General features: G+C 46.1%; 60 protein-coding genes and 1 pseudogene (1 of these 61 only partly in view). 23 read left to right on the plus strand and 38 right to left on the minus strand.

Annotated elements, in window-relative coordinates:
* The first annotated feature begins 529 nt into the window (after positions 1–529).
* Genes AAE250_RS21660 through AAE250_RS21675 form a run of 4 tightly spaced genes read left to right on the plus strand, consistent with a single transcriptional unit; the run spans position 530 to position 2423 of the window.
* Entirely contained in the window at positions 530–1009 is a 480-nt protein-coding gene (locus AAE250_RS21660; protein WP_008771448.1) for an LPD28 domain-containing protein, read from the plus strand.
* A gap of 56 nt (positions 1010–1065) precedes the next feature.
* A complete protein-coding gene (locus AAE250_RS21665; RefSeq protein WP_008771447.1) occupies positions 1066–1329 on the plus strand; it encodes a hypothetical protein in 264 nt (87 codons plus the stop codon).
* 33 nt (positions 1330–1362) lie between these two features.
* Entirely contained in the window at positions 1363–2070 is a 708-nt protein-coding gene (locus AAE250_RS21670) for an N-6 DNA methylase (protein WP_229106192.1), read from the plus strand.
* Between the two features lie 29 nt (positions 2071–2099).
* A complete protein-coding gene (locus AAE250_RS21675; protein WP_008771445.1) occupies positions 2100–2423 on the plus strand; it encodes a hypothetical protein in 324 nt (107 codons plus the stop codon).
* A 565-nt stretch (positions 2424–2988) separates the two neighbouring features.
* Here the strand turns inward: AAE250_RS21675 and AAE250_RS21680 are convergent.
* Positions 2989–3189 (minus strand): hypothetical protein, encoded by a 201-nt coding sequence (locus AAE250_RS21680; RefSeq protein ID WP_342289434.1) that lies wholly within the window; start codon positions 3187–3189, stop codon positions 2989–2991.
* Between the two features lie 445 nt (positions 3190–3634).
* On the opposite strand from AAE250_RS21680, the gene AAE250_RS21685 reads away from it, so the two are divergent.
* Positions 3635–4153 carry a phosphoribosyltransferase gene (locus AAE250_RS21685; protein WP_008777454.1) on the plus strand — a complete coding sequence of 173 codons (519 nt, stop codon included), beginning with the start codon at positions 3635–3637 and terminating at the stop codon, positions 4151–4153.
* A gap of 1 nt (position 4154) precedes the next feature.
* Positions 4155–4769 carry an SLOG family protein gene (locus AAE250_RS21690; RefSeq protein ID WP_008771441.1) on the plus strand — a complete coding sequence of 205 codons (615 nt, stop codon included), beginning with the start codon at positions 4155–4157 and terminating at the stop codon, positions 4767–4769.
* A 306-nt stretch (positions 4770–5075) separates the two neighbouring features.
* On the opposite strand, the gene AAE250_RS21695 is transcribed toward AAE250_RS21690, so the two are convergent.
* The gene (locus AAE250_RS21695; protein ID WP_229035966.1) at positions 5076–5342 is read right to left on the minus strand and encodes a hypothetical protein; all 267 of its coding nucleotides are present in this window, start codon (positions 5340–5342) and stop codon (positions 5076–5078) included.
* Positions 5339–5491 (minus strand): hypothetical protein, encoded by a 153-nt coding sequence (locus AAE250_RS21700; RefSeq protein ID WP_229106191.1) that lies wholly within the window; start codon positions 5489–5491, stop codon positions 5339–5341. The genes AAE250_RS21695 and AAE250_RS21700 overlap by 4 nt, the downstream gene beginning before the upstream one ends.
* 315 nt (positions 5492–5806) lie before the next feature.
* On the opposite strand from AAE250_RS21700, the gene AAE250_RS21705 reads away from it, so the two are divergent.
* Complete coding sequence (locus tag AAE250_RS21705) at positions 5807–6205, plus strand: single-stranded DNA-binding protein (RefSeq protein ID WP_005868746.1); 399 nt, start codon at positions 5807–5809, stop codon at positions 6203–6205.
* Positions 6206–6348: 143 nt separating this feature from the next.
* Here AAE250_RS21705 and AAE250_RS21710 read toward each other — a convergent pair whose 3' ends face one another.
* The gene (locus AAE250_RS21710; protein WP_342289437.1) at positions 6349–6558 is read right to left on the minus strand and encodes a hypothetical protein; all 210 of its coding nucleotides are present in this window, start codon (positions 6556–6558) and stop codon (positions 6349–6351) included.
* Positions 6559–7248: 690 nt separating this feature from the next.
* On the opposite strand from AAE250_RS21710, the gene AAE250_RS21715 reads away from it, so the two are divergent.
* The gene (locus tag AAE250_RS21715) at positions 7249–7659 is read left to right on the plus strand and encodes a PcfK-like family protein (protein WP_005868911.1); all 411 of its coding nucleotides are present in this window, start codon (positions 7249–7251) and stop codon (positions 7657–7659) included.
* 271 nt (positions 7660–7930) lie between these two features.
* Positions 7931–8908 (plus strand): PcfJ domain-containing protein, encoded by a 978-nt coding sequence (locus tag AAE250_RS21720; protein ID WP_259340452.1) that lies wholly within the window; start codon positions 7931–7933, stop codon positions 8906–8908.
* A 99-nt stretch (positions 8909–9007) separates the two neighbouring features.
* Here the strand turns inward: AAE250_RS21720 and AAE250_RS21725 are convergent, their stop codons facing one another.
* From AAE250_RS21725 to AAE250_RS21850, 26 genes are all read right to left on the minus strand, one after another.
* The gene (locus tag AAE250_RS21725; RefSeq protein ID WP_118470926.1) at positions 9008–9493 is read right to left on the minus strand and encodes a hypothetical protein; all 486 of its coding nucleotides are present in this window, start codon (positions 9491–9493) and stop codon (positions 9008–9010) included.
* A gap of 53 nt (positions 9494–9546) precedes the next feature.
* A complete protein-coding gene (locus tag AAE250_RS21730) occupies positions 9547–10572 on the minus strand; it encodes a toprim domain-containing protein (RefSeq protein ID WP_008771433.1) in 1026 nt (341 codons plus the stop codon).
* 11 nt (positions 10573–10583) lie between these two features.
* Positions 10584–11972 (minus strand): ATP-binding protein, encoded by a 1389-nt coding sequence (locus AAE250_RS21735; protein ID WP_008771432.1) that lies wholly within the window; start codon positions 11970–11972, stop codon positions 10584–10586.
* A gap of 107 nt (positions 11973–12079) precedes the next feature.
* Positions 12080–12499, minus strand: coding sequence for a hypothetical protein (locus AAE250_RS21740; protein WP_118470925.1), 420 nt, complete (start codon positions 12497–12499; stop codon positions 12080–12082).
* Between the two features lie 22 nt (positions 12500–12521).
* Positions 12522–14468 (minus strand): type IV secretory system conjugative DNA transfer family protein, encoded by a 1947-nt coding sequence (locus AAE250_RS21745; protein ID WP_008771430.1) that lies wholly within the window; start codon positions 14466–14468, stop codon positions 12522–12524.
* A gap of 11 nt (positions 14469–14479) precedes the next feature.
* Positions 14480–14863 (minus strand): single-stranded DNA-binding protein, encoded by a 384-nt coding sequence (locus AAE250_RS21750; RefSeq protein WP_008771429.1) that lies wholly within the window; start codon positions 14861–14863, stop codon positions 14480–14482.
* Positions 14841–16034, minus strand: coding sequence for an ArdC family protein (locus AAE250_RS21755; RefSeq protein WP_008771428.1), 1194 nt, complete (start codon positions 16032–16034; stop codon positions 14841–14843). The genes AAE250_RS21750 and AAE250_RS21755 overlap by 23 nt, the downstream gene beginning before the upstream one ends.
* Positions 16035–16037: 3 nt before the next feature.
* Positions 16038–16223 carry a hypothetical protein gene (locus AAE250_RS21760; RefSeq protein ID WP_008771427.1) on the minus strand — a complete coding sequence of 62 codons (186 nt, stop codon included), beginning with the start codon at positions 16221–16223 and terminating at the stop codon, positions 16038–16040.
* An 18-nt stretch (positions 16224–16241) separates the two neighbouring features.
* The gene (locus AAE250_RS21765; protein WP_008771426.1) at positions 16242–17714 is read right to left on the minus strand and encodes a DUF3945 domain-containing protein; all 1473 of its coding nucleotides are present in this window, start codon (positions 17712–17714) and stop codon (positions 16242–16244) included.
* Positions 17711–18823, minus strand: coding sequence for a DUF4138 domain-containing protein (locus tag AAE250_RS21770; protein ID WP_008771425.1), 1113 nt, complete (start codon positions 18821–18823; stop codon positions 17711–17713). The genes AAE250_RS21765 and AAE250_RS21770 overlap by 4 nt, the downstream gene beginning before the upstream one ends.
* 12 nt (positions 18824–18835) lie before the next feature.
* Complete coding sequence (locus tag AAE250_RS21775) at positions 18836–19021, minus strand: hypothetical protein (protein ID WP_007564699.1); 186 nt, start codon at positions 19019–19021, stop codon at positions 18836–18838.
* Positions 19018–20301 carry a conjugative transposon protein TraM gene (gene traM / locus AAE250_RS21780; protein WP_008771424.1) on the minus strand — a complete coding sequence of 428 codons (1284 nt, stop codon included), beginning with the start codon at positions 20299–20301 and terminating at the stop codon, positions 19018–19020. Before traM ends, AAE250_RS21775 begins: the two co-directional genes overlap by 4 nt.
* The gene (locus AAE250_RS21785) at positions 20288–20986 is read right to left on the minus strand and encodes a hypothetical protein (RefSeq protein WP_008771423.1); all 699 of its coding nucleotides are present in this window, start codon (positions 20984–20986) and stop codon (positions 20288–20290) included. Before AAE250_RS21785 ends, traM begins: the two co-directional genes overlap by 14 nt.
* A 4-nt stretch (positions 20987–20990) precedes the next feature.
* Positions 20991–22046, minus strand: a complete 1056-nt coding sequence (locus tag AAE250_RS21790; RefSeq protein WP_008771422.1) for a hypothetical protein — start codon at positions 22044–22046, stop codon at positions 20991–20993.
* 5 nt (positions 22047–22051) lie between these two features.
* On the minus strand, positions 22052–22648 hold the full coding sequence (locus tag AAE250_RS21795) for a hypothetical protein (protein WP_008771421.1): 597 nt from the start codon (positions 22646–22648) through the stop codon (positions 22052–22054).
* 5 nt (positions 22649–22653) lie between these two features.
* Complete coding sequence (locus tag AAE250_RS21800) at positions 22654–22875, minus strand: hypothetical protein (protein WP_008771420.1); 222 nt, start codon at positions 22873–22875, stop codon at positions 22654–22656.
* Entirely contained in the window at positions 22868–25474 is a 2607-nt protein-coding gene (locus AAE250_RS21805) for a TraG family conjugative transposon ATPase (protein WP_008771419.1), read from the minus strand. The genes AAE250_RS21800 and AAE250_RS21805 overlap by 8 nt, the downstream gene beginning before the upstream one ends.
* Entirely contained in the window at positions 25471–25782 is a 312-nt protein-coding gene (locus AAE250_RS21810) for a hypothetical protein (RefSeq protein WP_005868885.1), read from the minus strand. The genes AAE250_RS21805 and AAE250_RS21810 overlap by 4 nt, the downstream gene beginning before the upstream one ends.
* Positions 25783–25794: 12 nt before the next feature.
* The gene (locus AAE250_RS21815; protein ID WP_005868883.1) at positions 25795–26139 is read right to left on the minus strand and encodes a hypothetical protein; all 345 of its coding nucleotides are present in this window, start codon (positions 26137–26139) and stop codon (positions 25795–25797) included.
* Between the two features lie 18 nt (positions 26140–26157).
* Positions 26158–26502 (minus strand): hypothetical protein, encoded by a 345-nt coding sequence (locus AAE250_RS21820; RefSeq protein ID WP_005868881.1) that lies wholly within the window; start codon positions 26500–26502, stop codon positions 26158–26160.
* Entirely contained in the window at positions 26499–26711 is a 213-nt protein-coding gene (locus tag AAE250_RS21825; protein ID WP_005868879.1) for a hypothetical protein, read from the minus strand. Before AAE250_RS21825 ends, AAE250_RS21820 begins: the two co-directional genes overlap by 4 nt.
* Before the next feature lie 18 nt (positions 26712–26729).
* Positions 26730–27308: a conjugal transfer protein TraO gene (locus AAE250_RS21830; protein ID WP_005868877.1), complete on the minus strand. Its 579-nt coding sequence runs from the start codon at positions 27306–27308 to the stop codon at positions 26730–26732.
* A gap of 309 nt (positions 27309–27617) precedes the next feature.
* Entirely contained in the window at positions 27618–28211 is a 594-nt protein-coding gene (locus AAE250_RS21835) for a Crp/Fnr family transcriptional regulator (protein ID WP_005868875.1), read from the minus strand.
* A 244-nt stretch (positions 28212–28455) separates the two neighbouring features.
* Positions 28456–29586: a hypothetical protein gene (locus AAE250_RS21840; RefSeq protein ID WP_005868874.1), complete on the minus strand. Its 1131-nt coding sequence runs from the start codon at positions 29584–29586 to the stop codon at positions 28456–28458.
* 694 nt (positions 29587–30280) lie between these two features.
* The gene (locus AAE250_RS21845; RefSeq protein ID WP_008771418.1) at positions 30281–30763 is read right to left on the minus strand and encodes a DUF3408 domain-containing protein; all 483 of its coding nucleotides are present in this window, start codon (positions 30761–30763) and stop codon (positions 30281–30283) included.
* Between the two features lie 4 nt (positions 30764–30767).
* Entirely contained in the window at positions 30768–31466 is a 699-nt protein-coding gene (locus AAE250_RS21850) for a ParA family protein (protein WP_008997423.1), read from the minus strand.
* A 403-nt stretch (positions 31467–31869) separates the two neighbouring features.
* Here AAE250_RS21850 and AAE250_RS21855 point away from each other — a divergent pair, with 403 nt between their 5' ends.
* The 3 genes from AAE250_RS21855 to AAE250_RS21865 are packed head-to-tail and all read left to right on the plus strand — an operon-like array spanning position 31870 to position 34617.
* Positions 31870–32208 carry a plasmid mobilization protein gene (locus AAE250_RS21855; RefSeq protein WP_008771416.1) on the plus strand — a complete coding sequence of 113 codons (339 nt, stop codon included), beginning with the start codon at positions 31870–31872 and terminating at the stop codon, positions 32206–32208.
* Positions 32205–33605: a relaxase/mobilization nuclease domain-containing protein gene (locus AAE250_RS21860; protein ID WP_117991376.1), complete on the plus strand. Its 1401-nt coding sequence runs from the start codon at positions 32205–32207 to the stop codon at positions 33603–33605. The genes AAE250_RS21855 and AAE250_RS21860 overlap by 4 nt, the downstream gene beginning before the upstream one ends.
* A gap of 28 nt (positions 33606–33633) precedes the next feature.
* Entirely contained in the window at positions 33634–34617 is a 984-nt protein-coding gene (locus AAE250_RS21865; protein WP_008771414.1) for a hypothetical protein, read from the plus strand.
* 44 nt (positions 34618–34661) lie between these two features.
* On the opposite strand, the gene AAE250_RS21870 is transcribed toward AAE250_RS21865, so the two are convergent.
* From AAE250_RS21870 to AAE250_RS21880, 3 genes are all read right to left on the minus strand, one after another.
* Entirely contained in the window at positions 34662–34817 is a 156-nt protein-coding gene (locus AAE250_RS21870) for a hypothetical protein (RefSeq protein WP_005868867.1), read from the minus strand.
* 608 nt (positions 34818–35425) lie between these two features.
* A complete protein-coding gene (locus AAE250_RS21875; RefSeq protein ID WP_008771412.1) occupies positions 35426–37015 on the minus strand; it encodes a type II toxin-antitoxin system HipA family toxin in 1590 nt (529 codons plus the stop codon).
* Positions 37008–37358, minus strand: a complete 351-nt coding sequence (locus tag AAE250_RS21880; RefSeq protein ID WP_005868812.1) for a helix-turn-helix transcriptional regulator — start codon at positions 37356–37358, stop codon at positions 37008–37010. Before AAE250_RS21880 ends, AAE250_RS21875 begins: the two co-directional genes overlap by 8 nt.
* Before the next feature lie 129 nt (positions 37359–37487).
* On the opposite strand from AAE250_RS21880, the pseudogene AAE250_RS21885 reads away from it, so the two are divergent.
* Positions 37488–37647, plus strand: a pseudogene (locus AAE250_RS21885) (helix-turn-helix domain-containing protein).
* Between the two features lie 126 nt (positions 37648–37773).
* Entirely contained in the window at positions 37774–39054 is a 1281-nt protein-coding gene (locus tag AAE250_RS21890) for an ATP-binding protein (protein WP_117879146.1), read from the plus strand.
* 305 nt (positions 39055–39359) lie between these two features.
* Here the strand turns inward: AAE250_RS21890 and AAE250_RS21895 are convergent, their stop codons facing one another.
* Positions 39360–40418 (minus strand): LuxR C-terminal-related transcriptional regulator, encoded by a 1059-nt coding sequence (locus tag AAE250_RS21895; RefSeq protein ID WP_117912523.1) that lies wholly within the window; start codon positions 40416–40418, stop codon positions 39360–39362.
* Between the two features lie 313 nt (positions 40419–40731).
* On the opposite strand from AAE250_RS21895, the gene AAE250_RS21900 reads away from it, so the two are divergent.
* Genes AAE250_RS21900 through AAE250_RS21910 form a run of 3 tightly spaced genes read left to right on the plus strand, consistent with a single transcriptional unit; the run spans position 40732 to position 44057 of the window.
* Positions 40732–41952: a DUF3575 domain-containing protein gene (locus AAE250_RS21900; protein WP_195577132.1), complete on the plus strand. Its 1221-nt coding sequence runs from the start codon at positions 40732–40734 to the stop codon at positions 41950–41952.
* Positions 41949–42869 (plus strand): DUF5119 domain-containing protein, encoded by a 921-nt coding sequence (locus tag AAE250_RS21905; RefSeq protein WP_342289435.1) that lies wholly within the window; start codon positions 41949–41951, stop codon positions 42867–42869. The genes AAE250_RS21900 and AAE250_RS21905 overlap by 4 nt, the downstream gene beginning before the upstream one ends.
* Positions 42870–42914: 45 nt before the next feature.
* A complete protein-coding gene (locus AAE250_RS21910; protein WP_182420375.1) occupies positions 42915–44057 on the plus strand; it encodes a fimbrillin family protein in 1143 nt (380 codons plus the stop codon).
* 188 nt (positions 44058–44245) lie between these two features.
* Here AAE250_RS21910 and AAE250_RS21915 read toward each other — a convergent pair whose 3' ends face one another.
* Positions 44246–44503 carry a hypothetical protein gene (locus tag AAE250_RS21915; protein WP_005648607.1) on the minus strand — a complete coding sequence of 86 codons (258 nt, stop codon included), beginning with the start codon at positions 44501–44503 and terminating at the stop codon, positions 44246–44248.
* A gap of 4 nt (positions 44504–44507) precedes the next feature.
* Complete coding sequence (locus tag AAE250_RS21920; protein ID WP_117889577.1) at positions 44508–45266, minus strand: ParA family protein; 759 nt, start codon at positions 45264–45266, stop codon at positions 44508–44510.
* Positions 45267–45552: 286 nt separating this feature from the next.
* On the opposite strand from AAE250_RS21920, the gene AAE250_RS21925 reads away from it, so the two are divergent.
* From AAE250_RS21925 to AAE250_RS21950, 6 genes are all read left to right on the plus strand, one after another.
* Entirely contained in the window at positions 45553–45882 is a 330-nt protein-coding gene (locus AAE250_RS21925) for a hypothetical protein (protein WP_007564632.1), read from the plus strand.
* A gap of 3 nt (positions 45883–45885) precedes the next feature.
* A complete protein-coding gene (locus tag AAE250_RS21930; RefSeq protein ID WP_008777459.1) occupies positions 45886–46722 on the plus strand; it encodes a virulence RhuM family protein in 837 nt (278 codons plus the stop codon).
* A 242-nt stretch (positions 46723–46964) separates the two neighbouring features.
* Positions 46965–47603 (plus strand): recombinase family protein, encoded by a 639-nt coding sequence (locus AAE250_RS21935; RefSeq protein ID WP_005648594.1) that lies wholly within the window; start codon positions 46965–46967, stop codon positions 47601–47603.
* Between the two features lie 129 nt (positions 47604–47732).
* Positions 47733–49241, plus strand: coding sequence for a Fic family protein (locus AAE250_RS21940; RefSeq protein ID WP_117889587.1), 1509 nt, complete (start codon positions 47733–47735; stop codon positions 49239–49241).
* A gap of 22 nt (positions 49242–49263) precedes the next feature.
* On the plus strand, positions 49264–49662 hold the full coding sequence (locus tag AAE250_RS21945; protein WP_005648588.1) for a hypothetical protein: 399 nt from the start codon (positions 49264–49266) through the stop codon (positions 49660–49662).
* Positions 49663–50905: 1243 nt separating this feature from the next.
* On the plus strand, positions 50906–51907 hold the full coding sequence (locus tag AAE250_RS21950) for an ArdC family protein (protein ID WP_117889575.1): 1002 nt from the start codon (positions 50906–50908) through the stop codon (positions 51905–51907).
* A 215-nt stretch (positions 51908–52122) separates the two neighbouring features.
* On the opposite strand, the gene AAE250_RS21955 is transcribed toward AAE250_RS21950, so the two are convergent.
* Both AAE250_RS21955 and AAE250_RS21960 read right to left on the minus strand, forming a co-directional pair.
* Complete coding sequence (locus tag AAE250_RS21955; protein WP_118440495.1) at positions 52123–56088, minus strand: hybrid sensor histidine kinase/response regulator transcription factor; 3966 nt, start codon at positions 56086–56088, stop codon at positions 52123–52125.
* Between the two features lie 195 nt (positions 56089–56283).
* A protein-coding gene (locus AAE250_RS21960) for a hypothetical protein (protein ID WP_008643590.1) crosses the window boundary here: on the minus strand, positions 56284–56427 show its 3' portion. 27 nt of this gene lie beyond the right edge of the window; 144 of the gene's 171 nt are visible here — the last part of the coding sequence; the start codon falls outside the window, past its right edge — the gene reads right to left on this strand; it ends in the stop codon at positions 56284–56286.

The following is a 56427-nucleotide window of genomic DNA, read 5'->3' on the forward strand; positions in this document are numbered from 1 at the left end:
AAACAACCTCCTTCTTCCGTATTGCAGTCCCTTCCTTTTACCGTTTGTCCCGGCAGTCCGTTGCTAACCCGTTCCCCCCTGTCACAGGTGGCAGGGAGATAGGAATACGATTTTGCAAGCAAAACCGTATGGTTTGTTTTACTTTCCGTACTGCCCTTTTCCTTGTTTTCTGCCTCCCCTAATGTGCATTTTTCATAGCTCCATCTGAGACCCTTTGTTTTTGAACGGCAAATTTATTTCGGTGGATGGATACGAAAGAGTTCCGGTCTTCGCCCTTTGTACCGAAAAAAATAACGCCGGACGGCTTCGCTGTCCCCAACATTTTTTGTCGTCCAAAACTTTTCTAAATCCCTCCTTCCTTATTGATGCGTGCCGTAAAAAAAAAGCTCATAAACTCAGATGGGGCATGAAAGCTCAAAAAAAAGTCGGCAGAAAGAAAAGGCCATCCCAGAAAGGGGTTTTAAAAAAAGGTCTTTAAATCTAGCTGAAGCATAAAATTAAAAGTTTAACAAACTAAAAAAAACGAGTTATGTCACGAGTACACTATTTAGAAGGAGATTATGAACAGTTGGTTATTAATGAAACGATAGACGGTCTTTTTTCCAGTTATCGTATAGACCGCAATTCATTGCCAAAAGGATTTTTCCTTTATGAGATTAGATGGGATGACAGCTTATCTTCATTGGCAGAGATTTGCCCCTCTGTGGTGGTGAATCATGCAGGTTCGTTCATAACAAAGTCACCCCTTGAATTTGATGCGAACAATAGCATACGGATAACTTATGCCAATTTTATCGAGTTCTGCCAGTTTGGCGAGTGGGCTTATGAGAAACTGGCTGTATTGGATTGTAATTCCGGTAATGTTGCTGTGATAAGCCCAGACAGGCGATTACAGACCGCTGAAGAGATTGAGATTTTTCTGAGTGAGCATTGTGGCTATCATCTGAGTGAGATTAATTGGATGGTGATGAAAGGCGATGTGGTGTTTTTGAACGAGAACGATTTTTAATGAGTATAACCGTAACTGCCTCTTGGAATGGGGCAGTTACATAAAATATTATAAGTATGAAATGGATAGATAAGATGGTAGAACGCATTACCCGAAAAGAAACAGCTTTAAATGACCGCTTTTGTGTAAATCGGCATACGGTTGTATGTCAGAGTGGTACGACTGATTATGTTTCTGTAACGATTGATAATACCGATGGTTTTGATTTCGATTTTTGGACAAAACAACTTTGTTTTGAGAAGGACTGTAAATATCGCTCGGAGATAAAAGCGGCTTTTGATAAAATCTATGGCACAAGGAATATAGAATGTTGTGAATAATGAAATCAGAATAGTATGATACCAAAGGAGATAATGAAACTTTATGAAAAGCTTGCTTTCAGTCGGGGATATGAAGAAGCCTTTCGGGATTTTTTGGATGTTTGTCTTTACTATTTGTCTGTCGGGATGTTGGCAGAGGATTACCGTAGAGTGGAAAAAAGATATAAGCCATATGAAATGGAACTTTTTGTTCAAATGTTTTATAGGGTGTCTGAATATTCGGAAGGATTTTGCGATGTCTTGGGAGATATGTTCATGGAGTGTGTCAGTCATGGGAATAACGGACAGTTCTTTACCCCGATACACGTTGCTGATTTGATGGCATGTATGGGGGAAAATAGGCTGAAACCTAAACAGTCGGTCTGTGATTCGTGCTGTGGTTCCGGCAGGATGCTACTTTCCGCTGTAAAAAAATGTGCGGAAGAGAATGATGGAGGAAGGCTTTTTTGTTATGGCTCGGACATAGATTTGATTTGTGTAAAGATGACTGTTGTCAATCTGATGATGAATAGCGTACCCGGTGAAGTCGCATGGATGAATACATTGACAATGCAGCATTGGAGAAGTTATCATATAGATTTACAGTTGATAGCCGGAGTATGGTTACCTATTTTAAAGATAACGGAAGCAGGTGATACTTCTTTTGTTAGGAAACTTGAAAATGCAATGGAGGATAATTCTGAATTGAAGAGGTCGATTCAGAGCAACGCAAGGGCTACGCAGCTGACTTTTGATTTTTGACAAGATAAATATGTAAAAAGGATTTTGGTATGAAAGCAATAAGAACAAAAGAGGTGAATGAGAACGTCAAAGCGGCGAACAGTTGTTTGCGTAAAGCGAAACGGCAGGCTAAGGAATTGGCTGTTTTTACAGGTGAAGTAGTGCGTCTGATAGATAAGGAAGGGCATTCTCTACAAGGGTTCTTTAATCGGGTGGAGTTTGTTCTGGTGGACGGCACTATTAAATTCCGTGTAGTTATAAATCCTATTCTTGAATGTGAGAACTGTATAATGGCTTCTTGCCATGAAGACTATCTTTATGAGGTGGTCTCGGTGGAAAAGTTTACCTATAAAAATTATAGGTATCATTTGTGATGATATTGTATTTTAATGATTATAAACTGATTTATATTATAACAATGATGGGCAAAATTAATAATATTCCCGTTTTGAATGAAGATGTTATTCGTTTGGTTGTACTCAATGAGGAAATTATAGGGTATATCTATCCACGAAGGACTTCTTATGTGGTGGCATTGGAGATAAAGCCGGGACGTACTACCTCTTTGGCCACATCTGTCAATAAACAATGCATGGTTTTGTTGAGTGATAAGGTTCGTTTGGCCACGGAACAGGATTTCGATGATTTTCATATATGCTTTGATGGTTTCAGAAATAACACTATGTATTGTTATAATCAGGGAACGGAACCTATATACCTTCAATGAAATACATTCTCCCTTCTTTTGGATTAGGGAAGGGAGAGCATTTCGCTGTCCGCTACTTTTTGGCAAGCGCCCCAAAAAAAGTAGCAAAAAACGCTTGGAGTTACTGGTAATCCCATTAATTTGCGTTCACGCAGATTTTTTCCCACCCTCCCCTTCATCGGAATGGCTGTCCTCATTCCCGGCTTGCCCGTAGTCATCCGCTATGCGGCTGATTATGGGTAAACCAGAAAAGAGAAGTTCCAAACGTGGGCGGGATTGCAATGGTCATCATCCGGAGCTTCGGCAGTGCCGAAACAACCTCCTTCTTCCGTATTGCAGTCCCTTCCTTTTACCGTTTGTCCCGGCAGTCCGTTGCTAACCCGTTCCCCCCTGTCACAGGTGGCAGGGAGATAGGAATACGGTTTTGCAGGCAAAACCGTATGGTTTGTTTTACTTTCCGTACTGCCCTTTTCCTTGTTTTCTGCCTCCCCTAATGTGCGTTTTTCATAGCTCCATCTGGGACCCTTTGTTTTTGAACGGCAAATTTATGTCGGTGGATGGATACGAAAGAGTTCTGGTCTTCGCCCTTTGTCCTGAAAAAATAACGCCGGACGGCTTCGCTGTCCCCAACATTTTTTGTCGTCCAAAACTTTTCTCAATCCCTCCTTCCTTCTTGTTGTGTGCCGTAAAAAAAGGCTCATAAACTCAGATGGGGCATGAAAGCTCAAAAAAAAAGTCGGCAGAAAGAAAAGGCCATCCCGGAAAGGGGTTTTAAAAAAAGGTCTTTAAATCTAGCTGAAGCATAAGTTTAATTTTAATAGATAAAAGACTATGGCACATCAGAGTAAATATCCTAGTTTAGACAGACAATGACATAAGATGATGTTTTCTTTTTTTGAATATCTTCCTATGCAATATCGGCAGGCAACGGAAAGAGAATGGCAAATTCGTAAGATGATATGGAGTTTTAAGGATGGAAAATCTTATTTGAATGTAGCTTGGATGATAGCGAATAAGTTACATCAAGTTTTTGGTGATGATGTTAAGAATATTGTTTTTGCTTGTGTCCCGGCTTCTTCCGCTGATAAGAATGAACTTCGTTATAAGGGGTTTGCTTCGGCTGTGTGTAAGTTTTCAGGTGCTATCAATGCGTATGAACATATACGTGTCAGTGGAGATCGTTTGGCTATTCATGAGAAATTTGATAGCAAGTCGCTTCAAAAAGTACAAGTGATAGAATTTGACAAGGACTTTTTTCGGGGTAAGAAAATCTTGGTATTTGACGATATTTTAACGAAAGGGTTTTCGTATGCTCGTTTCGCATGTCAGTTGGAAAAAATAGGAGGTGAGGTTTTGGGAGGTTTCTTTTTAGGTAAAACAGTTGTCCGTATGTTATAAGATGAAAGAAAAAGAGAGTTATATAGAGAAGCAGAAGGGTATCTTTGGAGATACTACTTGGTTCACTTATCGTTATGAGGTGAATGGAATGGTGTATGAAACTTCGGCAGGTTCGTTGGATATATGTAGAAAGGCACGTGATAAATGGATGAAAATGATGTCCGTTGCTTTTACCGGTCATAGAACGATACGAACAAATAAATATGCTTTGTCCGTATCGTTGAATGAAGAGGTACGTTTCTGCTATGAGAATGGAATCCGTTTTTTCTATATTGGTTGTGCGGTTGGATTTGACATGATGGCTGCTCATACCATACTTGAACAAAGGAAACAATATCCCGATATGGTTTTGGTGGCGGTTGTTCCTTATGTCGGGCAAGATGTGTATTTCAACAAAGAGGACAAACAGAGGTATGCTGATATTTTGCGCCAAGCCGACAAGGTGGTAGTTCTATCCGAATATTATTATGCTCAATGCTATGCCCACCGTAATGATTACATGATTTCACACGCCTGTAGGCTGATTGCTTATTGGGATGGAAAATCTGCCGGAGGAACTTCTTATACGTTTAACAAGGCACAAAAAAAGAAATTGGTGATACACAATCTGTTTTGATTCAGATTGTATATCACTGTTCTCCAGCGGTATGATCAAACGTGGCGATGTCATACCGTCTGGTTGCTGTAAGTGCTAATATTTCCGGTGCAAAAGAGAGAGACACAATAAATATGAAAAGCAGTGATAGATGAATTTTACTTAATGTGATTGTGTGAAATCCAGAAATGGGGAAGGCAAAGGAGAGAGGCATATCCGGTCTGCTTTCGGAGTTTCGGCCACGCCGAAACAACTTCTTTCCGGCGGCTATGCCACTCTCCTTTTATTTGCCCGGCAGTCTGTTGCTTACCCATATGCCCCAGCCTTTTAGGGCTGTAGATAGGTAGTCGGATATTTCGCCACCAGATTGGCAGTCCGCTTCAATCGTTTGCTTTTCTCCGAGTGGATGCCTTTCTGTTTTTCCGGTAGTATAATCTTCTTTTTCCGGAAACAGTTGTAGTGGCTGTGTGCCTGTATGGTTATGTTCTCCCCACAGAATCCGTAAGTCTGTTCTTCCGTAGTAGGTTTTTGTTTTATCGAGGAGCCACTTCTTCCGATACGTGGAATATTGTATGCTTCATTCTTCGGCTTCATTTTTTTAAAAGGAATTGCAGAGGTTTCTTCCGGTGTGTCGATAGGCGGCAGACCATATTTTCGGAATGTGCCATGCTTTCTGTCTGACCGGTTGTTTTTTTGCATCCTTTCCAAACCTGTTGCTGATTTTCAAGTTTTGTCTTTTTCATATCATTTTTTAGTGAAGTCAAATCATTTTCCGTTGCAAATATAGATTGTTGCTAACCCCGGTTACGGGGATAAGGGGGCGATTCACAAACACCACGTTGTTATTCGGCTGAAATCTTCCTTTTTTTGCCCTGCACAAAAAGCGTATTTAACCCGAATTATTTGCTGCCATCTTCACCAATAAAAAAGTTACAAATCTTCCTTTTTCCGGCTAGCATAAAAAGCGTATTTATATCTTTTTTCATGGTGTCCCCCAAAGCCAACAATCAGTTATTGCACTGTAAAATTGATTAATTAACTTCTAAAAAATCAGAGATATGAAAAAGATTGAAAATTCATTCGCAGTAACAGGTTTTATCGGTAAGGATGCAGAAATCCGTAGTTTTGAAACAGCAAGCGTAGCACGCTTTTCTATCGCGGTCAGCCGTGCAGACAAGACAGGTGAAGAAACCTCTTATGTTTCCGCTTTCATGGGGATTGAAGCCTGGAGAAAGAATGAAGCACTGGATTCCTTCGATGTATTGAAAAAAGGTGAGCTGATAACCGTTGAAGGCTACTTTAAGCCGGAAGAATGGACGGATTCTAAAAGTGGAGAGAAGCGTAACCGCATTGTGATGGTAGCCACCAAGTTTTATCCGGCTCCGGAAAAAGAAGAAGAAAAACCGGATCAGCCTAAACAGAAGGCTGTCTCTAAAAAGAAAAAAGCAAGCAAATAATTGAAGCGGCCTTGTGCCGCTTTTTTTTTGCTATATATCCGAGAGCGTTTTTGCGTTCACGCAGTATTCTTTCCCACCCTCCCCTTTATTTGAATGACTGTTCTCTTTTCTGGTTTACCCGTAGTCATCCGCTATGCGGCTGATTATGGGTAAACCAGAAAAGAGAAGTTCCAAACGTGGGCGGGATTGCAATGGTCATCATCCGGAGCTTCGGCATTGCCGAAACAACCTCCTTCTTTCGTATTGCAGTCCCTTCCTTTTACCGTTTGTCCCGGCAGTCCGTTGCTAACCCGTTCCCCCCTGCCACTTGTGGCAGGGAGATAGGAATACGGTTTTGCAAGNTCGTATTGCAGTCCCTTCCTTTTACCGTTTGTCCCGGCAGTCCGTTGCTAACCCGTTCCCCCCTGCCACTTGTGGCAGGGAGATAGGAATACGGTTTTGCAAGCAAAACCGTATGGTTTGTTTTACTTTCCGTACTGCCCTTTTCCTTGTTTTCTGCCTCCCTTAATGTGCGTTTTTCATAGCTCCATCTGAGACCCTTTGTTTTTGAACGGCAAATTTATTTCGGTGGATGGATACGAAAGAGTTCCGGTCTTCGCCCTTTGTACCGAAAAAAATAACGCCGGACGGCTTCGCTGTCCCCAACATTTTTTGTCGTCCGAAACTTTTCTAAATCCCTCCTTCCTTATTGATGCGTGCCGTAAAAAAAGGCTCATAAACTCAGATGGGGCATGAAAGCTCAAAAAAAAGTCGGCAGAAAGAAAAGGCCATCCCAGAAAGGGGTTTTAAAAAAAGGTCTTTAAATCTAGCTGAAGCATAAAATTAGAAGTTTAACAAACTAATTAACAGAAGTATATGCAAATCATTCAATTTGTTTTTTCGGTCATCATCGCTCTTTGTGCAGTGGCTATGTTTGTCGGAGCGGTAATAACGCTAAGTCCGATAAAGGTTGTGTCGGTTACGTTGTTGGCTCTTATTTGCCTATTCTCCTTGTTTCTCGTGAAATTGGCTTATTGTGAAATGAAATCTAAAAATGATATACTATGAAAGTGTCAGAACAATTTAAAAGTACCATCAAGGCATACCTTGATAATATGGCAGCGGTGGATAGTCTGTTTGCTCCAGTCTATCAAAAACCTACAAAGAATATAGATAATTGCATTACCTATATTTTAAACCAAGTGAAGAAAAGCGGTTGCTGTGGTTTTAGTGATGATGAAATTTTTGGTATGGCGTTGCACTATTATCAGGAAGATAATATTGAGGTGGGTAGCCCATTGAAATGTAATGTAGTCGTAAATCATCATGTTGAATTGTCAGAGGAAGAAAAGAAAGCGGCTCGTGAGGCTGCTATCAAAAAATTGCAGGAGGAAGAATTGGCAAAGTTGAAGAAGCGTCAACAAGCCAAACGTGAGAACAACACCGAAGTACAAACCCAGTTAACTCTTTTTTGATATGAAACCCAAGACAAAATTACAAATGGAAATCGTGAATGGGAGCAGGAAGTTAGCTCCCGTTTCAGAGGCCCAAAAGCGTTATGCCTATAAACATTGCTTTGTGCATTATTTCAAGCGTGATGCAAAGGGGAATTGCTTTTGTTTGGATTGTGGGCATACATGGCGGGATAAGGAAGATAAGAAAAACTGTAAATGTCCTCATTGCGGTATGAATCTGAAATTGGAGAATAGCAGGAAAAGGACGGCTATATATAAAGAATATTTTTGTGTGATTACTACATACAAGCAATATCAAGTTATCCGTTTTTTTATGGTGGACTGCCGACTGAAAAAAGGGTCTCCGGCTAATTACTTTATAATTGAGGCGGTACAGTGTTGGATGAATAAAGAGGGCAAGACAGAAACGCTGTCTTTGCTGCGGGGCATGTCTATATTTTATTACGATGCATGGATATATGGAAGTTCTTTGGAATTGCGTAAGCGGAATGTGCATCATGACCGTATTTATGATATTTGTCCGGCAGTTATCTATCCGAGAATGAAAGTGATACCCGAACTTACGAGGAATGGATTTAAGGGTGTCTTTTATGATATTTGTCCGAGTTCCTTCTTTATGACATTATTAACTGATAATCGGATGGAGATATTATATAAGGCAGGGCAAATGAATTTGTTCTTGAGATTTTTAGAGAGAAAATACGGTATGGATAAGTATTGGACGTATGTAAAAATCTGTTTAAGACATGACTATGTGATACATGATGCGGACTTGTGGCTGGACTATGTGGATATGCTGATAGAAAATAAATTGGATGCGAGAAATCCTCATTATTTGTGTCCGTTGAATGTAGAAGAAGCGCATGATTGGGTGATGGGGAAATGTAAGAAGAAATATTCTGAAAAGGATGAAAAAGACTATATTGCTGCCAAATCACGTTTCTTTAATCTTTCGTTTGCGGATGGAAATATTATGGTTCGGGTATTGGAAAGCCTTTCGGACTTTTACAAAGAGGGAAAGTTGTTGCATCATTGTGTATTCAGCAACGCCTATTATAAGAGAGAAGATTCGTTGATAATGTCGGCAACGGTGGATGGAAGGCGCATGGAAACGGTGGAGTTTTCACTTAGCAGGATGGAGGTGTGCCAGTGTCGTGGAAAGTCTAACCAATTATCAGCCTATCATGACCGGATTCTGAATTTGGTACGGGATAATATACCATTGATAAGGGAAAGGATGGTAGTGTAATGAATAGCCCACACATCTAAATGTGTGGGAGTTCTTTTTTGGAATACGCCCAAAAAAGAACCCCAAAAAACGTTGTCGCTACACATCGTTACGCTCGGATTATTTGCTTGCCGGCTTTAGTTTGCCGATACATTTTTCCATGTCGGGAGACAATAGGAAAGAAGCCGTCTTTTTCTGCTGCACCCCTGAGTGTGGCTGGACGATGGCATACCTGCATTTTAATATCTTGCCGATAACTTCCGTACTGTCACGGTGCAGGTACATGGCTTTCATGGCATCCGTTGCTTTCAGGCTTTTTTCGGCTTCCATATAGGCGGAAAAGGACGGTTTGAATAAGGCACGGGGGCTTTCCGCTTTCTGTATGACAGCGGATAATTGTGCGCTTTTGTTGTTCAGGTAGCGCAGGCTGTCCGATACGGTGACGTCTTCTGTTTCCAACACTTCCAGTAGTTCGAACTTTAAATCCGTCCAGATGCCGTGAGAATCTGTCTGAACCCATTCCGCAATGGCCTTCTCATAGCCGGGTTTGCTGCATGAGGAAAAGGTAATGAGCAGCATACAAAAAAATAAATGCTTGATATTCATATTGATCTGATTTTATAGGTTGTCGTATTATGTGATGGAGCAAATCTATGAGGTTACTGGCCGTCCTCCGTGGAGGAACAGATGCCACACGAGATTTTCAGATCATCGTTCCAATCCTTGTTTTCCGAAAGTTCGACGTTCTTCAGTTCCCGTACCTTGTTGCGGAGTTCATCGTTACTCAGGCTCTCGACATCAGTCGTATCGCCATGAAAGTAACGATGCAGCCATAGGGTGTACTTGTGCCCTTGTTTGTCGTTGTCAAAGATGCTCCGGAGCTCCTTTACCTGGTTCTTGTCAAGAATCAGGCGTAATAGCCTCATTTGTCCTTCCGTGAATGTCCCTTCCGTAGATACATATACAAGATTGAGGTCGCTCCCGGAATGGCGTAATTGATAGTGGGAGATACAGTCTATAAATGACTCCCCGATGTAGAGGATGTCTATCGGGCGGCTTTTGTCATGGTTGCTGGTTGCCAGACAGTCGAACTTGCCACCGATAATCCCTTTGAATGTTTCATTTCGTTGAGAAATGGCTTGCACACCGTTTTCATTGTACATCTTGATGCACACGTTGCGGTAAACACTCCCTTTGTTCTTTACCTCACGAATAAATAAAGTGTCTTTGAAGAACCGGCTTTCAATGCTTTCTTTCAGGATACCTCTTTTTTGGAGATAATTGCCCTTGTAGGGTTGTAGCTGGCTCAAGTAGAATTGAAGTTCGTCCGCTCTCATGCTTGTGTTACCTACTTCATATCGGCTTTTTTCGGGTGTCGTGATGCGGTTGGTGTTGATGTAGTTCTGAAGGATCTCCCCCACCTCGCGCAAGGTCGGCATTTTTCCGGTTGTTTCAAATAGATGTTCCTGCATCAGATCCATGATACTGCGGCCACGCACGCTGTCGCTATGCACGTCCCAATAAGTATATTGGTTCTGCGAGTTCCGCTTGATGACGATGGTATGCGTTCCGTTGCTCATTTTGGGACAGGAGTTGGAAGAGCCTTCCACGATTTTCCATCCCAGCTCCAGCAGGAAATCGGGCAGAGAAATGGTTGTTTTTATCTGATTGAAATCGACTTTCATACGATTGATGGTTAGATGGTTTCTATAATATCTTCTGGAAGAAAGTACCGGATTGATTCCTGATGTTCTGGTTCTTGCTTTAGAAAAAGGACGAGATGTACTTCTTGACCGTCTTTGATAAACGGAAGATGGGCAGCTTTTTCTGATAGAGTCCGGGCTAATCGTTGAGCATCTTCTTTGTTCGTCCATTTACATTCTCCAATGAGTATATGTTTCTTGTCGAATGATTCTGCAACAACATCCAATTCTATCATTGTCCCCTCTTTGTTGCCTTCAGGAAATATTTTTCCCCACCATCTGGAGGCGATATTATAGACAATACCGTCAATCTCGTTGCCACTTATATATTGTCGGCAAAGATGCTCCCAACAGTCACCTACATGTTGGGTAAATTGTGCGTTAATGAGGTGCATGACGGTATCGATACGCCTTAATTCCAAGATAGAACGGTGTGGAGCGATGAAACGATAATAGAACTGTAACATATTGTCATTGATGCGATAGATACCTTTTTTACTCTTTTTCTCACTTTCGCCGAAAGGTATCTCACGTCTTATATAACCTAATTCTCGTAGTTTACTCAGAGGCTCGGATATCTGAGTTGCTTCTTTTCCCGCTCTTGATGCAATTTCAGTTATGCGGTTGACCCCATTTCCGATGATGGAAAGGATGGTGGAGGTTTGTATTGTATCTCGTAAATCGTCCCGAAGAAGTCGTTGCGGTTCTTCGGCCAATATGCCTTTGGTATCTAAAGCCAATTCCCGTATGGCAGTGTCCATATCTGGATAATCTGCACGTAACTCCCAGTAACGAGGAATGCCACCCCAGATGGAATATTCTTCTACTGCGGCAATTGTGTTTACATTTAAAGCTTGGCCGATGTAGGACACAGGAATTGGAGGCAGTTTGATAATTTCATCTGCCAATCCGTATAGAGGCTCTCTTTTGTCCAATACATATCCTTGCATGAGTTGTTGCGATGATCCGCAAATAATCAGGTCATATTTGAGCGTCTTTCCATTAAGCAACTTCTGGATAACAGAAGGTAATGAAGCACAACTTTTAACCATATAAGGAAATTCGTCCAGACAAACGGTTATACGTTCAGATAGCCTGTCGTTTAGTTCCAATAGTAGTGTTTCCCAATCAGGATAAACGACCTTATCAAATCGAGGTATGCTGTAGGCGATAGCTTTGGCAAACAAGGCTCGTTGGTTGGCCTCATTCGTTTGGTCACTCAGAAAATATACATCCTTGTCTTGCATGATCTCTTTAATGAGCGTGGATTTACCGATACGTCTTCTGCCGTATATGACAAGAAACTGGGGTGTTGTTCTTAAAAGAGCATTGCGCAATCTCTTCAAAGAATCCTGTCTGTCTATAAATTGGTTGAACTTCATCTGTGTTAGTTTTATATTATAAGTGAGAAAGATTATCTTTCACAAAGATAATAAAATCCGTTCAAGTGTAAAAGAGAAAATACCTGATTTTTGAATATGGTTGCTTTTTATTTTATGGTACTGTAAACCAAATCAACAGTAGTGCCTATACCGGGAACGGCCTCTAACTGTTTACTCTGGTTGAACACGCTTTCACCGTCTTTCTTTATTTGCAGGGTGATGGTTGCGTTCTCTTTTGAATAGAGGATGCCTTGCACGGTAATTTGGCTGACCGGCTTTTCCGTACTGTATTCCACTTTATCGGTGAAGGTCTCATCTACGGAAAATGCGGAGGTGCCGGTGCGTTCGTTCCTGAATTTCACGCCGTCAAGATTATATATATGTACACTGCCTTTGGGTGAGGTGCCGGTTACGGCTACGGTGATGTGATACATACCGGCTTTGTCTGTTTCCGGTTGGATTTCCTCTCTGTTGCATGAAGCCGCCAATAAGCAGGCTGCCACTAATAATGAATGGATTTTTCTCATGGTAGGATTCTTTTGTTGAATGTTATCGGATGATTTTTTGTTCTGTCTTATGTGTCCCGGCTGCCGGAACTGCTGACTTTTCTTTTAATTTGTCCTCTATCTTTTTAAGGATAGCGTTGACATCTTCAATGATTTTAATGTAGTTCTGCTGGATAATCTCTTCCAGGATTTCCAGTTCCATCTCTTCTTTGCCGTTGCCTAGTCTGACCGGCAAGGAGAAACGGGGTATCTCCTTCTCTTCAAAACGGCACATATCCATCTGCACGTTGAAGAATGGCGGCTTGCCTCCGGCAATCTTGCCGATGAAGTGCCCGGCTGCTTGCCCGGCAATGTCCCTTGCCTTTAAGACCTTTTCTTTTTGCAGGCTTTCCGTTACGCTGCCGCTTCCACTTGTCTGGTGGGAATAGGATTCCTGTGCCTCTTTTTTCTCGCCAAGCAGGTTCTCAATGTCCTTGGCCGTCTTCTCGTTTCCGGTCATGCCGTAGGCTTGTGTTCCGCAAGAGGCTTTCAGGATGTTGGCACTCTTCTCTCCATAGTCCCTGACCGCTTGGTTGAAGTCCTGGACGGCAAGGATGGTGGCGACATTGTGTTTTCGGGCGGTACCGATGAAGGTGTCGATGCCTTGTAACAGGATGGTCGGAAATTCATCTACCATGAATACGCTGGTTGCTTTGCCGGGATTGTTCATCTGCGACATCAGTACGCTGCCGATGCAGGAAATGGCGGGAGATACGGCCTCCTTGATGGTGGGCGCATTGCCTACGCATAACAGCGTTGGGTGTTCCTTGTTGGTTATATCCAAAGAGAACTCTTCTTCGGGAAGTGGTGACAACACCCAGAAGATGTATTTGTTGTTCAGGAGTACCAGCGGAGTCTGTGCGGATGATACGGCTCCGGCTGTCTGCTGTTGTGCGCCCAACTTCCAGGCAGTCAGCATCGAGGACATGTTCAATGCGATTTCAGGATCTTCCGACAGCCAATGGAATACCAGGTTGCTGTCCGAAAGGGCAAGGGCTATCACATGGGGCAACGTACAGATGCCAAGCTCCCTCTCCTTGAAACATTTGTAGGCGATTGAATAGACGTAGTTAATGGCATTGTTGGCCCAAAAGTCTGTTTTTTCTTTCCAACTGGCTTCCAGATTTTTCATCAGCGTGATGATGATGTTACGGATGAATAGCGATTCGTTGCCCTTTGACATATATTTCGGAGAGAGTACGTTTACCCTGACCGTGCGTGACATATCCACGAAATTGATATAGGCGAAACGGGGTGTCTCCACTCCTTTAGCCCGGAAGTATTCAATGCTTCCGTAGGCGATACGTGAGAGGATGGGTGACTTGTCCTTGGTGGGATCACCCTCCCAGTCGTACACGAATCCGGCATAGTTGCGCTCGGCGCACTGGTAGATGATTCCCTTGATCCAGCTTTCCGATTTACCGCTTCCCGGACCGCCGTCAATATAGACATTCTGCTGCGGCTTATGGATGACCAACGGCCCGGAGGTGGTCTCAAAGCGGAAGTAGAAAGCTGATTCTTCCCGGCTTAACCCGAAAATGCTGTCATCGGATTGGGCATGGCGCCGGATGAAATAAGGCAGAGTCTTGATGACAAGCAGCGTGTACGCCACAAACACAGTAGGAAACACAAATAGGTTATACCACGCTGATAACCGGCTGAATCCGATAACCAGCATGGATGCCGAAACCAATGTCATACTGGTGTAAACCCATTTCTTGTTTTCGTCTTTCACCTTGCCTACCGGGAAGAGAAAAGCAAGACCGCCGATCAGGATGACGTAGAGAAACCGGAATAGGGCATCCTTTTCCATCAGCCTTTCCCACATGGCCGGATTACGTAGTGGAGCGTATAATCCCGTAACGATAGCCCACTGAAACAGTACGGCTGTCCCGATGAGCGTGGATAGCAGGATCAGGATGAATGACAGGTCTTTCTTTTCTCTTTCCATGGCCGTTGCAATTATTGGGGTTGTCCGGTTGCCGTTCCGTCACCGTTCTCTTTTTTCTCAGCCTTTCCCAGTAGCTCAATGCGTGAGACGGTCAGGCTGACGGATGGGATGTGGCTACCGTCATCCTTCTGGAATACATCGGCATACACATCGCCGCAGACATATACCTGTGTCCCTTTTTTCAGATACTCAAAGACCTTACTCTCGTAATTTACGAAGCAGCATACCCATAGGGTCTGTTCCTCGTTGTTCACGTTCTTGTACTTGGTGGATACATGGAAGTTGAATCCTTTTCCGTTCTTGTTCTGCCGGGCATCCGCACCGACATAACCGATAATTTGTCCTGTAAACATAATGATGGTTTTTAAAAGTTTATAATCCGAGCTGTGGCTCATTCGTATTTTTCATGGCCGGTTCCGCTTCCATGACAGGCAGCGAAATGCCGAAAGTGCCGTATAGTGTTTCAAGGTTGCTTGCCGTGGGATGGTTGGCGGCGAGGTTTTCCAATTGTCGGGATGAAGGAATAAAACCTTCATTCTTCATCTGCTCCAATACCGGACGGTTGTCTTGCAGGACGGCCAGCGTAAACCGTTCCTCCGGTGTGAGGTACTGTTCCATCCGTGAGGCGTGTTCCTGAATCATATTACTGGCTTTGCCTACATCGGCAAGGATGTTATAGATGAATTTGGGATCTTCTTTCAAGGCTCCCAGCCAGTTCTTTAGATACATGGCATTCTCTTCCCGGATATAGGTGGATATGCCCAGGCTTTGCCCGACGGTAGCGGAGGTGAGTTCGGCAACCAGTTCCTCTTTGGCATATTGCTTGTCTCCGAAAATCACGCCTTTTTCCCGGTTCAGATGCTCAGGCTCCCCAGTCGAGTGCGCCATCTCATGAAGTAGTGTGGAGTAGAAATTCTCTCCGTCCTTAAACTGCCCCTTCAGGGGTACGACGATATGGTTATCTTCTCCCCTTGCATGGTAAGCACTATTTCCTTCCTTGGAATAAATGGGGCAGATCCATTGCTGTTCCCGTACCATCGCATCAATCAGAGGCACGGTGAGCATCCCTTGCTCGTCCTTGATGGCCGGTATCTTGAATTGCTCCTTCAATGCTTCCCATTTCTCCGGTTTCGTTTCCTGAAGATTGGTCTGCTGTACGTTGAACACATTGTATGTCTTCAGAAACGGCGTGACCTTATATTCCTGCTGCTCGTTTTTATCCAGGTTCTTATATACGTCGAAAGGTATTTTCTTTCCGTTCTTGTCTCTTACTGAGAAATTCCAGTAAATGACCGGGAATGACTTTTCTCCTTTCAGTATGTTAAGGCCGCTGTCTTTGGCTTGCATGAAGGTCATATAGACCGGCAGGCTGTACTGCTCTTTTTCCGAAAGTAGAAACAACATGAAGGAATTTACTCCGTTGTAGGTTCTTCCCTCGATATTTTGCGGAAGTCCCCCACCCTTTATCCCGAACCAAGGCTTCTGCCAGTTGTCTTCCACCTGCTTTATCTTTTCGATCATCAGTTCGGCGAAACGCTGTAATGCTTTGTCACTTGCTGTATCCATGATTTATTGGTATAGATTTCTGTTCTCGTAATCAAGCAGCCATTCTCTGGCCGTTTGGTTGTTTATCTCTTGCTGCTTGGCAGCCATCTCTTCTTGATAGGCTTGTGCAAGCTCTTCCTGTGCAAGTAGAAACTCTAAGTCACAGATTTCTCCTGCAATGTTTTTCTGTACTAATTCATCGTAATCCATAATTCCTGATTTTTTAGGTTATAAGTCATTGAAAGCCCGGTTGATGGTGCTGGCTATCGGACGGGCCATTTCCTTGCTGTTGTCGGGTTTGGGTGTGCTGGCCAGTTTGACATCTCCCAGTGTCTTTGTGCTGCCTTCCATCCCGAAAATCTTTTGTACGGCTATCAGCGTGTTGGCTTGCACACCCGTTTCACGCATCCGGGTAAGGTCTTGTTGGGTGAGCCGGTACCCTTCTTTCTGTATCTCTTGGATGACATGAAAGTTGTCGGTCTGTGCGGCATCCAACAGACGTGCGGCCTGCCTTTCATGTTCGCCCTGTTCTTCCGGCTTGGTGCCGAACAGCTGGATGACTTCATGGGTTTGCCTTTCATCCAGACCGTGTTCCTTACCGATTCCTTTGATAAACTCTTCACTGGGTTTATATCCTTCCTCTTTGAGCTTCCCGATTTTTTCAAAGTCATGTTTGCCCACCGCTTCCTTAAACTCGGCTTCCATATTGCGCCCCTCTTCGTGTTTTTGCTCTTTTGCAGCCTCTATGTTGGCCGCATGGGCTTCCAGTTTGGGGGTCATGGCCTTGATCAGCTCTTGTGCCTTGCCGGGAGTGATACTCTGTATGTTCTGTATCATGACTCCTTTCCTGTCATCCGTCAGTTGGATGTCGGCAATGAAGTAGCCTTCCGGACTGTGCAGCAGCTTGTTCTCCAGTGCATGGCCGTTGGCGAGCAGGTATTTGTCGGCTTTGGTTAACTTGTAGCCGCCATATTCGCTGGTCTGCCCGATGATATCGGGAATCTTGATTTCCTGGTTGGTGCGCAGGATGACGGAGTTCAGATCCCGGTCAACTTGCAGCAGGATGTCCTTCTTATTTACGGTGATGGGTACGATGTCACCGGCAAGCAGCTGTTCTTTCTCTTTCTTGCCCAACTTCTTTCCCAGCACCTTGTCCGGGATAACCAACGCCTCTTTGCGGTAGAATACGGAGATTCCGTCATCGTTTAAACGGAGCTTCCCCGGTTTGCCGTGTATCTCCATCAAATCAGACATGATACCCTTTTCCAGCTTGGTGCCTTTCCCGTCGAGGATGTTCCCTTGCTTGTAGGCGTATTCATAGAGCGACTGTCCGGTGTAGCATACCTTCAGGCGATGGTCGATGACGGTAAAGCCGTCCTTGTCATGTCCCTTCAGGTTCTCCCACCGCTTGATGCTGATGCCCTCCTTCTCCAGCTCGGCGACATATTTAGGATCATTGGCACGTTCCTTGTTAAAAAGGGCGGATACACGTTCTTTTGATTGGTCACGAAGGCTTTCATCGTACTTTGCTCCGGCTTTTTCCCTGATTTCGCTTACGCTCATGCTCAGCTCTTCCCCGTCTTTGCGGAACCGGAAATATCCGTCCCGGTATTCGGTCTGATAGCCCAGTGATTCGGCGATGCCGCCGAACTGTCCCACGTTGTCGAACATATAGGTGTCTAATGCTTCTCTCAGTTTCATGGCTGTGGCTTGTATAAGGGTTCTGCGGAAAGGATGTATTCGTTCAACACGGCCAGCTTGATGTGCCGCCCGCCGTTTCGCTCGTAAATCTCGATCTCGAATACCTTATCATCGGGTATCGTGAATTTGTCGAAACCAAGTATCAGCCGGTTCCGGCTCTTGCCCTTGATTTTCGTATCAAAATCTTTCTGATAAATAGGTTCGATGGTCGTTTCTTGCTGGATGGCGTTCTTGCTCTTCTTCTGGTCACGCTGGAAACATTTGACAAACTCGATGTCGTAGTCGATGTATGATTTGTTTTTCAGGTCAAAGATGAAAAACATGAAGTCCTCATGCACATACAGATTGGCCATTGACAACTCAAACTTGTTCTCGATGACCCCCAGGCTGTAGATGTTGCGCTTCTTGGTGCGCAGCTCTTGGATGCATCTTTCCATTTCCTCGCTGTTCACATCCACATGGGCGGTATATTTGCGCTGGTCATCGAAATTGTAGGTGAATACGGAGGTATTGCCCCGTTTGATGGTGATGTGGTAAGTGTTCATGGCCTTATCCACCACAAACAGGTTGGAATATGCCACGGCATCTTTGGCGGTTGATACTTTCAACTGGTTGTTGTAGGCGGCCAGAGTGAAGGACACCTCGTTGCCGGGCGTTCCGTAAGCGATGTCCTCCGGAAAGAAGAACTCGGCCAGATGGAGGTCGCTGACTTCTGCCTGATAGTCATGGTGCTGCCATTTCCCGTTGTCCTCGTAAATGTTCGGGTGCGAATCCGTGCCGCTTTCGGGAAGGTAGCGGATGTGATAGGTGTAAACGCTTCCGTCGATGCAGACTACGGTCAGGTTGGTCTCTTCGGTGAATCCTTCCGCTTGCGCCGAGAGCCTGACGATATGGGGCGCCTCTTCTACCCGGCTGGCCATGACAAGCTCCTGTTCGCCGATGGCGATATCAGATACTTGCACAGGGAATACCAGGTGTTTCACACAGTCGAAAGAGATAAAGATGTCTTTTTGGCTGATGGCTTGTTGCCGGGGAGTGCCGTTTTCCTGAGCGAAGAGCGGCAGACTGCACACAAAGCAGTAAAACAGTAGATAAATATATTTCTTCATGTTGTCGATATGTTAAACGGTTCTTGAAAAAAAGGCGGTGAATACGGTAATGCCCCATAGAAGAAGCAGGGTAATGCCGAAAGAAACGGTCAGCGGACGGATTTCTTTAAAGGCTCGTCCGTTCCGGCGTGATACGTAGATCCGATAGCCGAAAAAGACCGCTGACAGCGCAAGCAGGTAATTGAGAATGTCTATCATAATTTGTCTATCAATGTTTGAAGGGGATGATTTTTCTTGTTCGTTTTCTCTTGTTCCATTTGCTCATAGAGCTTCTGTAACTCCGCTTGCACGGCTTGCCTGCGCAACTTCGATTCCTGACTCTCTTCCTGGATATACATTTCGTAGTTGGACTTGAGATGTACCTTCACTTGTGAGAGGCTCATGTTCAAGATTTGCTTGGCTACCTGGGTGGTGGCGTTGACTACGCTGGTCACTTCGCTGGCCATCGTGCCGATGGAAGAGAGCGGCATGTCGATGTTCTGTACAAGACCTTGTTCCATACGCTTGGCTGCACTGGCTTTCAGGTTATTGGGCAGGTTCAAACCTTCCATGGCATCATTGTCGAAGACAACCACCGATACGGGATTGAGGTTGTCTCCTACCTTCAGGTTGCTGACCACCACATCGAGGCGGTTGGCTCCCAAAGTGGCGACACCGTAAAACAGCGTGTTGGCCGGTATCTTCATGCCGGATAGGGTTACGTCCTGAAGCAACCGCATCCGTACCGTACTGCCCGTGACTACGGTCTGGTCGCCGTGGATGCAAGCCCTGAAGAGGTTGCTGTTTCCCGGTGTGGAGGTCGGTTGGCGGCGTACCCGCTTGCCGTTTTCGGCACGGTAGATCGGGCCTTTTTGCATCAGGCTGTCGGCGGATGGATGGCCGGAAGGGTTGGCAGCGGCTTTCTCCGTTTTTCCCTCTTGGTCATAATTGACAATCCGTTCATACATGCGCTTGCGGTATTTGTCGGATTCTTCCAGTTCCTTGCGGATGCGTGAGTTCTTCTTGGCTTCCCGGATAATCTCGTTGAGCGCCTGCTCGTCCTCCAGTCCGTCCAGTTGGCTTTCCAGCTGATGAGAGAAGCGTCCGTTCCGGCCACCTCCGTATTCTGCCATGACTTCGCTGTACGGATCGTTCTGCATACGGCGGATGCGCTCCAGTGTGGCACGGTCATACCGTTCCTGCTGGTTTTGCAGCTCGAAGTAAAAATCAGATCCTTTGACTTGAGACTCTTTCAGGATGCGTGCCTTCTCCTGCTCTTCCAGTTTGTCCTGCTTATAGGCTTCCATCTTGTCGTTCACCTTGTCGGCCATTTCCGACTGTGGTTCCAGAAAGGCTTGCGAGGCGGTCTGTCTGTCACTCCCTGACGGCACGTTCCCGTCCTCACGGATGAAGAATACATAAAGGAAGAGGATGCCCAGGATTACCGGGATGGCCATCAACAGCTTGTTCTTGTCTTTGATAAGTTTATTCGGTTCCATGGTCGGTTGGTTTAGAGGTTTCTGACTGGTTTTCATTCTTGCCCGGAGAAGCTGCCTGCGATGTGTTGGCGCCGTTGCTTTCCACGGGTTCGGAATAGCGGACAATCCAATCTTCTATCTTGGCTCCGTGCGCATTTTCCTCGCTGCGGGACAGCATATCATAGATGGTGAACTCCGCTTCGATATTACGTGAGATGCTTCCCCGTGCCCGGTACCCGGTCTGCGTGAAGATTATCTTTCCGGAAACGGGTATCGTTTGGGTGTTAATCTCTACATCCTTGATGCGTACCCCGTAACGGATATTCTTTTGTATGAGTGAGTTCAGCATATTCACATCGTTGTACTCGTTCAACAGCTCCTTCCCCTTGTTGCCTATGAGGTTGAGCGCAAGCGAAATGTTCTTCTCGTAGCTGCTTTCGTCAAAGGCATACCAGTGGGTTACGAAGGTCTTTACATGGTTCATGTATTCGTATTGCCGCATATCGCTGGCAGACAGGCTGCTTGCCTCATAGACTTCTCCCTGCCTGTCGATGACGAGAGCCTGGCCGTATGCTTTTTCTATTTTGTTGATAAGGAAGATGATACTGCTGGCAAAAGCGATAGTCAGGATGATGCAGTACCCGGCTGAAAGCCGGATAGTCAGCTTGACCGCATCATCTGCTCCTTTGAATTTCATCAGATTCATAGTTCTATTTTTTATTGTTGTCGTTTATGAAACTTGCCCCGATAGAGGCGGCACCGCCTACGTTGGTCAGCTTGCCGCCTGCCGCTGCGCCTCCCATCAGGGCGATGGTGGCCGCCGTGGTGACGATTGACACGGTTTTCGAAATGATTTTCCCGGCATCGCTGTGTCCTACGATTTTGGAGGATAGCCAGAAACAGCTGCAATAAGCACCGATTAAGGCGAGATCCATTCCTAAATATTGTATCTGCTGCGTAGCTGCGTCTACCATGTCGGCACTTTCCGTATAGATGGCCTTGAAGGTCTGCCACATGATTTGATTCAGGATATTGATGACGGTGAATACCATACAGGCGGAGCAGAGCGTACCGAACCAGATACTCAACTGTTTCTGAAAGACCGGCAGCATGCTTACGGCAAAGACAAACGGGCCGAGAATGACCAATAGCTTGACAATGACCACGCCGATACCCAAGATGACTACTTGTATGATTCCTACCAATAGGGCGGAAATGCCATGAAGTACAAGGGTGGCGAGGTTGGCGGGGTTGAGCAGCTGCACAATCTTCTCCACGCTGGAGCGTACACCGGTCATTTCGTCCTCTTCCATCTTTTTATCCAGTTCGTGCTGCATGGCGCCGGTGTTGTCTTCTCCGGCTGCTACCTCCGACTGGAGGCTGTGTTTGTCGTATTCGACAATCATCTCTCCTTGTTCGGTGGCTGATTGTGCCATGAACTGGGCAAATTCCTGCGCACGCTCGGAGGTCAGCGAGGTGGCTTCGTTGATTACTTCCATCGTGCCTACGATGGTTTGGGCGATGGGGGTGTACATGCTTAGGCAGAAGAACAGTACCAGGCAACGGGCGATTTCCATCATGTCGGGAAATTTGTCCTCATTCGGGCTTAACAGCTGGCTGGCTCCGTGATAGAGATAGTTGTATGCCAGGTTGCAGATAAAGCAGATGACACCAACACCGAAGGCGATGACCGTCATTTGCGAAACGAGTTCCATCGTCAGACCGTCCGTGATCTGAAGTCCCCAGAGAAAATTATCTTGATTCATAACGTTTAATTGGTGTGTCGTGTGAAAGCGGCCAACCGTCCCTGGTAATAGGTCTTCCGGTTATGCCCCTTCATGGATTTGTAAATGACCGTGGAACGCACGGATTCGTTAAACTCACGCATCTCTTCGGCGGCTTTTTCCACCGATTCCTTCACCTGCTCGATAAAGGACATGCGCCCTTCCGAGTTCATTGAGAAGTAACTGGTCACGGTGGCCACCTTGAACAGCAGGTCGGTACTCAGGCTCAGATTGACGGTCACACGCTGAAAGTTGAGAAATTTCAGGCAGTGGTAATTCGATCCTACGTTCAGGTAAAAGCTGTAGTCGCTGCTCAGGCAGGCTACGTCGTCCAGCAGGTCGGCAAGCTCTTTCAGTGATTTGAGTTCCTTCAACTGGTCGATCTTTTGCAGGCCGAGCCGCAGTTCCTGGGCATCGATCATTTCATTGATTTGTGTAACCCATTTCTTGACATTGGCGATCCATTCCGTTGAGTTCAGCAGGGTGTGGCCGGGATCATGCACGACGAACTGGGCATGAACACTGCCGGTTCCCGTCAGCCCCATCGAGGCGGCAAGTCCGAGTATGAGAATGATTCTTTTCATGACGGTTATTTGTTGGTGATGAATAATAAGGTGAATATGGCACATACCAGCCAGGCTGTCAGATAGCTCTTGGCATTTTCCTTTTTCGTGGCGAGTGCCCATACCACGAAAATGAGCGCAACGCCCAAAAGTGCGGCGGCAATGCTTCCGGCAAGATTGTATGCACTGCCGTTGAAGTCGGTTGACCAGCTTAGAAGGGCGGTCAGCCCTTGGGTGGCGTCATCCATACTTTTTCCTCCTTTCCTCCAGATAGCGGTTGATGGCCGTATAGGTCGAGCCGCTTTCGTTGAACAACTGCTTCAGCCGTACTACCGTCGCCTGGCGCGAATCGAAGGCTACGGCGGCGAAGTCGGACACTTCGTTGCGGAAGATGAAGGCATCGTTCGACATCTTGATGAAAAACTCTCTCCAGCGTTCCGTGCGTTGCAACGACTCGATCATATAGGCCTCTTCGTCCGTGATGGAAAGCACGGCTTTCACTTCCGGCAGGTTCTGCCGGTGTTCCGAATGGTCGAGGATAATCTTGGTCGCGCAGTTGATGATGATGGAGTCCTTGATACTGGACGGCATGTTTTTCAAAAACAGGATGTTCTGTGCGGCCAGCGTGATGCTTCCCTCCTTTTTACGGAAGGTACGGTACAGGTAGGCGATGAAGTCTCCGAATTTCTCGTCTTGCAGGAAGTCGAGCGCTTCGTCGATGATCAGTTCTTTGGCAAATCCCTGGCGTTTCTTGATTTTATCCACGATCATTTGCAGGGTGATGATGGCAACGAGCGGAAAGTACTCTTTCTTAGAGGCATCTTCCATATCGAAGGCTATCAGCCGGTCATGCACGATATCCACGTTCTCGGTGGCGTTCAGCAGGAATGACAGCTCTCCGTCTGTATAGGGTTCCAGCAAAAGCAACAGCTCCTCTATCTCGAATTTCTGTTTCTCAAACTCGGTCATCCGTTTGCTGAACACTTCCTTCAGATAAGCCCGGTAAGTTATCAGCGTCGGGAAGATACGCTCATGCTTCTCTCCTATTGAAGAGTTGTTCACATAGTCATAAAATCCGATGACGGATTTCCTGAGAATGGCGTTCTCGGCAGGCAGCATGGGTTCACGTACCTTCCAAATGTAGCTGATAATGGCGACGATGGTTTTTATCTGGTCATCGGCGGACTCGGCATCCGTGGTGTCGATGTACAGGTATTTGCCGTTCTTGTCACGGTCACACAAGAAGGGGTTGAACGCAAATTTCTTCTGCTCGGTAGAGTCGAAGTATTTGCCCCGGTTCAAGGCTATCATCGAGCGGTAAGAGCCGCCGATGTCGATGATCATCATATCCCGGCCCAGCTCATAGCTTTGCAGGATGTAATTGTTCAGCCAGAAAGACTTACCGGAACCGGACGGGCCGATAACGATGCGGTTCTTGTTGTTCAGCGCCGGATAATCCCAGAGGTTTATCTTGGCGGGAGTACCGAAACGGTCATGGTAGATATGCCCTTTCTCGTCCGAAAGGTACATCCCCTCTTTTTGCAGATAGCAGATGGCCTGCTTGGTCGTGTTGACGAAGCCCCGGTAATTGGCCCTGGCATTGCCGGGTATGTTGCAGAAGAACAGGTTGCACAGCTCGGCGTTCTCCACATAGCACGAACTTTGGTTCATAAAGCTGAAGCCTTGCTGTACCAGTGCGGTTTTCCGCATGAGCGAGGTGCGGTCTGTATCGTTCAGCACGACATTGAAGGCGGTATAGGCGGTCTGGTAGTCGAACTGGGTAATCTCATCGCAGAAGGCTGCCTGCTCGCGTTGCTTCTCTGCCGCCGGAGGGTAGAAGTTGGTGATGTAGTTCAGCGCGTCTTTCTCCGCACCGATGGCCGTTACGGTGGCATCTGGATCGGTTATCTCTATCACGATGTTTACGATGTGGTTGAACGGCAGGCCAAGTCCTACGGGGTACAGCATCGAGCATTTGCTCCGTATGCTGTCCGGTATCTCTATGTTTCCCCCGTATGCCTTCGACTTGCCGGTGTGCGGCACGGCCAGTTCCTGAAGATGCTCGCCTTCGTTGGTCAGCGAAAGGATGGAAACGTGCTGCTGCCCTATTTTCATGCTTCCGCTTTCACTGACGGCCATAGGGTTGACGCTCTTCTGCGTGGCATCGTTTTCCGGTGTCTCGTAAGAGAGGTTGACGTAGTCGTAGATGGCGTTGTTCAGTTCCGTATCATCCATCTTGCGTATCTCAAACTGCTGGATGGACGACAAACCGTTCTCAAAGTTCATCAGAAAGGCTTCCATTTCTGTCAGCCGTTGCTGATATTCCTTATAAGGTTGCTTGAACGGGTAGTGCAGCTTTCGCATCAGCGAGGTGCCCGATGCGCTTTTGCGTATCTTACCGTTTCGGCTGCCGTTCGTGAACGTCACATACAGGTTGGTGTAGCTGTTCAGTATCTCCTTGCCGTTGAAATGACGGTTGTTCTCCGCTATCAGGGCATTGGAAGAGTATTCTGCATGATGGTATCGCCCCGTATAGTAGAAATTCTGCTGATGGATGACCGTGCCTGCCGGAAGCATCTTCAAAAGAGCCTCCAACCGCTCGTGGATGTATTGCGCCTCGCTTTCCGACAAGGTGAACACTTCGGGCAGAAGCAGCCGGTAGCCGACGGTGATGTCACCGTTCCCGTTGATGACGGCGTTCTCCGTGATGGTCTGGATAGGCAAGACACTTTCCAGATCCACGGATTTGTCCTTCACCTCTATCTCTGTCTGCCGGATATACAGCAGAGCAATCAGCAGGCACAGCGCACAGATTAGCAGTGATATGAGTATGATGATTCCTATCATGGTTGCTGTTTTAGGATGAATTTGAAAATCTGCCGTTTGTCCGTTATCTGCCGGGGGGTGGCGTTCTTGATCCGGAGGCCGGTCAGGTAGTCCGGGTTACCGGCCTTGTGTTCCTTTTTCAAGGTTTGGAACAGCAGACCGGATAGAAACAGAATGGCGGAAATGATTCCGATGATGAGTATCGGGTGCAGCTGCTTAAATATGCTCACGATGATGATGATGGCCGTCAGCAGCATGAAGATGGCGAACTGTCCCGATGACAGACCGAAGAACTTGATCGGCTTGTTGATTTTACGCATGGTTCTCATGGCTCTTCGTTTTTAGATAATCAGGAAGGCCACCATGATGACTACCACGGCGATGATCCAGCCGAGCAGGTATTCCTTGGCATGGGGATTGTTCGTGGCAAGCGAATAGATGACAAAGACCAGGGCGATGCCGAGTACCGCCGCCAAAATGTATTTGGCTACGTCCAGAATGGTGTCCGCACCCTCTTTGGCTTTGTCTGTCACTTCGGATAGGCTGTTAATCTTCAGGCCGCTTTGTGCCTCCGCCACTTGTGCCGTTCCCAACAGCGTGAAGAATATGAGAAAGGTGAAGATAACCTTTCCATAGCGGTTAATGACTTGGTTCGCTTTTTCTCTTACATTTTCGATTGCTTTCATTTTGTTCCTATTTTTTAATTAAACATGAATCGTTTTCAGTCTCTCCCATTGCACATCCTTATACTTGATGGATATGGGCTCTTCTTTCGGCTGTTCCGGCAGTGGTTTGCCTGAGTAGTAGTAGGCTCTTCCATGCAGGTACATATCGGCTATCTCGGCAGCCAATTCCTCTTCTTCCAGCTCAGGCTGAAATACCACGCAGATGACCGGACAGGCTCTCTCCTGCCCTTCCTTGCGCACCGCCTCCCTTATCGGCTTCTCTTTCTCCTTTCCGGAAGAAAGTGCTTTCTTCTTTTTCCGAAAGTAAAAGTGAAGCGTGACACAGGCGAGTATGGCAACCAGTATCAAATCCACTACGTTCATAAGAGTTGCCAGATAATGAGCCAAGTGACCAATGCCGTGATATAGGTGATGATGGCCTCTTTGGTGCGCTCGTGGTTGCTTATCAGCTTTTTAAGTACCGCTAGTCCGGCACATAGAAAGCCTACCCCTATCAGCATGGCGCCTATTTCACGGTATAAGGAGATCAGGCCGGATACATTTGTATCGGCTAACAATATGATAATAAGCATGGTGATATGATTTGTCGGTTAGTAGAGCAGTATCTTTATTCCTACGTTCCAGACAGTGTTCCACTTGTCAATGGATAGGGGATTCCAATGTTGTTGTATGCGGGCAAGCAATGCCGTTCGGGGCAGGATGAATACTTCCAGTTCCGTTTCCAGTTTCGGGCCGATGATGAAGTTGTATTCCTTATCGGGGTGGCGGACGTATTCTGTACCGATGAATCCTCCCAGGCCGATGCCCCAGTAAACGGATTTCAGGTTGCAGGCCAGGGTTCTGTAATAACCGCCGTCCACAAAAAAGTCCTTACCCTTGTCATGTATCGTTTCGGGAATCGTTTCTTCCGGGTTCAAGGTAGAGACTTGCGGTAGGTTGGCTGTGTATTCGTAAGGTTTCTCAAAATAGCTAAACCCGGCTTTCCAATAGCTTGTCCGGTTGATGTATCTGGAAAAGGACAGGTTGTAATAGTTGCCTGCATTGCCGAACAGGTTAGTGCCGTAGTTCAATTCAAGTGCCGGGATGTTCTCATAATGGCGTTGCGCAAAAGCGCTTACGGTGCATAACAGCAGGCTAAGGCTGATAGCAGTCAGTCTGATGTGTTCCATGGGAATTACTCTTTAGGTTATTAATGTTATATATTTTTCTATTTGTCTCATACGGTGTTTCCAATTTACGCGGATTCCTGTCGGCAGAACCGAATCAAGGTGCTTATCGCGTTGTTTTCGCTCCAAACATATAGATTATATACGGGAGGACAAATTTTATGAAGGGCTTTTAAAGGGCCTTTCGTGTTTATTTAATGTGCATTAAAAAATACATGTGCCGTAAACCGGCAGGTGTGGAATAATTCTACAGAAAAAAGCCGGATAGGATTAGTTGTGTAAAACTGTCCTGCCCGGCTTATAGGGTTTGGTTTATATGCGCTTTCGGATGTTGCTCAATGCTTGTGGCGTGATGCCGATATAACTTGCTATGTCTTTTAAGGGTATTGAACGTAACAGCCATTTTTCATTGGCCAAAAGCGCTTTGTAACGCGCTTCGGCATCCAGTGTGTAAAACTCCTCTTCCCTTATTATTTTGCGGTTGATGGATCTTACCAAATGTATTCTGGCCAGCTTGTTGAAATTGATGGATAACTCATATAGCTGATGAAGATCTTTTTTGGGCAATCTCCAGATCTTGCATGGCTCCAATGCCTTGATATTGTAGTGGGCATGGTGTTCTTCATGTGAAAGGAAAAAATTGATGAACTCTTTGGCTTGGATAAACCGTGCTGAAATCTCTCTATTCTCTTTGTCCGGAAACCATAACCGGACGATGCCGGATTCCAGATAATAGAGGTAGCATACTTCCTCGCCCCTGGTGACGAGGTGTTCTCCCTTTTTGATATGGATAAGCTCGAAATGAGCATCAAGATACGCCTTTTCTTCGTCTGTCATCCGCACGTGAAGATGGGCGCCCATTACCATGAGCGTCTCATCTATCAGGGTGGCAATTGTTTGAACCATTGAATTTGTTTTATGTTTATATAAGGGTACGGAAACGTACCCTCTAACATGGACGTGGCGTTCCAACAACAAAGGCACGCCCCGTACCAGTTTCATACTGGTACAGGCATGCGCCTGTTGTTGTTAATTCCTTAACGATAGATGCCACTCTTTTGTTAGACAGACGGACGTATGTAAAAAGCGGGCTGCCAATTTTCTGACAATCCGCTGCAAAGATACTATTTTATGGTTTTTGTTCCAACTTTTAGGGATTTAAGTTGACGGCAAGGTCTTCTGGACGAATGCCTACTACCTTTATATAGATATCCCGGTAGATGTTCTCCTTAATCTCCTTGTCCTCTTCAGAATAAAGCCATGCGGTAAATTCATGATAATATTCGCCGGTTCCCAATTTAAAGAAATCCTTATATTGATAATGTCTGCTCACGGGAATGCCTTTCTTGTTTAACAAGAAGCATGATTTAAGCGCATCGTGATATTGCGAGGTCAGTATCGCCTTTATCTTTTCGTCGAAATATTCCAATGTTTCCTGGTCAAAGAAAAACTGTACGGTGTAGGGCCACTTCTCCCCTTTTCCTTTGATGTACTGGTATTGGAATTTGGTTCTCTCCAGCTTTTTGTTGATACCGTTTAAGATGCTGGTCACCTTCTTCTTCCGGTCATGGTTGTCCTTTACCGTTACATCAAATTCCTTGGCAAGTTGGTCAACCGTAACGGTGAAATAAGGTGCTTGTCCTTGGTCAATCTTATACTTGATCAGGTAAATCATTTTCGCCAGGTTCAGATAAAACTTGCGGTAGCCTTTGCGGTTGGGCAGGTTACGGTAGTCTTTCAGTTCCAGCAGATTGTATTCGGTAAGCAAAGTATTCATCAGATCTTTGCTCAGATGCACGTTGTAATTCCGCTTGGTGCGCTTTTTCGTGCCGAAGTTATCCTTTATCTCAAAGCGGTCCAGTATTTGAATGAACTTATATTGCGTCTTGCCGTTCATGGCGTATGCTACACTGAGGTTGGATGTCCCTAAACGGTATAACGCCGCTTCAAAGGTGTTCTCTATCGGATGCTCTATCTTTTGGCCGTTCTGTTCGGTGATATATACCGGACGTTGGTTGCTGAACAGGAAATCAAGCTGCTTCTCGGTCAGTTTTCGTTGCAACTTGGTTCGTTCATACCCCATGACCTCACAAAAATCGTTGATGGAGAACCAGCAGTCGCCGAACAGATCTTTCATTTGTGAAGATGCCACGTAAATGATAATGTCAGACATGACAGTGCCGCCTGCATCAAATAGAACTTCCAATACTTTCGTGTTGGAAGACTCGCTGAGAGTCCTGGGGACTCTGCTCAACTCTTTTTGTGTATTACTTTCCTTCATAGGCGGACACTTGTTGTTTACTGATGCAAAGATACGTTTTTTTACGGAGATAGTGAATCTAACTCCCTATAAATGAAGATTCCAAAGCATTTTTTTCGTGCTGTTTCTTGATTTAGTTGTGTAAAAGTGTCCCGACTACGGCTGTTTCCGATCCCCCAGTTGTGTAAAAGTGTCCCGAATGGCCGGTTTAGTTGTGCAGAAGTGTCCCGGATTCCTGATTTAGTTGTGTAAAAGTGTCCCGAATGCAGATTCTAGTTGTGTAAAAGTATCCCGACTTTCCTGTTCAGTTGTGCAGAAGTGTCCCGAATAGTCGGTTAGTTGTGCAGAAGTGTCCCGGTTACGAGAAGATGCCAGTAAGTGCTAACTTGCAATAATATAGTTGATTATACGGAAAACCTCCCTTATTAGTTGTGTAAAAGTGTCCCACAAATACTTAAATCCCTAAAAACCTAAATAAAACGAAAAAATGATTTTGTTACCGTATTCTTACTTTCGGAAAAAATTTTGAGGTGGAAACAAGTAGAAGTTTGAATTCTTTAACATATTGTCCAGGATAATAGGCAAAGGGATTTTTCCGCAGTTGTGTAAAAGTGTCCCGGTTCAATGCCGGCCTTCACTAAAATGGCGTGCAAAAATAACGCCTGCCCGACAAATGCAGTCGAACAGGCGTATATATATTTTTCCGAAAGTAGAATCAGATGCTCATATACTTCTTCAGTATCGCTTGAATCTCCTTGTTATGGCTGGTTAATACGTCTTCAAGAATGTTGTTAGCGATATTGTGCATTCCTAATCCCGTGGCCATAGCAATCTGCTTCAGCTTTCTGTGGGTTTCGCTGGATATCCGGATTACTTCGGTATTCTTTAATTTTCGCTCTTCCAGATATTCCGAGAATTTTTTTCCGCAGACTTTGCTTTCTTCTGTTTTTGGAGAAGACTGCACGGAAGGTTTGGATTCCGGCTTTTCCATTTGTTCCGGCTGAGGTTCTTGGACGGTTTCTGTGACCGGAGCCGATTCTTTCACCTCTTCATGGATGGGCTGCTCAATCGCAGGTTGGGGAATGGTGCTTTCCGCAACACTTCCGATCTGCTGGATTTCCTGCTCTTTCTTACTGGCGCTTTGCAGCAAGAGTTTTCTCATGGCGGCTGATGATGTCCTTTCTTTGTTGGTTGCCATAGCTTTATTCTCCTATATGGTTACAGATTAATTCCAATACCTCTTCACAGAACGCATCACAGGGATGATGGTACGCTTTACTCAGCGTACTTAAATTGCGTTGATAGTCAACCCTTGAATCCTTGATGTAGTTTTGCATCAACTCGAAAGGCAAGGTTTTTTTATTTTTCAAAATTTCTTTGAACTCCAGCACATTCGGAAGAACACGGTTCATAACACCACGCATGGTAGTCTTTTTACCAATCTTTCGACGGCTTTCAATAATCCCTTCATAGATGTTATAGTAAAAGGTCAATGTAGGTCTTAAATCGGTCTGGTTCGGTTCGAAGGGAATGATGATCACGTCAACGAAGTGCAGCGTTTCAACTACACCGTTTTGTTTCAGGTTACCCGGAAAATCGACAAGTATAATGTCGTAATTGTCCTGAAGGAAATCCAGTTGGTTGATGAACTCTGAGGAAGAGATATTGATAACCTCATATTCTTCTTCCTTTTTCATGATTCCGTCCTCGGCTTCGTCCTCACGTAATTTTCCGATAGTGTTCTGCATGTCGTCGATATCCACCACGGCAATGGATAAGCCACCCTCTTCGTTTGACTGCGAATGAATATAACCTGCAAACAAAGCTGTCAATGTGGACTTTCCTACCCCGCCCTTGGGATTCTCAAAAGCTACGACTACTCCTGGTAATATTTGTCCCATAATGTACGTTTTTAAGTATGTGCGCAAATATATAAATAATAAATTAAATAATTGCATACTTTTATAATTAATTTATTACACACTTATTTACTTAATTATATAAGTATTTACACATATAAATATGAATATAATTATGTATGTAATTAATATTATAGTTAAGTATGTATGTTCATACTTTGTAATAATATAATTAGTAATTATGTATTTTGTAACTAATGGCTTTTCGTTTGCTTGTTACAATGTGCGTAGTTGCTTTGTAACAAAGTGCGCGGTTAATCAGGATTAAGAAATCAAGACTTTTGTTTGGTTTTATTTCACAGCTGAGTATTATTGTATATCTTTGCTAATGCAAGGTATGTTTTTGTGGGTACAAAAACCCTTGCGACAGCCGAGCTGCCGACCAATGTTCGTTACACTCACATACTCTGTATATATGAAAGAGAATCGAGATATAAGTATAAAGATCCGCTTGACGGAAGCCGAGAAAGAACAGCTTCTTCAACGTTCAAAGGAAGAGGGAAAATCCCTTTCTTCCTTTATCAGAGAGTCTGCCTTGAAAGGCAGAAGCATGTCGAAAACCGATGTGCAAATGATATATGAACTTCGTAAAATAGGAGCCAATATCAACCAGCTTGCCAAACATATCAATACGCTTCCGTCCGATGAAAATATATTGTATTCATTGGATCGGATTAACCAATACCTTTCGGATGTAGAAACCATTAACCGGAAATTGTTATGATAGCCGAGATACAGCCTTCTTTCTCATCCCACCTGTCCATGAGCCGGAAAATCGAATACCAGCTTTCCAAGGTCAAGGAAGGAAACGGAAAAGTGCTTTGCACCTCCACCGGTGACGAACTGGCCGCCATGCCAGCCTACATGGAACTTATCTCCCAGTTGAATGACCGGGTGAAACTACCTTATGCGGAATTTATTCTGAGCCTCTATCCGGGAGAAAGCCTTTCCGATGAACAGTGGCTTTCTCTTGCCGGGGAATATATCGAGAGGATGGGGTACGGAAAGTCCTGTTATGCCGTTGTCCTGAATACCGACAAGGCACACAGCCATGTGCATGTGCTGCTGACCACGATTGATGAAGAAGGCAAAAGCATTCCTTCCGGGAATAATTACAGCCGTTCCGAAAAGATCTCAAGGGAACTGGAGCAGAAGTACGGTCTGTTGCCTTTGGAAAGGGAAGGAGGCAAGAGAACCACGTTGGGAGAGGCGCAATACCGTAACTATTATTTCGATGCGGCCTTGAAGAAAGCCATGCGTAGTTATAATTACAAGGATAAGGTATCGGCTGTCCTAGAACAATCCGATACATACTGGTCTTTGGATAAACCCTTGCAAGAAATGAAACTGGCCAATGAAGAATGGCGTGTCCTGTTGGGGGATGAAAGCTATGACAACCTTTTCGCATTGCTGGAAAAAGGAGGTTTTTTCAACCCCTTGTTCAAGGATGAACTGTTACAACAGCTTGACCGCATCTACTCTTTTTCCGAAAGTACATCCGATTTCCGAAGGAACCTGGAACAAGAAGGATTGTATATGCGTCTGGTCACCAAGAAGGACAAATCCTATTATGTCTATGGCATCAAGGATTCAGGCTTTTACCTGAAGGACGTTTCGCTTCCTCAGAAATATCGCTTCGGTAATATCCGTTTTGATGGGCATGGCATGAGTGCCGATGAACAGAAGCATTATCTCTATGACCACGTGTTTAAGGCTTTGAACGCTTCTTCCGGATATGAGGATTTCAAGAAGAACTTGGCGGAAGAATCGATTCGGGTGACGGAGCATGTAAACGGCAAAGGCGCATATGGGATTTCTCTCTATATGGAAAACGTGGAAAATGCTCATCTCTTTAAAGGTGCGGATCTTTCCCGTAAGCTCACTTATCAGAATATACAGAAGCTTTTCGATGGCGTGGCAGTCGGTCTCTCGTCACATATTAATAGGGTAGGGGAGTTCCGTGAGCGGGTGGATCGTGAGGCTTTCTATATGCAGGGTAGGGGAGTTACGGCCATTCCGGATCTTGACATTACCGGCAGCGGGAAGAAGTCGCAAGAGGATGATCTCATACCGTCCAAAAAGAAACGGAAACGCAAGAGTGGCCCCGATTTCTCTTTATGAATACTAACTTAATATAATATATTTCTTTATGAATTATCAGACCGTTTTACAGAATTATCTTCCCGTCGAACAAGGGGATTTCATGTTGAAATATGAGATTGATGACCGAGGGTATGCCATTTATTCACCGGAGAAAGGTTCGTTCTCTTGTATCGAATTACATGGCTTTTCCGAGCTTACTCCTTGGCAATTGGCTTTTCTCCTTTCATTGGATATGCAGCAGATGAAAGAACAGGATGAGTTTTCTCTTTCCGTATGTTGCAAGCGGGAAAAGCTCTTGTCTTATCTCTTTGATGTGGAGGAAAGCGAAACAACTTTAAAGACAAAACATGTGTCCGGGTGGCAAGGCTATCTGATGATGGATATCCATAAGCCGGACAGGGTACGGAACGTGTTCCAGTTCCATCCGGAAACGAAAAAAGCCCGTTTGGTCTTTGACAACCGGTTATGTGTCGCTTCCCTTCGTGAGAAAGAGAAAGGAAAGATCATCCATCTCTGTTGGAGTCCTTCTCTCTTTGCTGCCATCGATAGGGGAGGAGAGCGTACCGCACCGGCTTATCTGTTGGCTTCTAATGCTGCCTTGTTGCATGGGTATGCCATGAAGCAGATTGCGGAATGCTTTGCTGGTACACCGGCTGAAGAACGGGTTATCGGTATTCATGTAGGGGATAATGTCTATGAGGCCTTGTCTTTTGTGTGCTATTACGCCCGTAACGTGCAGGATGAATATTTGGTTATTCCTGAGCGGAAAGATGGGATGATGATTCTTGAAACCCCGAAATGGAATCCGATACGCCAGGCCAACTTCGTGGCTTCACTTAACAAGATGGCGGTTGACCAGGCGAAGAAACGCTATCCGGAAATGGAGGTTCCAAATGAACGGCCATTCACATGTCTCTCTTTTTCCCGGAAGTCTTTCGTCTATTTCCCGGATCTGAAGGTGTATCAGGAGGTGTTCTTGAAGATGTATTTGGGATTGGTGAGGTTACAGGAGGTGCATTTGCTGGGGTAAGGAACAATTGCAGTGCTGCTTATAATATAGTGGCACTACTATTGTTAGAGTACTTCTATCATTCCTTTGGTTACGGCATCGGCCAGTAGTCTTTTTACAATCCTGCCACTGGGAGGATTGGTTATCCCAAGCGTTATCTCAACCCTGTTTGATAGAGGATGATAGTGCAGGTATTGGAGGATTTCATCTTCAATAGTCATGTTATAATTCTTTTATCGGGACAATTTTGCCTAATATTTATGCTTTTGTTTATTGTTCTGTCTGTTGGATTTTACTTTTTTTTATTTCCGTTCTTCCCTTTTCCTTGTTTTCTGCCTCCCCTTGTGTGCTTTTTCATAGCTCCATCTGAGACCCTTTGTTTTTGAACGGCAAATTTATTTCGGTGGATGGATATGAAAGAGTTCCGGTCTTCGCCCTTTGTACCGAAAAAAATAACGCCGGACGGCTTCACTGTCCCCAACATTTTTTGTCGTCCAAAACTTTTCTCAATCCCTCCTTCCTTCTTGTTGTGTGCCGTAAAAAAAGGCTCATAAACTCAGATGGGGCAATAGCTGCAAATAGCTATAGAACTATTAGTTAAGGGAAGTGTTAATGATTTTTAGTGGACACGTGTGAACCTATAGGTTAGCCTGTATTCCTTAAATCGCCTGCCCAGTTCCGCTATGATTTCCGGATTGGCCATGGCTTGGGTGATGTGATTCGTTGTCATATCGCAAAGGTAAATATATTAACTGTTAAATCAAAATATGATAGATAACAATTAATATATTTACTATTATATTGAATGGTACAGGATGCCGTTTGTGTGTTAATCCCCCAATTCCATGCTACGCTTATTGCCGCCTATAATCGGGCTTTGCACAGGCTTTATGTCCTGAAGGCTTTTTAGCATCCCTTCCATTTGGAAGATTTTGGCGGCAGCGATGAAGTTGGTGGCGGATATATCCGGCTGGAGGCTTTTCAGTACGTTCTCCGATGGCTGATATCCTCTCATCTTCAGTTCCAGGATGGCGTTGAAGTCATCATTTCGCATAGCCTTCATGAAAGCCTGCTCTTGTTCGTTGGCAATGTCCGGCATTTGGATGGTATGCAGTTGCTTGCCGAACAAGAGCAGGTTTTTTCCGATAAAATCGGCGTGTTCCGGCTTGACCCCGCAATCCTTGGCAGTCTCATGCCAATACGATACGGTTTCCTGTACCTTTTCGATAATCTGTTTGTGTTCCCGGATGCCCATGTTCTCACCTACCTTTTGCAGATCTTCCATCGTGAAATTGTCTTGTTTGCCGTTGAGTGACAGTTGGTGGCGGTTCGTCCATTTGCCGCCCGGTGTGTATGAGTAGCAGAGGTCGTATGCCGGGGCCAGTTTCCATTTCCCTTGTCTATCCATCAGGAAAGAGAAGTTCTTGCTATGGTCATCATGGTTACGGCTCATGACGTTGAACACCATTCTTCGGTATAGTTCCTCCTGATCTGGATAAGGGAGGTTCATCTGCCGCATGATACGGAATATCTCTTCGTATGAATGGCGTTGGTCACGGTCATAGTGGGCAAGCCCGGCCAATGTCTGTACATGGATTTTCTCTCCGTCTTTCATACGGTCAAAACGGCGTGTCATAAAGTGATATGACTCTTTTTCCTGAAGTAACCGGCATTCCATCATATCGATACCGCAGGCTTTTGCCATCCGGTGATAGGCATATTCGATATTTCCTATTCCTTGTGGATTGTCCGTTATCTGCGTGTGTTCGCTGTATTTGCCGCCATCAAATTTCAACAGCCAATATCCGAATCCTTCAGGAGCTTTTACCTGTCCGGAGCGTACCTCTCCGGTAATATCGTTGTAGGCGATGATGGCCTTGGGCTTGGCACCTCCGGCAGATGTTCCCACTTTCAGTATATCCAGAATGTTTCTTCCTTCCTGGCGCAGTTGGACCTGAAAAGCCATTCTGTCCGTGAATACGGATTTGGCAAGCTCCGTCAGTTCCTCGATATGGAGCACTGATGATTCGTTCATGCCGTTGATTGGCGAGGACGGCTCAAACTCCAGTGCGCCCATGCCACGTTTGCCTACATAGCAAAGCCTGTCTAAAGGGGTAATCTCTTCTCCGGACAATCCCTTGCTGGCAAACCATTCATTGATGATCTGGTTTCCGAAAGTGTCCGGCAGTGAATCGGCAAACAGGCCGGGCAACCCCTTGAAACAGTCGGTACGGTTTTCAAGGAACCGGTAGGGGGTGTTCCTGTACTGGCTGATGGGCATGATGATGGGAGAAATGTCAAGACCGGAGCGGATGAACTTCCGTTCATAGTCGAACAAGGCGGCATTGCTTTCCTTTTCCCAATAGAGAGAGCCTACGCTTTCTCCCCATAGCTTTACATCTACTATCAAATCATTCATGGTTATCTTGTTTTAAATGGCGTACACGGTAGCGTTTCTTTCCTTGCAGTTTTTTGAGCTCTATCGGGCTGACCCGGATTTCCGGTACCAGTTGCTCCAGGTTCTCCAGCAGGCCGAGCGAGCGGAGTACGCTGATGAACAACAGCAGCGATACCGATTTGCCCTTCTCGATGTTCGCAACGGTCAAGGGGCTTACACCGGAAGCCGTTGCCAGTTCTTCCTGCGTGATATGCTGCCTGATACGTGTCTCTTTGATGCGCTGGCCGATTCTCATCAGCACAGCTGGATTGCTCATTTCATTCCACATGGTTGTTCCTTTTTTGCAAATATACAAATAATCCATGTAAATATATAGATTAACTTGAATATATGATGTTAATCTATATGAATACAATGATTATAGTTGCTTTATCGGCTGTTTTTTTCTTTGAACTAGGATGAAAACTGACTAAAATCACAATGTGTTGTGAATATGAAAGAGCTAGGAAAGATGATTAAAGAGTGCAGGAAGAGTTTGAAGGTCAATCAGCTGGAACTTCTCCGAACTGGCGGGCGTGGGCATCAATACGCTGGTGGCCATCGAGCGTGGAGAAGGCAATCCTAAATTGGCTACTGCTTTCCATTGGAGTTGATTAAAGTGCGGAAAAATGTATAAGATTGCTTCTATTATCTGTTTATTTTAGTATATTTGTGCTTTAAATAAGTGCGGATAAATGTATTATACGCTGTTTTTACATGTATAAAAATGCTGTTTGTAGATGAAAAGATTTGTTTTGCAACAACTTATAGAATGGAAAAAACGTGAGGATAGAAAACCTCTGATTTTAAATGGTGCCCGACAAGTTGGGAAAACATGGCTGCTCCATGAGTTTGCCAAACTTGAATACAAAAAAGAGGCTTATGTGGTATGCCGTAAGAATAACCTTGCACGCCAGCTTTTTTCTCAGGATTTCAATGTTGACAGAATTTTACGGGGGCTGCGTGCGATGACTTCCGTTGACATTACTCCGGGTGATACGCTTATTATCCTTGATGAGATACAAGATATCCCGGAAGCACTGGAATCTTTGAAGTATTTTAAAGAGGAGGTTCCGGAGTATCATATAGCTGTGGCAGGTTCACTTTTGGGGATATCCCTTCATCAGGATGTGTCTTATCCCGTAGGGAAGGTAAATGTCATCAATATATTTCCTATGAACTTTGAAGAGTTTCTTGTCGCCAAGGGAGAAGAAGAAGCTTGTAAATTGCTTATGAGTGGGGATTTTGAAACGATAAGCCTCCTGCATGACAAATATACGGATCTCCTTCGGCAATATTATTATGTAGGTGGTATGCCGGAAGTTGTACTCAAATATGTAGAAACGGATTCCTTGCTGGAAGTCAGAAGAATACAGTCGGAGATTTTGCAAGGCTATGATCTTGACTTCTCAAAACATGCGCCCAAAGAACAGGTTCCGCGTGTCCGAATGGTATGGAACAGCATTCCTTCCCAATTATTTAAAGAAAACAAGAAATTCATTTACGGAGCTTTGCGAAAAGGTGCCAGAGCCAATGATTTTGAGATGGCCATTCAATGGCTTGTAAATGCCGGGTTGTTGTATAAAGTGCCTCGATGTACCAAACCGGAGCTTCCGCTTGATATTTATGAAGACCTGTCGGCTTTCAAACTCTATATGGTTGATTTGGGGCTTATGGGTGCTATGGTCAAGACAGATCCGGCCCAAGTCTTGATTAAAAACGACATATTTAAGGAATACAAGGGAGGAATGACTGAACAGTATGTATTGCAGCAGATGAAAAGTAAGGGCGTGTCACCGATTTATTACCATAACACAGACAATTCGCGTCTTGAGTTGGATTTTGTTATTCAACGTAATGCCCAAATGGTGCCGATAGAAGTGAAGGCCGAAGGGAATGTCCGGGCCAATTCGTTGACAGCATTACTGGGAAAAAGACCGGAATTGCATGCGGAGAGATTTTCTATGTTGCCTTATAAAGTACAGGGTAATCTTACAAATTTTCCGCTATATGCAATATAGGTGTATCCTTTTCCCATGCCGGTCATACCGTTAGAACTGATTGATAAGTATGATGCGTATGTTGGCCGGTATGTCTATCTTTGTGGCAATGAAAACAGAGAGAGGATTGATTTACGCCTTGTTTTCCGGGACGGAAAGGAGATTGGCACGGATGATCTGAATCTGTATTATAATTGATGTGACGGCTTGGATGTCCCCCGGATGAATGTTCGGGGGATTCTTTTTCTTTTGGGCGTTCCTGTGGGACGGTCAGGCTTTCCGTTGCAAGTCCTCGCCTAAAGGCTGTGGGCTTTACTCTGCAATCCCTAACGCATGGCTGAAAAGTCCTCTTGCCGGTGTTCTTCTTCATACAGCCTCATGCGTTCTTGTAATGCTTCTTTTAAATTGTCGCTTTTTTTCAGTCCGAGTTTGGCACGTATGTTCGCTCGTTGGCTGGTTATGTTTCCGCTACTCCGATGTAATAATTCGCATATTTGGCTGACGGTCTTGTCTTGCAGTATTAAACGGCAGATGTTTAATTCGGACGGGGATAAATTGGGATATATTCTCCTGATTGTATCAAGTTTACTTTTTTCCTTTTTCTGGTATGCGGCAAGGGCTGTAAAAAGATTTTCTTTGGATTGTTCCCCTATTATGCTTAACAGGGAGCTTGTCTTTTCTTCCGGGTTATTCTCGCTTAACAACTCGGCGAACGCGAATAGTTCTTCCTTTTTCATTTGGAGACGTTTCAAAAGTATTTCCTCTTCCTCTTTTAGCAAGTTGCTACTTTTTAGCAAGTTGCTGATATTACTGTGTATGGATCTTCCTAATAAGGGGATCATGGTGTATATGATGATGACCAAAGGCAGATACCTGTATAGGAACGGTCCGTCGGTGATAAGTGTGCAGATTGTATAGGAAGCTATGGTAAGGGAGGACAATAGGATGGAGATCTTACTCATATAGGCACAGATGGAAAGCATGGTAAATAAGAGAGAGATAGTAAGGTTACTCATTATCAATGCTCTTTGATAACTATATTCATGTCCGCTGCATATTGAGCAATAAATTATCTCGATAGAAATCTCGATATGTATGGCTATCAGTATAATGGAAAAGGTCGTGGTCAGATTTACTCTCTTTTTAAAATAAGCGAGAGTGCACATGATGATAAACAGGAATAATACGCTGTTAATATAATAAAACTGTTCATTGGGAAATGGAACTGAAAATATGTATATGGGTGCGCATAAGGCCAGCATGAGCAGGGATAGATGAAAGACACGTTTTTGTTGATACGTTATTATCATTTCGCTTTCTTTTTTGTCGTAAGTTTGAGTTTTTATTGAACTTAGAAAAGTGGCGGCTTTTGTGCTGAATATCATGTATTTTATTGTTTTAAGTGTTATTAAGTATGATGTTTCTTGCAAAGATAACTGTTTTTTTTTTTTTTTGTATGTTTAAGTACTTTTCTTTATGATGTTAAGTGTTTTTAATTGTTCTGTAAGCGTGATTGGCTGCTGTGGTAAGTGTTGTAGCTGTTGTGTGGTTGTCTTTTTAAGTATTTATAAGTTTAAAATACTTGTTTTTTGCTTTGGAGGTTGGTTTATAGGTGCATATCTTTAGCGGTTGAAATTCAGGGGGTGTAAAAGCCTGGGTTTGGATTGTCATATTAACAAATGATTAAATGACGAAAAGATGTTTTTTTATATTAAATGTGTATTGTTCGTGCTCGTGTTGAGTATAAGCGGAGAAATATCCGCTCAGGAGAAGCGTGATTCGGTAAGGATCTATTTTCATCAAGGAAAGGTAAATATAGATACATGTTTACTTGACAATGGGAACGAGATGGAGCGGTTTGCTAAAATCTGTTCCGCATTGAACGACTCCGTCCGTCTTATCAGGAAAATTCAAATAATAGGAGGAGCTTCCCCGGAAGGAGGGGGGCTGTTGAATGGAAGGCTGTCTGAAAAACGAGCAGAGGTTTTGTGGCGGTATATATCACCTTATATAAAGATTCCGGTATTGGAGAGGGATTTTCATTTTTCGGGAAGCGACTGGAACGGACTTATAACGATGGTGAGAGCGGATGTGAATGTTCCGGAGAGGGAGGATGTCCTTCGTTTGTTGGAGAAGATCGTCCGTTTGGAAAACCAGGACAGCCCTTATTGGGGGGGAGAACTGAAAAGACTGAAAGGGGGGAGGCCATACTCATATTTGTATAAATTCCATTTTCCGAAACTTCGTTCGTCGATGGTGAAAATATGCTATGATAGTGATCCGATAAATCCCGTCAGAGATACGGTATATATACATACACGTGATACGTTGTGCATCCGTGATACCGTTACCGTCATAGCTCCGGTAAAGAAACGGCCGTTTTGCATGGCGGTGAAAACAAACTTGCTTTATGACGCTGTTTTGATACCTGACATCGGGGTTGAGTTCTGTTTGGGGAAGAACTGGTCTGTGGCCGGGAATTGGATGTATGCCTGGTGGAAAAGTGATCGGAAGCATAATTATTGGCGTATCTATGGGGGAGATGTGGAGTTGCGCCGCTGGTTCGGTCGGAGAGCGGTGGAAAAACCGTTTTCCGGGCATCATGTCGGATTGTACGGGCAGATCGTCACCTATGATTTCGAATTGGGTGGGAAAGGTTACTTGGGGGATAAATGGAGTTACGGGGGAGGCGTGGCTTACGGCTACTCGTTACCTGTGGGACATCGGTTCAATGTGGATTTCACGTTGGGAATCGGCTACCTTGGAGGATCGTACAAGGAGTACATCCCTTTGGACGGTCACTATGTATGGCAGACCACTAAAAACCGCCGCTGGTTCGGCCCGACCAAGGCGGGTATCTCTTTGGTGTGGTTGATCGGCCGTGGCAACTACAACGAGAAGAAAGGAGGCAGGCAGTGATACGGATACGCTTTAGTCTGGTGTTCATATTTTTATGGATAGGACTGACGGCTTGTGAGCATAAGGATTTATGTTACGATCATCCGCACTTTGCCAAGGTGCGGGTAGTATTCGACTGGACCAAGATTTCCAATCATGACAAGCCTGAAGGCATGAGGGTCGTATTTTATCCGACCGACGATGAAAGCAACACGTGGATATTTGATTTCCCCGGAGGAGAGGATGGGGAAGTGGAGCTCCCCGAGAATGATTACCGGGTAATTTGCTTCAACTACGATACCGACGGGATGGTTTGGAAAGAAAACGGCAGTTACACGCTTTTTACTGCCGATACGCGTGATGTTCAGTCGCCGGATAACCGGACAATGGCTGTCACCCCACCCTGGCTGTGTGGCGACCATATAGACAGAGTTATCCTCAAGGACATTCCGGAAGGAAGCACGAAGATAATACGGCTAACTCCCGTAAACATGGTATGTCACTACACGTATGAGGTGAACGGTCTTCGGGGACTGGACAGGGTGGCGGATTTGCGGGCCGCTCTTTCCGGCATGTCCGGCTCGCTTAACATGTCCGGCGACAGTTTGCCCGCCGATCTTTCGGAGAGCCTGCTCTTTGATGGAATGGTTTCACGGAATCAGATTATAGGCGGATTCTATACGTTTGGACATTCCGCACTTGAAGGAGAGCCCAATGTTTTCCGGCTGTATATCAAGAACCGTTCAGGCAGCATGTCTGTATTGGAACAGGACGTGAGCGACCAAGTGCATGATGTCCCGGTAGCGGGGCATATCGGTGATGTGCATCTGGTGTTGAATTTTGATTATGAGGTACCATCCGAGCCGGGAAATGGCGGTCCGGGATTTGATGTGGACGTTGATGATTGGGATGATGTGAATATGGATATAGTGTTGTAATACGAGTTTATTAATTATATGTATCAATTTAAATTGTTTTTATTTATGAAAAAAAGTACAGTAATGCTTTGGGCAATCTTTGGAGCACTACTCATGGGTTGCTCAGACGAGGAGATTGCGAATGTGGAAACCTCCTCACGGAATGCGATTGGTTTTAACGTGTTAAGTAATGCGGCGGAAACGAGGGCTATCCCTACTACCAACACCAACTTGAAGAACACCGATTTCGACGTGTTCGCTTTTACGGGGGATGGTACTGCCTTCATGGGAAAGGTCGACACGGAATTTGGACATGACGGAGTGAATATCGTGTACAATAATGGTAAGTGGGATTATAAAAATGCGAGCGACCTTCGTTATTGGCCTACCGAGGCTTTGGACTTTTACGCATTCAATCCCGGAACGGTTGATGAAGCCATGCAGTGGAGTTATATGTGGGAAGCCACCAAGGATACTCAAAAGATAACTTATTCCTGCTCCGATGAGTATGGATCTGGTATCAATGCTCATGAAAACTACGACGTGATGTATGCCATAGCCAAAGGCCAGACAAAAGACAAGAACAACGGAGTAGTGAAATTTAACTTCAAGCATATTCTGTCACAGGTCGTATTCAAAGCAAAGACCGAATACGATAACATGCAGGTGAATATAAAGGACATCAAGATTTTTAATGTAAAAATGGGCGGCGTCTACACATTGCCTGCGACAGCCGATGGAACGGGAAGTTGGACTGTGGGTGATTGGCCTGAAAGCTCTACAGGAGGAGGTTTTATTACCGTAGTGCAAGGCAAATCCATCGAGGTCAATAGTAATACCACAGCTACCGATATTTCCGAAAAAACTCCTATGCTGAATATACCACAGAAGCTGACAGCATGGAAAGTTTCCGAAGAAGCCACCAATACCAAGATAAAAGCCGACGGTGCGCATCAATGTTACCTGTCGATCACCTGCAAAATCCAGCAGTCCGGAGGTTATCTGTTGGGTTCAGCAGATAGTTACGGAACAATTTATGTTCCGTTCGGAGATACATGGGTAGCGGGCAAGCGTCATATCTACACGTTGATTTTCGGTGGTGGTTATACTGATCAGGGAGTGGCTGTGTTGAATCCGATCCAGTTTGATGCAAAGACAACAGGCTGGGTTGATGCAGATAAAGACGTAAACGTCCAACCCCAACCTTAATCCAAACGTTTATTAATATCGTACCCGTTGGCAGGTTAAACATACGCAAGATTAATCCTGCCAACGGGTTCTTTATAGGGAATCGCATTTTCAATATACTTTTTGATGTGTAGGGGTGCTTTTTGCGTACCTTTTTCCTGGAGAATTTCTTTTGTGGAGTGTTTGCCCTGTATATTCCCGATACGCTGTTATAGCAGGGAACTGTTTTTATCCAAGTAGTCAGATATAGCCTCTTGCAATACCGATTTTAGCGAATCGCCTTTGCGGATCGCGATCAGCTTTAAGTTCTGGTGATAGGTTTCGTCCATGACAAAATTACAATGCACGGTTTTCGCTTTCTTCGGCTTTTGAGCCTCTTTTTGCCCGGCCGTGGATTGGATCAGGCTGTCTAAGCCCCCGGTCAGCCCGGCCGACATACTGTTTTTTAAATCGTTCTTCTTTGCCATATGGTTACTTTATTTCTGTTAGCAGTTCGTTACATACCTTTTCGTAGTCCTCTGCCCCGGCAGATTTGGGGGCATAGTGAAAAATATCCTGCCCTTGTGTCGGGGCTTCGGCCAGCGCAATGGAGTTGCGTATATGGGTGCTGAACACTTTGCCCTGGAATGTTTCCTGTACCAGTTCCGAAACGCTCTTGTTCAGGTTCTTTCTTCCGTCGTACTGGGTTATCAGAACCCCGGCCATCGAAAGATCCGAGTTCAAACGTTGCTGCACCTTGTGGACGACCTGCATAAGTTTGGCCATTCCACGCATTGCCAGGAATTGAGCCTGAACCGGGATAATCAACCGATCCGAGGCCGTCAGTGCGTTAAGCGTGAGCAGCGACAGCGAGGGGGGGCAGTCGATCAGGATATAATCGAATTTCTCCTTTTGGCCTTTGATAAGGTGGGCTAAGATAAGTTCCCGCCCGGCCTCGTTGATTAACTCCGTTTCAACGGCCGAGAGATCCAGGCAGGAGGGAACGACGCTAAGGCCGTCCTTATGCTCGTAGATCGGCAGGTCGTATTCGCCTTTCATCGCACCGTAGATCGTTTGGGGAAGCTCCGCGGAGAAGCCCAGCGATTCAGTCAGGTTGGCCTGCCCGTCAAGGTCGATCAAAAGAACCTTGTACCCTTTTTGACGTAACGCGCCGCCCAGGTTGATCGTGGTTGTAGTCTTTCCTACTCCCCCTTTGTGATTCAATACGGAGATTACTTTTGCTTTGCTCATAAATTCAGTTTTTTAAATGGTTGTCATGTCCGCAAATATAGTCAAAATACTAATATACTAAAAGACTAAAAGTAGTATTTTCGTTTTTTGCGTGTTTTTTGTACCGATCGGGGAAGCGTACCGAAATAAATCCTGTTTCCGTCTTTCGGTACGTTTTGTTTCTGTACCGGAATTAATCAAAGATTAGAATAACCATAAATGTTTTTATACGTTAATCATACGTATGTATATATGTATATATTTGTTTTTGAGTATCTTTGTGTGCTATGAATAAAAAATAAAAGACATGAGCACTTATTCGTATAAAAATCCGAAGTTTATAAATTCCCCTAAAGGGATGGTTGAAGTTGTAGAAGTGATTTATGACGGCAAAGATGATCCGGCCTATTCACTGGCTATTATTAAATGGGAAAATACCTATAAATTAGGTATTCGTTGGAACATCGCTTATAGTGAATGGGACGATTACCGCAAACAGAACGGGCAAGATGAATGTATAGGTAATCCACAGTCGAGAGGTATTCCCACCTGGTTTGTTTTGCCCGATGATATGATGTTTAGTGAGAAGTTCAGCGGTGCGATGCAGAGGCTTGATGAATTAAGAAAAGGTAAATAAGTAATGGAACAGGGAGAAATCATATTATACCAGCCGGATGAAGCGGTCAAGTTGGAAGTGAGGCTGGAAGATGAAACCGTTTGGCTGACACAGGCGCAAATTGTGGATCTTTTTCAATCCAGCAAAGCAAATATAAGCGAGCATATAAAAAACATATATGATCAGAAAGAATTAGAGGAAAGTTCAACTGTTCGGGATTTCCGAACAGTTCGACAGGAAGGCAAACGGCAAGTGATGCGCAATCTGACTTATTACAATTTGGATGCGATCATATCCATTGGGTTTCGTGTCAATAGTAAAAGAGGTATTTTATTTAGGCAATGGGCGAATAAGGTTTTAAAGGACTATCTTTTAAAAGGGTATTCCATTAATAAACGTTTGTCAGAACTTGAAAGGACTGTCGCTCAACATACCGAGAAGATAGATTTTTTTGTGCGTACTGCCTTGCCCCCGGTCGAAGGCATTTTTTATAACGGCCAGATTTTCGATGCGTACAAGTTCGCTACCGATCTGGTAAAGTCGGCCAGGCGTTCGATCGTGCTTATCGACAACTATGTGGACGAAACGGTCTTGCTCATGTTGAGTAAACGCAGCGTCGGTGTCTCGGCCACCATTTACACCCAGCGTATCACGCAGCAACTCCAACTTGATCTTGACAGGCATAACAGCCAGTACACACCTATCGACATCAGGACGTACCGGGACAGTCACGACCGTTTCCTGATCGTTGATGAAACGGACGTGTACCATATCGGAGCCTCGTTAAAGGATCTGGGGAAAAAGATGTTCGCTTTCTCAAAGCTGGATATTCCGGCGGCTGTGATTACTGACCTGTTATAATATCCTTTGTCTTATGAATGGGCTGTCGCAAAAGAAAAACCCGTTCTTGATGAACGGGTATATCCTTGACTTGGTTACGTGTTTTGAAAACAGAGGCTTTACCAAGCATTACAATGCAAAGATAGTAATTATAGGTTAATTAGCGAATTTCTTTTTTGGATAGATCCGGAAATAATGCCGTCCTTGAAAGAGGTGGATAAGGTGATTAAAACAATAGATAAGGAAGAACAAAAGCAAAAGGGATGAATGTGGTTATTTATTCACGTGTAAGCTCGCAGTCGGCCAGGCAATCGACCGAACGGCAGGTTGTCGATCTGGAGAGGTTCGCAGCCGGACGGGGGTACGAGGTGACGGCGGTCTTTGAGGAAAAGATAAGCGGACGAAAGGCCAATATCGAACGCCCGGTTTTAAGCCGTTGCCTGGAATACTGCACAGATCCGCAGAACCGGGTGGATATGTTGTTGTTGACCGAGATCTCACGCCTGGGGCGTTCAACCCTGGAGATCCTAAAGGCACTCGATACGCTGCACACGCATAAAATATGCGTGTATATCCAAAACCTGAACCTGGAAACATTACGGCCGGACAAGACGGTAAACCCCTTGTCCTCTCTGATCACTACCCTGTTGGGGGAACTGGCCGCGATCGAACGCCAGGGGATCATCGACCGCCTTAATAGCGGACGGGAGTTGTACATCCAGAAAGGGGGCAGGCTGGGACGGAAGCCGGGAAGCCGGAAAACGGCCGAACAGAGGAAAGAGGAATACCGGGAGGCGATCGCCTTGTTAAAGAAAGGCTACTCGATCCGGAACGTGGCGAAGCTCACGGGAAAGGCCGTATCTACAATACAACAGGTAAAAAAAGACTTTATTAATAGCTGATTATCGGAAAAAAGACCGTATTTTTGCAACAAATACGAGTAAATGCACATAATTAAAAACGAGTATTTGCACGTGAATAAAAACGAGTATTTGCACGAAAATAATCAGGATCTAAATAAAAACGGTAGTATGGCAACAATGGCGGAGAAAATGGCGGCTTCACTGGAGGAATTAAGAAAGCTCCAGGAGAAAGACCGCTGTGTCGTCCTGCAAGGGACGGCCGAGATAGGGAGGACGCATTTAACCCGGCTGTTGGATAACGGCTGGTTGCAGGAAGTAATGAAAGGCTGGTATATTGCGGCCAGGCCGGGAACAGAGGGGGACACGACGGTCTGGTACACCTCATTCTGGTATTTTATTGCGAAATACGCGGCCGTCCGGCTGGGGGAACAATGGTGCTTGACGGCCGACCAGTCGCTGGATCTGTATTCGGGGAAAACGACCGTGCCCGTGCAGGTGATTATCAAGTCGCCGAAAGGCCATAACAACACGCAAAAGCTGATGTATGATACCTCGCTTTTGGTGTTTCAAAGCGAGATTCCGGATCAGGTATATAAAGAGCCGGAATACGGCCTTAATCTCTATCCGCTTGCCGAAGCCCTGGTATATGCCACGCCGAGATATTTCCAGGTGGAGAAGATCGCAGCCCGCACCTGTCTGGCCATGATACGGGACGCTGCCGATATATTAAAGGTACTGACGAAAAACGGGGCTTCGCTTCGTGCCGGAAGAATAGCCGGGGCGTTCCGGAACATCGGGAACAGCGAAATCGCCGACAGCATCGTTTCCACGATGCGGGGGTTCGGGTATGACGTGAGAGAAGAAGATCCGTTCGAGGATCAGCCACGAACGCCCCTTGTTTATGAGGTGTCGCCTTACGTCACACGCTTGCGCCTGATGTGGGAGAACATGAGGGATAAGGTTGTAGAACTGTTTCCCGAAGCCCCTGGAAAGATTGATGACGTGGAGGGGTATTTGAGATCCGTCGATGAAAAGTATTCGGAGGACGCTTATCATTCTCTCTCGATCGAGGGATATAGGGTTTCCCCGGAGCTGATCGAGAAAGTGCGTGTCGGGAACTGGAAGCCGGAGAAAGAAGATAAGGAGCATAAAAACGCACTGGTGGCACGTGGGTATTACCAGGCGTTCCAGGCTGTCAGGGGGACGATCTCCGATATACTGAAAGGAAAGAACGCAGGGGAAGCGGTAAGGGCGGATCATCTGGTCTGGTATATGCAGATGTGGATGCCGTTCGTTACGGTGGGGATCTTGCAAAGGGAGGATATTGTGGGTTATCGTACCGGGCAGGTCTATATACGGGGATCGCAACATATCCCGTTGAACCCGAAAGCGGTCAGGGACGCTATGCCCGTCCTTTTCGATCTCTTGAAGAATGAGCCGCACCCGGCGGTAAGGGCTGTCCTGGGACACTTCTTTTTCGTGTATATTCACCCCTATATGGACGGGAACGGGAGAATGGGACGGTTCGTCTTGAACGCCATGCTTGCGTCTGGAGGCTATAACTGGACGGTTGTTCCGGTGGAGCGTAGAAAAGAATATATGAAAGCGTTGGAAAAGGCCAGCGTGGAGGGGGATATTTCCGAATTTGCCAAAGTGATAGCCTCGCTGGTCAAGTAATGATATTTATAATAATGACAATATGAAATCAACGGAATATATCGAATGGGATAAACTGGAGCAGATCCCGTTCTGCCTTTGCCGGATCGCGGAGGATGAAGAAAACCAGGAAATAGATGTTTATTATCTGGATAAACGGGTTTGCCATGATTACGATCATGTGGGGCATTATTTTCGTACTGCGATAATCATGTTTAGAAGGATCAGGAACATAACGGCCGATTGGGTGAACCTCAAAAACCTTTGGTTGCTAAGGGACTGTATCAGGGAGAATTTTAATCATGGCCTGGAGGTGGACGATCTGATCTTCGGGGAAACATTCGACGGTGAGGATCCGGAAACTATAAAGCCGCTAACCAAAGAACGGCTGTTCAAGATTAAAAAGGTGATTCAGGAAAAAGATCCATACGCTACCGTATAGGGGGGAGTATATAAAAACAAAACCCTGGAGTTTGTCTTGCGACAGGGACAACAGGGGATTACTACGCGAATATAGGGAGTATATCTCGTTTAATTTGTATCTTCACCATGTCATATCAGAGTTTTGCTTGTTTTTTTGCAACACTAGGATAAGTAAAAATTCTGACATGGCAAAATCATGGGCAACTTTTTGTTGCTCAGGTACTTTAAAAGTTTAATTTGTAATAGTGTTGCGGAATTAAGGGTATTTACTACTTTTAGTATTTTAGTGTATTAGTACGCTTTTCTTTTGGAGGATTTGGGCGTTCCCGTAAACGGTCGGGCTTTCCGCCTCCAAGTTCTCGCCTGAAGGCTGTGGGCTTTCCACTGCAATCCCTAACGCATAAATACACCCCCCCCCACCCACCCGGCTAAGGTAGGCTATTTCCGGATAGATTCGTTCGGTGAAGCCAGCCGGATAAAAGCGCCTGACTTTTCACTGATCGGCACAATCCGGAAAGGAGTACCCGGAATGATCCTTGCCCGGCTGATGAGCGCAGGCACTCGTCGGCGGGGCAAGGAACATTCCTTGTCGGGAACTCCGGTAGCCGATTGTCGAACCCGGTTTTAACCCCCCTTTCAGGGGAGAGAGGTATTTTAGTTTTTCCGGCGTGGCCGCCTTGCGTTTACCTTGACCGGGGGTTTTGTCTGCAAAGGTCAAACGGCTTTTTCCATATCCCAAGTTGAGCCGCAAGCGGCTTTTAGAAAAAATCTCCAGCCTGGCTAAAGCCAGGTAGTATTTTTCCTAAAAAACTTGTGCTATGGAAAAAAACGTTTGGGGTGTTCTCATACAAAAACCTCTCGGAACTCAAGGTAAACGCAAGACGACCACACCGACAGCCCCGAAAAACCAAAATGAGGTTGTCTTGATACAAAAACATCGGAATCTTAGGCATCCGCAAGGTTTGGTGGGGGAGGGTGCGAGGTGGGGAGTTTACTATCGGAAAAAATCAGGTAGTAAATACTAAATTTAGTATATACTAAAATACTACTTTTGCATATAATTATCTTATAAATAGTTAGTTAAACGTTGTTTAAATACTTGCATCTCTCAAATAAAAGTGCTATCTTAGAGGTATAGAAAAAGAGATAACAACCTTTAGAACTGGCTCACCCACCAGGATAAAGAACGGGGGACGTAGTTATGAAAACTGATTATTTCGACAAGGCAGCGCAACAGTTTGCAAATTTGATGTCAGACATAAATGATCGAGAAGATCCAGCAGGTAGAGGACAACTGGCAAAAGCCCTGGATCACCATTGCGGCGAATACACGCAATTTCTTTCCGCAGAACCTCACAGGACGCAGGTACGCCGGAGGCAACGCCTTTTTACTCCTTTTCCTTTGCGAGAAATTCCAGTACCAGACACCCGTATTTATGACGTTCAACCAGGCGAATGAGGCCGGGATCTCCGTGCTGAAAGGATCGAAATCGTTTCCGGTCTATTACTTCCTTTTCTACGTGTACCACAAGGAAACACGCAAGAAAATAACCTTTGAGGAATACAAGGCGTTAAGCCGGGAGCAGCAACAGGAATACAACGTTATACCGACCTATAAATATTACTCGGTCTTTAACTTGGATCAGACCAATTTTTCGGACGTGAGGCCGGAAGAATGGGAAGCGTTAAGGGAGAAGTTCAGAGGGGGACAGGCAGAGCAGCCCGACGGGACAACCGGAGAGGCGCACCCCGAAATAGACGCCATGCTGGAGGCGAAAAGCTGGTTTTGCCCGATACGGGAGCAGCAAGGCGACAGGGCTTTCTATTCTCCTTTAGCCGATTATATCGTAGTGCCGCTTCGCTCGCAGTTCGTCGATATGCAGAGCTTTTACGAAACGCTTCTGCATGAAATGGGACATTCCACGGGACACCCCACCCGATTGAACCGGGATCTTGCGCACCCGTTCGGATCAGAGGAATACGGCAAGGAGGAATTAACGGCCGAGTTCGCCGCAGCCCTGGCAGGAATGTTTTTCGGGATAGCCGAACATATACGCACTGAAAACGCAGCTTATCTGAAAAGCTGGATATACGTCGGCTGTTCGCAAAACCACCCGTACTGTGGAGAATGGCTGCCAAACCAAGTTTTCCGAAAGCGGGGCCTGCGGCCTATACGTGGTGCGGGGCACTCAAACAGTCTATTCCAACGTGAAACTGACAGCCGAGAGGGATGCCGACACGGGCGGTCTCGTATGGAAAACTGAAAGTCCGACACCGCTCGCAGGCGGGCTGTTGGACGAACACTATTATTTCTACTATCCCTATCAGGCACGAGCCTCAATACTGGGGCAGGGCGGCTGTTCGCCTTCATCATTACGGTGAACGAGCTAACCGTGCCCGGCTTGTCGGTGCGGAGCGAAACATACACCATCTCCGACAATAAGACCTGCCATATCCTGGAGTCTGTCTGCCCGTGATGTTATCCTCTCATCGAATTCCTGTACTCACTCGGGCTCATTCCATAGTACTTCCTGAACACCTCCCTGAAATATCTGACATCGGAGAACCCCGAGTCATCCGAGATTTCCGTTATCGAACAGTCTTTTTCCCTGAGCAGTTGTGCCGCATATTGCAGCCGCATGGAGCGGATATAGTCAGCCGGGGCATGGCCGGTGAGCGCCTTCAACTTGTTGAAAAATCCGGTGCGGCTCATGTTCTGCATGCCACAGAGCATGTCCACACAGAAACCGGGGTTGTCGATATTCTTCATGACGCATTCCCTTACGGAGGCCATGAATTTCCAGTCCCGGGTATTGTGGCAGTCCGGCGGAACCTGTCCGACTCCGTCCTCAAGACCGGCGTATGCCCGTCTGAGCAGTGCCCGGTTTGCCAGTATGTTCCTGATATTCGCCCTGAGCACGTTTATGCTAAACGGTTTGGTGATATAGGCGTCAGCTCCGTTTTCCAGCCCCTCCAGCATGTCCTTCTCATCTCCCAAGGCGGTCAGCAGCATGACCGGGATATGGGATGTCTCAATATCGGATTTGACGGACGCGCAAAGTTCGTCCCCTCCCATTTCAGGCATCATAACGTCCGAAAGTATCAGGTCCGGATTGTATTCTCTCGCCACAAGCAGCGCGTCCCGTCCGTTGGAACAGGTTTGGACCAGGTATTCCTCTTTCAGCAGCCCCTCAAGGTAGGTCCGCAAATCGTCATTGTCCTCCACAATAAGAATACGCTGCCGGTCCCCGCCGGTCATTGTTGGAAGGATCTCACGCATGGGGCCGCAATCCGGTCCCATGCGGGTTTCCCCGGTATCCTGTTTCCTGGGCGAAGCAACGGGGCATGCCTTGTCAAGGCGTCTGCTCCTCAGGGGAAAAATAACACATACCATGGTCCCCTTCCCCTCGGTACTGGTAACGCGGACCCTGCCTCCGTGCAGCCTTACCAGCCTATGTACCATCATCAGTCCGACACCGTTTCCCGCCACTTGCAGATTGACGGCATTACTGCCCCTGAAATGGTTCCTGAACAGTTTCTTCCGTTCCTCAGGTGGAATGCCAATCCCCGTGTCTTCCACTTCCACACCCCATACATGCCGGTCCACGAAGGCACGGACCTGGATACTCCCGCCCCGTGGAGTGTACTTCAGTGCGTTGGACAGTATATTCTTCAATATAGAGTCCATTTTGTCCTTGTCAAACCGGACATTCAGGTAAGGGAAGCCGCTCTCACGGGTGATATCGATGTCCCTGATGGAGGCATATGTGCGGAATGCCTCACAGGTCGTCTCCAGATAACTGTTGAGCTCATATTCCGAGACATGAAGTCTCAAGGTGTAGTTGTCCGTACTCTCGAAATCTATCAGGCTGGTGACCAATCCCAGAAGTCCGTCCACGCTTTTCAGGGCCATCCGTACATTGTCCATCCCCTCCGCCTTCACCATGTCTTTCTCCACCACCTCTTCCAGCGGAGCCTTGATCAGCGTAAGCGGAGTACGGACATCATGGGCAGTATGTATGAAGAAGCACGTCTTTTCGTCTGATATCCTTTTCTGCCTGCGCAACATGGCAACGCGAAAAGACACCACCCCAGCCAACACACACAATGACGCATATCCGGCAATGGCCCATGTACCCGCCCACAGCGGCCGGGCGACACTCAGACCGAGGCTTCTTTCCTCATACACCTTGTATTTCTCCTCATTGGAGACGGCACGGATACGCAGGGTGTAGTTGCCTGGGGGCAGGCTCGTGAACTGTATCCGCCCGCTCTGGACCGGATGGCTCCAGCCCTCGTAGAGCCCCTCCAATTTCCATGAATATAGGATGTTCGAGGGATAGTCGTAGTTGATGGAGACAGCTTCCAGGGAGAAGGTATTCTGGTCATATGCAAGTTCCAGCCTGACGGTATTGTCAATATCCTCCCTCAAGGGGGATCCCTTGTCCCCGGGATAGACGGGGCGGTAGGAGATCATGAAATCCCGCAGGAGCATCCGAGAAAAATGCGGGGCGGGTATCCTCATGTCGGAGGGGAACATGACGGCTCCGGTGTTACTCCCGAACACGAAGCTTTCCCCGTGCCGGAAAGTGGATACCCCGGCATTGAGGCATACGCTTGCCAGCCCTTGTTCTGCCGTCCAGTTTCTGAAAGTGCCGCTCTCACGCCGGAACAGGGCCACGCTGTTTTCGGTCCCCAGTAGCAGGGTGCCGTCCGCACGGGGGACAATGGTATGGATGTTATTGGATATCAGGGCGCAGTTCTCGGTCTGGTATTGGCGGACGAACCTGTCCTCCACGCTGTCATAGACGAGAAGTCCCGCCCCGCCGGTGCCGATATACAGGAGCCCGTCCGGTGCCTGGTACAGTGCATAGACATGAACCGCCTCGACTGGAAAGGCGATATGTCTGCAGGTCCCCCCGTGCCCGTCAAGCAGGTACAACCCCATGCCGGTACCGATCCACATCCATTCCGGAGCCTTCTCCAGTATGGCGGTGATGGGGCCCGGGACCGGGTACAGGCGTACTGTGCCGTCATGGGGATCGAAACGTTTGAGATTGTGGCAGCCCCCTGTCCATATACATCCTCCGGAATCTTTTCCGATGTCATTGATATACTGGTCTGGACACCCCTCTGCTGCAAAGGAGGGGGGAAAGTATTCCACCCTCCCGGTTTTCTTTTCGATCCTGTACAGGCCCGAAGCGTACCCGCCGGCGCAGATGACACCCGGCGAGACCTCGCAGAGCGTCAGGAAGATATGGTTCCCGCCATCCTGTATCCCATCGGACCGGCTGAGAAAGGAGCGCCACCGTCCTACCGCAGGCTGCAGCAGGCTGATCCCGTTGCTGGTGGCGAACCACAAGTCGCCTTCGCTGTCTTCGATGACATCATGCACCTGATCGTTAACCAGCGACCGGCTGTTACCCGGTGAGTGCCGGAACCATTCATAGCTCTGGTAGCGGTTATTCCGGATTGTGACTCCGGCGGGGTAGTTGGCAAGCCAGATACGGTCCCCGCCATCCACATAAATGTCATTGATATTGTCTCCGTTCATGCCGTTGTGGCTGGCGTAGTCGGCGGTTATATAGGGTTTGGGCACTAGCGAGTCCACATCCATCCTGTATACCCCCCTTCCGCCCGTGGCTATCAGCAGCTCCCGGTCATTGAGAGGGGTGATCCGGTTGACGGCCACATTCCGCAGCGTACTGCCTGCGGACACTCCGTATACAAGTATACCCTTCCTGAAGGTTCCCACGAACAGTTTCTTCGAACCGGGGTGGTAGTAGAGTTCGCTGACCGGCGTCCGGATGCTGTCCGTGTCCGCAAGCGCCTCAAGGACACCGTCCCTTTCCCGTACCGGAAAAAGTCCGTTCACGGTACCGATGAAAAGGTTTGTACCGTCCGTCTCGCCGATAGCGGTTATATCACCTCTTAAACGGGAGACCAGCCGCTGCGCAATGCCTGTGCGGGTGTCATAGCGGATGATATGGTCACCCTGACAGAGCCATATGCGGTCCCCACGGTCCATATAGGCGTAACAGAGCATGCCCGTGGCGAAATCATCCTGAAGACCGGGTATCCTGTATACCATCCGGAAACGGTCATGGAGGGTGTCGTAATGGAAAATACGGCCTTTCCTTCCCACAACCCACAGCGTGTTCTCCGTGTCGGTGTAGAGCCAGTTCAGATTGACTTGCGGGGCCACCTTCAGATTGCCGTCAAGAACAGTGTAATGCCTGATCCGCTTGCCGTCATAACGGTCCATCCCCTCCTGGGTGAGGAACCACATGTATCCCCTCCCGTCTTTTTGGATACGGTAAATCCTCCGGTTACTCAATCCGTCCTCTATTCCCAAGTATTTATATATCTGGGCTCCGCACATGGAGGAAATTCCCAGCATGAGGAATGCGGACAGTATTCTTCCCATATTCCGAACACGTGTCATTCTGATGTAAATTAGACAACAACTGTTGCAAATATATAAAAATATAAATTAATATACAAATTTAAACATAACCTCGGATGTCGGCATCAGGCGGTATGTCCTCAATGTCATGTACCCCGGAAAATAGCTGCATACGGGACCGGCCCATGATATGAACATATTCCGAGAGGCGGTTGTTCAATTGACCCGACGGAATTATGGCTTGCCGGGCTCGGGACTGTCCGCAAGGGTACGTTGGTCCGGTGTGCGGAATACCATCCATACCTCCGGTCCGAATTTATATCCGCGGGTGGTACAGGTGCCGGTCGAGGTTTGGCAGCCCCCAATAAAGCGGGCCGA

The sequence above is a fragment of the Bacteroides sp. GD17 genome (assembly GCF_038448625.1).
Taxonomy (GTDB): domain Bacteria; phylum Bacteroidota; class Bacteroidia; order Bacteroidales; family Bacteroidaceae; genus Bacteroides.

What these genes read in the sequence shown, in the direction of transcription:
- AAE250_RS21755 (WP_008771428.1), bottom strand. Translation starts at nt 16,034, where the DNA reads ATGGATACAGCAAGTGACAAAGCATTACAGCGTTTCGCCGAACTGATG.
- AAE250_RS21725 (WP_118470926.1), bottom strand. Translation starts at nt 9,493, where the DNA reads ATGAATATCAAGCATTTATTTTTTTGTATGCTGCTCATTACCTTTTCC.
- AAE250_RS21930 (WP_008777459.1), top strand. Translation starts at nt 45,886, where the DNA reads ATGGAACAGGGAGAAATCATATTATACCAGCCGGATGAAGCGGTCAAG.
- AAE250_RS21820 (WP_005868881.1), bottom strand. Translation starts at nt 26,502, where the DNA reads ATGAACGTAGTGGATTTGATACTGGTTGCCATACTCGCCTGTGTCACG.
- AAE250_RS21660 (WP_008771448.1), top strand. Translation starts at nt 530, where the DNA reads ATGTCACGAGTACACTATTTAGAAGGAGATTATGAACAGTTGGTTATT.
- AAE250_RS21925 (WP_007564632.1), top strand. Translation starts at nt 45,553, where the DNA reads ATGAGCACTTATTCGTATAAAAATCCGAAGTTTATAAATTCCCCTAAA.
- AAE250_RS21760 (WP_008771427.1), bottom strand. Translation starts at nt 16,223, where the DNA reads ATGGATTACGATGAATTAGTACAGAAAAACATTGCAGGAGAAATCTGT.
- AAE250_RS21750 (WP_008771429.1), bottom strand. Translation starts at nt 14,863, where the DNA reads ATGAGCCACAGCTCGGATTATAAACTTTTAAAAACCATCATTATGTTT.
- AAE250_RS21775 (WP_007564699.1), bottom strand. Translation starts at nt 19,021, where the DNA reads ATGATAGACATTCTCAATTACCTGCTTGCGCTGTCAGCGGTCTTTTTC.
- AAE250_RS21790 (WP_008771422.1), bottom strand. Translation starts at nt 22,046, where the DNA reads ATGAATCAAGATAATTTTCTCTGGGGACTTCAGATCACGGACGGTCTG.
- AAE250_RS21835 (WP_005868875.1), bottom strand. Translation starts at nt 28,211, where the DNA reads ATGGTTCAAACAATTGCCACCCTGATAGATGAGACGCTCATGGTAATG.
- AAE250_RS21895 (WP_117912523.1), bottom strand. Translation starts at nt 40,418, where the DNA reads ATGATATTCAGCACAAAAGCCGCCACTTTTCTAAGTTCAATAAAAACT.
- AAE250_RS21845 (WP_008771418.1), bottom strand. Translation starts at nt 30,763, where the DNA reads ATGGCAACCAACAAAGAAAGGACATCATCAGCCGCCATGAGAAAACTC.
- AAE250_RS21735 (WP_008771432.1), bottom strand. Translation starts at nt 11,972, where the DNA reads ATGAAGTTCAACCAATTTATAGACAGACAGGATTCTTTGAAGAGATTG.
- AAE250_RS21765 (WP_008771426.1), bottom strand. Translation starts at nt 17,714, where the DNA reads ATGAAACTGAGAGAAGCATTAGACACCTATATGTTCGACAACGTGGGA.
- AAE250_RS21810 (WP_005868885.1), bottom strand. Translation starts at nt 25,782, where the DNA reads ATGAGAACCATGCGTAAAATCAACAAGCCGATCAAGTTCTTCGGTCTG.
- AAE250_RS21695 (WP_229035966.1), bottom strand. Translation starts at nt 5,342, where the DNA reads ATGAAGCCGAAGAATGAAGCATACAATATTCCACGTATCGGAAGAAGT.
- AAE250_RS21840 (WP_005868874.1), bottom strand. Translation starts at nt 29,586, where the DNA reads ATGAAGGAAAGTAATACACAAAAAGAGTTGAGCAGAGTCCCCAGGACT.
- AAE250_RS21730 (WP_008771433.1), bottom strand. Translation starts at nt 10,572, where the DNA reads ATGAAAGTCGATTTCAATCAGATAAAAACAACCATTTCTCTGCCCGAT.
- AAE250_RS21745 (WP_008771430.1), bottom strand. Translation starts at nt 14,468, where the DNA reads ATGGAAAGAGAAAAGAAAGACCTGTCATTCATCCTGATCCTGCTATCC.
- AAE250_RS21675 (WP_008771445.1), top strand. Translation starts at nt 2,100, where the DNA reads ATGAAAGCAATAAGAACAAAAGAGGTGAATGAGAACGTCAAAGCGGCG.
- AAE250_RS21700 (WP_229106191.1), bottom strand. Translation starts at nt 5,491, where the DNA reads ATGAAAAAGACAAAACTTGAAAATCAGCAACAGGTTTGGAAAGGATGC.
- AAE250_RS21770 (WP_008771425.1), bottom strand. Translation starts at nt 18,823, where the DNA reads ATGAAGAAATATATTTATCTACTGTTTTACTGCTTTGTGTGCAGTCTG.
- AAE250_RS21900 (WP_195577132.1), top strand. Translation starts at nt 40,732, where the DNA reads ATGTTTTTTTATATTAAATGTGTATTGTTCGTGCTCGTGTTGAGTATA.
- AAE250_RS21805 (WP_008771419.1), bottom strand. Translation starts at nt 25,474, where the DNA reads ATGATAGGAATCATCATACTCATATCACTGCTAATCTGTGCGCTGTGC.
- traM (WP_008771424.1), bottom strand. Translation starts at nt 20,301, where the DNA reads ATGGAACCGAATAAACTTATCAAAGACAAGAACAAGCTGTTGATGGCC.
- AAE250_RS21785 (WP_008771423.1), bottom strand. Translation starts at nt 20,986, where the DNA reads ATGAATCTGATGAAATTCAAAGGAGCAGATGATGCGGTCAAGCTGACT.
- AAE250_RS21940 (WP_117889587.1), top strand. Translation starts at nt 47,733, where the DNA reads ATGGCAACAATGGCGGAGAAAATGGCGGCTTCACTGGAGGAATTAAGA.
- AAE250_RS21795 (WP_008771421.1), bottom strand. Translation starts at nt 22,648, where the DNA reads ATGAAAAGAATCATTCTCATACTCGGACTTGCCGCCTCGATGGGGCTG.
- AAE250_RS21910 (WP_182420375.1), top strand. Translation starts at nt 42,915, where the DNA reads ATGAAAAAAAGTACAGTAATGCTTTGGGCAATCTTTGGAGCACTACTC.
- AAE250_RS21870 (WP_005868867.1), bottom strand. Translation starts at nt 34,817, where the DNA reads ATGACTATTGAAGATGAAATCCTCCAATACCTGCACTATCATCCTCTA.
- AAE250_RS21715 (WP_005868911.1), top strand. Translation starts at nt 7,249, where the DNA reads ATGAAAGTGTCAGAACAATTTAAAAGTACCATCAAGGCATACCTTGAT.
- AAE250_RS21945 (WP_005648588.1), top strand. Translation starts at nt 49,264, where the DNA reads ATGAAATCAACGGAATATATCGAATGGGATAAACTGGAGCAGATCCCG.
- AAE250_RS21825 (WP_005868879.1), bottom strand. Translation starts at nt 26,711, where the DNA reads ATGCTTATTATCATATTGTTAGCCGATACAAATGTATCCGGCCTGATC.
- AAE250_RS21665 (WP_008771447.1), top strand. Translation starts at nt 1,066, where the DNA reads ATGAAATGGATAGATAAGATGGTAGAACGCATTACCCGAAAAGAAACA.
- AAE250_RS21685 (WP_008777454.1), top strand. Translation starts at nt 3,635, where the DNA reads ATGATGTTTTCTTTTTTTGAATATCTTCCTATGCAATATCGGCAGGCA.
- AAE250_RS21850 (WP_008997423.1), bottom strand. Translation starts at nt 31,466, where the DNA reads ATGGGACAAATATTACCAGGAGTAGTCGTAGCTTTTGAGAATCCCAAG.
- AAE250_RS21880 (WP_005868812.1), bottom strand. Translation starts at nt 37,358, where the DNA reads ATGGATTATTTGTATATTTGCAAAAAAGGAACAACCATGTGGAATGAA.
- AAE250_RS21920 (WP_117889577.1), bottom strand. Translation starts at nt 45,266, where the DNA reads ATGAGCAAAGCAAAAGTAATCTCCGTATTGAATCACAAAGGGGGAGTA.
- AAE250_RS21915 (WP_005648607.1), bottom strand. Translation starts at nt 44,503, where the DNA reads ATGGCAAAGAAGAACGATTTAAAAAACAGTATGTCGGCCGGGCTGACC.
- AAE250_RS21955 (WP_118440495.1), bottom strand. Translation starts at nt 56,088, where the DNA reads ATGACACGTGTTCGGAATATGGGAAGAATACTGTCCGCATTCCTCATG.
- AAE250_RS21890 (WP_117879146.1), top strand. Translation starts at nt 37,774, where the DNA reads ATGAAAAGATTTGTTTTGCAACAACTTATAGAATGGAAAAAACGTGAG.
- AAE250_RS21935 (WP_005648594.1), top strand. Translation starts at nt 46,965, where the DNA reads ATGAATGTGGTTATTTATTCACGTGTAAGCTCGCAGTCGGCCAGGCAA.
- AAE250_RS21875 (WP_008771412.1), bottom strand. Translation starts at nt 37,015, where the DNA reads ATGAATGATTTGATAGTAGATGTAAAGCTATGGGGAGAAAGCGTAGGC.
- AAE250_RS21865 (WP_008771414.1), top strand. Translation starts at nt 33,634, where the DNA reads ATGAATTATCAGACCGTTTTACAGAATTATCTTCCCGTCGAACAAGGG.
- AAE250_RS21950 (WP_117889575.1), top strand. Translation starts at nt 50,906, where the DNA reads ATGATCGAGAAGATCCAGCAGGTAGAGGACAACTGGCAAAAGCCCTGG.
- AAE250_RS21740 (WP_118470925.1), bottom strand. Translation starts at nt 12,499, where the DNA reads ATGAGAAAAATCCATTCATTATTAGTGGCAGCCTGCTTATTGGCGGCT.
- AAE250_RS21855 (WP_008771416.1), top strand. Translation starts at nt 31,870, where the DNA reads ATGTTCGTTACACTCACATACTCTGTATATATGAAAGAGAATCGAGAT.
- AAE250_RS21670 (WP_229106192.1), top strand. Translation starts at nt 1,363, where the DNA reads ATGAAACTTTATGAAAAGCTTGCTTTCAGTCGGGGATATGAAGAAGCC.
- AAE250_RS21690 (WP_008771441.1), top strand. Translation starts at nt 4,155, where the DNA reads ATGAAAGAAAAAGAGAGTTATATAGAGAAGCAGAAGGGTATCTTTGGA.
- AAE250_RS21705 (WP_005868746.1), top strand. Translation starts at nt 5,807, where the DNA reads ATGAAAAAGATTGAAAATTCATTCGCAGTAACAGGTTTTATCGGTAAG.
- AAE250_RS21860 (WP_117991376.1), top strand. Translation starts at nt 32,205, where the DNA reads ATGATAGCCGAGATACAGCCTTCTTTCTCATCCCACCTGTCCATGAGC.
- AAE250_RS21800 (WP_008771420.1), bottom strand. Translation starts at nt 22,875, where the DNA reads ATGGATGACGCCACCCAAGGGCTGACCGCCCTTCTAAGCTGGTCAACC.
- AAE250_RS21830 (WP_005868877.1), bottom strand. Translation starts at nt 27,308, where the DNA reads ATGGAACACATCAGACTGACTGCTATCAGCCTTAGCCTGCTGTTATGC.
- AAE250_RS21815 (WP_005868883.1), bottom strand. Translation starts at nt 26,139, where the DNA reads ATGAAAGCAATCGAAAATGTAAGAGAAAAAGCGAACCAAGTCATTAAC.